The organism is Solidesulfovibrio sp., assembly GCF_029978005.1.
Taxonomy (GTDB): domain Bacteria; phylum Desulfobacterota; class Desulfovibrionia; order Desulfovibrionales; family Desulfovibrionaceae; genus Solidesulfovibrio.
Map to the genome: position 1 here is coordinate 1 of NZ_JARKOZ010000185.1, position 43,867 is coordinate 43,867.

Here is a 43,867-nt window from a genome sequence, read left to right on the forward strand (position 1 = left end):
GGTCCAGAAATAGAGCATGCACTTGATGCCCACGCGCCCCACCTTGCCCATGTCGCCCATCTTGGCGATGCCCGTGACCACGGTGCAGAAGATGATGGGCGCGATGATCATCTTCACCATGCGGATGAACGCCACGCCGAAGGGCTGCATGCTTTCGGCGAAGCCCTTGGTGGCCGGAACGAGCCCCAGGACGATGCCGGCGACGATGCCGAAGATGACCCAGAAGTACAAGGAATGATGCAGTTTTTTGACGTGCACGACAAACTCCTTTTCGAAAAGCTCCAGGAGCGGGCCTTGGGCGGGGTTTTCCCAGTCGGGTTCGTTGGCAGTGAACGGACCGAGGCCGGAAACGGCGCGGAAGGACCGGAGGGTTGGTTCTTGGAAAGAGGCCGGGGCTCGGGAGGGGGATCGCGCCCCGGCCCTTTCCGCAGGCGGGCTTTCGCCGCGCCTAGGACACCAGTTTGAAGCGGACGCTGCCGTCTTTGAGGATACGCTCGACCAGACCGAATTCCCAGTCGAAATATCCCTTCATGGCCTCGGGGCGGGCGTTGACGTCGGTGTAGGGCTTGTACCAGACGTCGTCCTCGGCGCACAGCGGCGCGGGCATGTCCGTCTCCACGGGCAGCTCGGCCGCGATCCAGGCCGGCGTGCCGCCGGCCAGGCAGCGCACCCGGGCTCCGGGCCACAGCACGGCGGCCTCGGCCGCGGCGCAACGGGCCTGCGCCTCGCTGCCCGAGGCCACGACGATGTCCGTGGCTGCGGGATGGGCCTCGCGGGCGCGCTCCAGATAGCCGCGCGTCACCCAGACCGCGCCGGGCACATGGCCCTTGCGGTGGTCGCGGCTGACGCCGATGTCCAGGACCAGGGGCGGCGTGGGCGAATCGAGGGGCTTTTTCAATTCCAGGGGGGCGATCATGGGCACAAGGGGCGGCTCGAAGGCCGGCGGCGGCGTGGGGCCGTATTCGAGCCCGGCCGCGCCGAAACCCGAGCCACCGAGCCCGCCGCGCAGCACGTGGACCTCGGGCAGGCCCATCTGAACGAGCCAGTGGGCGGTCATGACGGCGCGCACCTCGGTGTCGTCGATGAGCACGAACCGGGCGTTGCGCACGGCGGCGTACTCGTCCGTGGCCTGCACGAGCTGCCCGCCCGGAGTGTTGCGCGAACCGGGCAGGTGGCCGGCCAGGTATTCCTCGGGCTGGCGCACGTCGCACAGGTACAGGCTGCGCCGGCCGGCCTCGGCCCGCCAGGCCCTGACCGTTGCGGCGTCGACCCGGGAGACGCCGTACTTGGCGGCCACGGCCGCGGCGCGCCGGCGGGCGGCGTCCAGGGCCTCGGCCGAGGGCGGGGCGGTGCGCCGCTTGGAGCCGTATTCCAGGTCGAGCCCGGCCAGCCGCCAGTTCATGGTGCCGCCCTTGAGGGCCGCCACCGGGTTGGGGATGCCGGCGTTGAGCAGGGTCTGGGTGCCGATGATGCTGCGGGTGCGGCCGGCGCAGTTGACGATGATCTGGGTCTCGGGGTCGGGGACCAGGTCGGCCAGGCGGTAGGTCACCTCGCATCCCGGGGCGTTGAGCCCGGTCGGGATATTCATGGCGTTGTATTCCTCCCGGGGGCGCACGTCGATGACCGCGACCTCCCGGCCGGAGTCCATGAGGGCCTTGATCTCCCGGGGCTCGAGGCGGGGAGTGTGGAGCTTCTCCTCCACATATTCGCCGAAGCCCTTGCTGAGGGCTCCGACGCCGGTGAAATCGACGTAGCCGGCCTTTTTCCAGGCCTCCATGCCGCCCTCCAGGACGGCCGCGCCGGCGTAGCCCATGGCGGAAAGGACGTCGCGGGCGCGCGCCGCCCGGGAGGGGCCCGTCTCGGCCCCGCTGTCCACCAGGACCACGGGCACGGTCCTGCAGGGGACCAGGGTCTCGACCATGAATTCGAGCCGGCTGAGGGGGGCGCAGCTGGCCAGCAGGATATGGGACCGGGAGAACTCCTCCTGTTCGCGGACGTCCAGAACGGCGAATTCCTTTTCCGAGGCGAAAAGCGTCTTGGCTTCCAAAGGCGTATATGTGGCTTGCATGGGATTTCCTTTTCGAAGGCGAAGTGGATGCGAACGGCTACCAGAGGCCGAGGAACTTCCACCAGAAGGGTCCGGTTCCGGCCCAGGTCACGATGTGCAGGATCGAGGTGAGAAAGCCGATGCGCCACCAGGTGGGCAGATCGACGAAGCCCGCCCCGTAGAGGATGGGGCCGGGGCCGGCGCTGTAGTGGGTGAGCGAGTAGCACAGGCAGCCGCCGTAGGCCAAAAGCAGGGCCGACAGGTAGCCCGGCGCGCCGAGGCTCACGGCCACGGCCAGGAAGGCCGCGTACATGGCGGCCACGTGGGCGGTCATGCTGGCGAAGCCGTACTGGGAATAGATGTAGAGCACGAGCAAAAGGCCCAAGGCCACGGGCCAGCCCAGGCCGGCCATGGAGGCGGCCACGGTCTTGGCGAACCAGGGGATGAAGCCCTTGGAGGAGAGCTGGCCGGCCAGGCCGACGAGCACGCCCATCCAGACCACGGTGTCCCAGGCGCCGTTTTCATTGAGCACGTCCTTCCAGTCCAGGACCTTGCCGATGAGCATGATGGACACGGCGATGCAGCCGACGACCGTGGGGTCCATCTTGGTCACCGGGCCGGAGCACCACAGGAGCAGGGCCAGGATGAAGACCCCGAGCAGGATGAGTTCGGGCCGGGAGATGGGGCCCATCTTGATCAGCTCGTCCCGGGCCAGGGCCTTGACCTCCGGGGAATGCTTCATTTCCGGCGGATAGATCTTGTAGACGAAGTACGGCACGGTGATCATGCCGATGATGCCCGGGACCAGGGCGGCAAGGGTCCACATGCCCCAGGAGATGTTGATGCCGGCGGTCTTCATGGCCAGCTCGGTGGCCAGGGGGTTGCCGGTCATGGCGGTCATGAACAGGGCCGAAAGCACGCCGTCGACCTGGTAGTAGCTCATGATGAGGAAGGCCCCGCACCGGCGCGCCGTGGGCCCGGGCTCGGACCCGAGGACCGAGATGACGCTGCGCAGGATCGGGTAGATGACGCCGCCGGCCCGGGCGGTGGAGGACGGCGTGGCCGGGGCCACCACCAGGCCGCTCAGGGTGAAGGCGTAGGCGACCTTGAGGGGGCTGTCGCCGATGGCCCGCAGGATGAGGTAGGCGATGCGCCGGCCAAGCCCGGTCTTGATGAAGCCGCGCGAGAAGAAGAAGGCCGCGGCGATGAGCCAGATGGACCCCGAGGCGAAGCCGCCCAGGGCCTCGCCCACCTTGAGGGTACCGGTGAGCATGGTGACGGTCAGGCCGAGGAAGGCCACGGCGCCGATGGGCAGCGGGGCCACGATGAAGCCGACGATGATGGCCACCATGAGCGCGAAGATGTGCCAGGCCTGCTGGGTGAGGCCCTGGGGCACGGGCAGGAACCATAGGACGAGCCCGATGGCGATGGGAATCGCCGCACGTCTGAGCGATTGCATGAGACTTCCTCCACGTGTTTGTCGCCGGCCGCTCCCTGGGGAGCGTGGCCGCGCCGGGGGCGCCTTCCCGGGGCGGCGTGACGCCGGCCGTTGGCCGGGGCGGCCTGGCGCGACAGCTGGCGTCGCGGCGGCCGTCCTCGGCTCCGACAGGCAGACATTAGCACGACTTGTGCCAAAAAGCGCTTTTGAAAACTTTTTTTATTATGCTATGTTATGATAATTGACAGCCCTGAACCCGGCCTGATATTTCAATTTTGAATTTTTATTTTGCACAAACGAAAAGAGCCTCCATGCTGCAAGACCGCCGTTTCGCCTTCGCCCTCGTCGCCCACTCCCAGGAAGTCGCCGACTGCGTCCGCCGCGTGGCCGATTCCCTGGACTACGAGATCCACTACCACGTCGCCACCTCCGAATCCGCCATCCCCCTGGCCCAGGAATGCCTGGCCAAGGGCTACGAGGTCGTGCTGTGCCACGGCGGCACCGGCCGCAGCATCGTGCGGGCCCTCGGGCACAACGCCGTGCCCATCGACCGCACGGACATGGACGTCATCAAGACCCTGCGCGAGGCGGCCCGGGTCTCCCGCACCATCGCCCTGGCCGCCTACCTCGGCGAAAGCCACGACATCGCCGTCATCGAGGAGCTGCTCGGCATCTCCATCCACCACATCGTCTACGCCAACTGGGCCGAGCTCTTCCACAAGGTGCGCGCCGCCTACGACCAGGGCGTGCGGGTGCTGGTCGGCGGCGGCGTCAGCAAGAAGTGCATGGAAAACTGCGGCGGCACGGGATTCGTCATCCACCCCAACCCCCACAGCATCCGCCTGGCCCTGGAGCAGGCCCAGGCCACGGCCCGGCAAAAGCGCATCGAGGCCGCCCGCCACGGCGACCTGCTCGGCATCCTCCGGCATCTGCAGGAAGGCGTGGTCTGCATCGACGACAAGGAAAACCTCATCTACTCCAACAAGCGCGCCGCCCGGCTGCTGCGACTCGGCCCCGGAGCCGGCGCGCCGCAGCTGCGCTCCTTCTACGACGCCCTCCAACTGCGCCGGGCCCTGTCGGAAAAGACCGCCAGCCACGACAAGATCGTGGAGCTGGCCGACCAGCACCTGGTGGTCACGGCCATCCCCCTGATCGTCCATTCCGGGGTGCCCGGGGCCCTGGCCCTTTTCCGGGACGTCCCTTCCCTGCAGAGCATCAACCGCAAGATCAGCGAGGAACTGGCGGCCAAGGGCCTGACGACCCGCACCGGCCTGGACGACATCCGGGGCCGCGGCCCGGCCATACGCGACCTCAAGCGCAAGATACGCCGCTTCGCCCCCACCGGGGCCACGGTGCGCATCTGCGGCGAGACCGGCTCGGGCAAGGAACTGGTGGCCCACGCCCTGCACGCCGAAAGCGACCGCCGCAACAAGGCCTTCGTGGCCGTCAACTGCGCCGCCCTGCCGGAAAACCTCATCGAGAGCGAGCTGTTCGGCTACGAGGACGGGGCCTTCACCGGGGCCAAACGGGGCGGCAAGGCCGGCCTTTTCGAGATGAGCGACGGCGGCACCATCTTTCTCGACGAGGTGGGCGAGATCCGCCACGAGGTGCAGCTGCGGCTTTTGCGCGTGCTGGAGACGCGCGAGGTCATGCGCGTGGGCGCGAGCCGCATCCGCACCGTGGACGTACGCGTGGTCTGCGCCTCCCACCGCTCCCTCATCGAGCTGGTGGAGGCCGGCCGCTTCCGGCTGGACCTCTACTATAGGCTCTCCACCCTGAAGATCGCCGTGCCTCCCCTGCGCGATCGCCTGGAGGACATCCCGGACCTGCTGGACATGCTGCTGCGCCGCCACGGCAAACCCTCCACGGTGATCACCCCGGCCATGACCGCCGCCCTGCGCGGCCACACCTGGCCCGGCAACGTCCGGGAACTGGCGGCCATGATGGAGAGCTACCTGATCCAGCTGGAAGGCCTCGCCCCGGACGAGGCGCTGTTCGAGGAGGTGTTCCGGGAGGGGGTCAGCGAAATGCCCTGGGACCGGACCGGCGACACCGGGGGGCGACCGGGCAAGAGCCTCAAGGACAACCTGCGCCAGGCCAGGGTCGCGCTCATCCGCCAGGCCGTGGCCCAACACGGCGGCGACAAGGAGGCGGCGGCCCGGGAGCTCGACATCAGCCCCACCACCCTCTGGCGCGCCCTGAGCGAAGCCGGCGGCAGCTGAAGCGTCGCGTGGCAGGACGATCGCCCTGCCCCCAGGCCCGCCGCCGGCGCGCACCCCACGAAAAAGGGCCGGGATACATGCTCCCGGCCCCTCGAAGTCTCGAAACGGTCCGCGACGACGGCGCACCCATGGTCAGGGGGTGTGCCCAATGCGCCGCCGGCCCTGGAACAGGTTGGAGACGACGACGAAGAACAGCGGGATGAAGATCAGGTCGATGAAGGTGGCGGAGATCATGCCGCCGCACACGGCCGTGCCGATGGCGTTCATGGCCCCGGCCCCGGCCCCGGTGGCGATGGCCAGAGGCAGCACGCCGAAGAAAAAGGCCAGCGAGGTCATCAGCACCGGCCGAAACCGCGTCTTGACCGCCCCGAGCGTCGCCTCGACGAGCCCTTCGCCGTGCCCCATGCGCTCCTGGATGAACTGGATGATGAGGATGGCGTTTTTCGTGGACAGGCCCAGGGTGGTGAGAAAGCCGATCTGGAAATAGACGTCGTTGGGAAACCCCCGCATGGACGTGGCCACGATGGCCCCGAGCACGCCGAGCGGCAACATGAGCATGTTGACGATGGGGATGGTCCAGCTCTCGTAGAGCGCCGCCACGCACAAAAAGATCACGAAGATCGAGAAGGCGTAGAGGATGGGGCCCTGGGCCGTGGCCATGCGTTCCTGGTAGGACAGCCCGGTCCAGTCGAAGCCGACGCCCTGGGGCAGCTTGGCGGCGAATTCCTCCATGAGGGCCATGGCCTCGCCGGTGCTGTGCCCGGGGGCGGGCTCGCCCCAGATGTCGATGGACGGGAAGCCGTTGTAGCGCTCGAGCTTGGGCGAGCCTACGGACCAGCGCCCGGTGGCGAAGGCGGAAACCGGCACCATCTTGCCGGCGGTGTTGCGCACGTAGAGCCGGATGAGGTCCTTGGGCAGCATGCGGAAGGGCGCGTCGGCCTGCACGTAGACCTGCTTGACCCGGCCGCCCTGGATGAAGTTGTTGACGTAGCTGCTGCCGAAGGCGGCGGCGATGGTCGAGTGGATGGAGGCGATGGGCACGCCGAGCGCCCCGGCCTTGTCCCAATCCACGTCCACGTAGTATTCCGGCACGTCCTCCATGCCGTTTGGCCGCACCCGGACCAGGCGCGGGTCCTGGCGGGCCATGCCGAGGAGCTGGTTGCGGGCGGCCATGAGCTTGTCGTGCCCGAGCCCGCCGCGATCCTGTAGCTCGAAGTCGAAGCCCGTGGCCATGCCGAGCTCCACCACCGGCGGCGGCGGGAAGGCGAAGACCTGCGCCTCCTTGATCTTGGAGAACTCCGCCATGGCCCGGGCGGCGATGGCCTTGACCTTGAGGTTTTCCCCCGGCCGCAGGTCCCAGTCCTTGAGCTTGACGAAGCTCAGGGCCATGTTCTGGCCCTGGCCGCCGAAGCTGACGCCGGAGATGTCCATGACGGATTCCACGGCGTCCTTTTCCCGCTCCAGAAAATAGTCCCGGACCTTGATCATCACGGCCCGGGTCTGCTCCAGGGTGCTGGAGCCCGGGGGCAGCGTGGCCTGGACCATGAGGATGCCCTGGTCCTCGTCCGGGATGTAGGAGGTGGCCATGCCGTGGAACAGGTAGGCGACCACGGCCACGATGGCGCAGTACAAAAGGATGTAGCGCGTGGATTTGGCGAAGGAGTGGCCCACCAGGCGCACGTAGGCGGCGCGCACCCCGAAGAAGACCCGGTCGAAGCCGCGGAAGAAGGGGCGCAGGAAGAAGACCACGTTTTCCGAGGGCTCGTGCCCCTTGGGCACGGGCTTCAAAAACGTGGCGCAAAGGACCGGGGTCAGGATGAGGGCGACCAGCACGGACAGCAGCATGGCCGCGATAAGGGTGATGGAGAACTGGCGGTAGAGCACGCCCGTCGAGCCCTGGAAGAAGGCCATGGGCCCGAACACGGCCGAGAGCACGAGGCCGATGCCGATCAGCGCGCTCGTGATCTCGTCCATGGACTTGGCCGTGGCCTCCCGGGGCGAAAGCCCCTCCTCGGACATGATGCGCTCGACGTTTTCCACCACCACGATGGCGTCGTCCACCAGCAGGCCGATGGCCAGCACCATGGCGAACATGGTCAGCATGTTGATGGAGTAGCCGCAGAAGAAAAGGACCGCGAACGTGCCCATGAGCACCACGGGCACAGCGATGGTCGGGATGAGCGTGGCCCGGATGTTGCCCATGAACAGGAACATGATGAGGAAGACGAGCGCCACCGCCTCGAACAGCGTCTTGACCACCTCGTGGATGGCCACCTTGGTGAAGGGCGTGGTGTCGTACGGATAGACCACCTTCATGCCGTGGGGGAAATAGCGGCTCATTTCCTCCATCTTGTCCTTGATGGCCGCGGCCGTGGCCAGGGCGTTGGCCCCGGAGGCCTGGCGGATGGCCATGGCCGCCGAGGGCCGGCCGTTGTGGAAGCCCACGATGTCGGAACGCTCGGAGCCGAGCTCGGTGCGCCCCACGTCCTTGATGCGGACCACGGAGCCGTCCTGGTTGATGCGAAGGGGGATGGCGGCGAACTGCTCCGGGGTCTGCAGGAGGTGCTGCACCACGATGGGGGAATTGAGCCGCTGGCCGGGCTCGGCCGGCGCGCCGCCGAACTGTCCGGCCGAGACCTCGACGTTGTAGGACCCAAGGGCCGAGACCACGTCGTCCATGGTCAGGTTGAAGCTGTTGAGCTTGTCCGGGTCGAGCCAGACGCGCAGGGCGTACTGGGTGCCGAAGTTCTCCACCTCGCCCACGCCCGGCACCCGGGACAGAACCTTCTCCAGGGTGGACTGGGCGTAGTCGCGCAGGTCCTCGCCGCGCATGCTGCCGTCTTCGGAGATCAGGCCCACGACGATCAAGTAGTTGCGGGTGGACTTGCTGACCTTGACGCCCGAGCGCTGCACCTCGTCGGGCAGGCTGGCCATGGCCAGCTGGAGCTTGTTTTGCACCTTGGACCAGGCGATGTCCGGATCGGTGCCGGGCGTGAAGGTCATCTCCAGCCGGGCCTCGCCCGAGGAGGAGCTGGAGCCGCTCAAGTACAGCATGCCGTCGAGCCCGGTCATCTTCTGCTCGATGATCTGGGTCACGGTGTTCTCCACCGTCTCGGCCGACGCGCCCGGGTAGTAGGCGGTGATGGCGATGGAGGGCGGCGCGATGGGCGGATACTGGGCGATGGGCATGCCGTAGATGGCAAGCCCCCCCAGGGACAGCAGGATGATGGCGATGACCCAGGCGAAGACGGGCCGGTCCAGAAAGAATTTCGAGAGCATTACTTGCCCTCCGCGCCCTGTTTGGGCGACCCGGCTGCGGCGCTGCCCTGCGGGGCGGACTCCTGCCCGGCCTGGTCAAGGGACGTGGCCTTGACCACGGTCCCGGGCCGCAGCATCTGCTGGCCCTCGACGATGACCCGGTCGCCCGGGGCCAGGCCGGAGGCGACCAGCCAGTCGCCGCCGATGGCCCGGTCCAGGTTCAGGGGCCGCAGGACGACCTTGTTTTCGGCGTCCACGATGAGCGCGAAGGGGTTGCCCTTGGTGTCCCGGGACACCCCCTGCTGGGGGACGAGGAGGGCCTTGGGGTTGACGCCCTCCCGCAGCACGGCCTTGACGAACATGCCCGGCAGGATCTCGCCTTCCGGGTTGGGAAAGATCAGGCGCAGGATGACCGAACCGGTGGTGGGGTCCACGGTGACGTCGCTGAACTGAAACGTGCCTTCCAGGGGGTAGGGATTGCCGTCCTCCAGGATGAGCCGGACCTTGTCCTGCCCCTTTTCCTGGGGGTTGAGCAGGCCTTCCTTGAAGCGGGCCTTCATGCGCAGCATGTCCGCGGTGGATTGGGGCACGTCCACGTAGATGGGGTCGAGCTGCTGGATGGTGGCCAGGGCGGTGGACTGGTAGGCCGTGACGATGGCCCCGTCGGTCACGCTGGACTTGCCGATGCGGCCCGGAATGGGCGCGACGACCTTGGTGTAGCCCAGGTTGATGCGGGCCGTCTCCACCCGGGCCTCCAGGGAGACGATGTTGGCCTTGACCTGGTCGAGGTTGGAGGCGGCGTCGTCGTAGTCCTGTTGGCTGAGCGCGCTGCGCGAGACGAGCCACTGGTAGCGCTCGGCCCGCAGCCGGGTCGTCGGAAGCTTGGCCTTGGCCTCGGTGAGGGCGGCCTGGGCGTTGTCCAGCTCCGCCTGGAAGGGGGCGGGGTCGATCTGATAGAGTACCTGGCCTTCGGCCACGTTGGAGCCCTCGGTAAACAGGCGCTTTTCGATGAGGCCGTTGACGCGCGGGCGTATCTCGGCCACCCGGAAGGCCGAGGTGCGGCCGGACAACTCCGTGGAAAGCGCCACTTCGCGGGGCCGCATCGTCACGAAGGACACTTCCGGCGTGCCCCTCTGCGGCCCGGCGGTCTGGTTGTCGCGGCCGCAGCCGGCGAGGAGCGAAAGCAGAAGAAAAACCCCCAACAACGATCCGCGTGAAGCGATGCGACCCTGGCGCGGCATAGAAGACCTCCGGCGGCGATGCGTGTGAAACGGTATCCGCGGCATGCCTTCCCTCTCGCCCGATGCCCGACGCCCCGGCTGCTGCCGGCGACCGTCCTTTCGAGGAACGCATGCCGTATTTGATTGCTATATTAACAAAACTTCCAAAATAACAGTCCATGCGGCGGACCCGCCGCCCTAGCCTGAAACGGCGTTTTCCTTGGAGAGCTTGCGGATCTCGTCCATGAAATGCCGGGCGATGGCCGCGGGTTCGACGTATTCCGGCTTCGCCCCGTGCAGGTGGGGGATGATCCTGGCGAACTGCCGGTAGCCGATGAGCGTGCTCGTGAGGAAGATGGCCGCCTGCAGTGGATCCGCCGTGTCCAGGTACTCGCCGAGGATCTTGACCAGGGTGTCGAAGGAGTCCTGGAAAATGTTCTCCGTCAGGAACTTCAGGCGGTCCCCGTCGTCCGTCATGAGCTCCCGGAAGAAGAGCTTCGCCAGCACGGCGTCCTCGAACAGCAGGGTCAGGAAGCAGGCGATGGCCTGCTCCAGGCGCTCCTCCAGAGCGGCGTCGCCGGCCTCGGCGACGAAGGTCTGATTCTTGCCGGTGAAGGCGTACTCCAGCACGGACCGGATGAGCTCCTCTTTATCCCTGAAATAATAATATAAATTTGCCTGCGTCACCCCGACTGCCGTGGCGATGCGGCGCATGGAAACGGCGCTGTAGCCGTTGTCGGCGAAAAGCCGCGCGGCGGCGGTCAGGATTTTCTCTCGCATATTCGGGGCAGCCATGGCGCCTCACGGGAATTACTGAACGTTCGTTTAAGTCCCCTTTCCCGTGGCTTGTCAAGGGAATCCTGGCGCTGCGTCCCGCCGGCGGCGAACGCCGCCGAGGCATTAACGAAATTCTTATGCCTCTGCGACGCATTTTAACGCCTTTTTTACGCCGGTCGCGGTAGGGTCGGGCCAAACAAACGGAGGCTTCCTCATGTTCGACGACATCGTCTTTCTGGGTTCGATCCTGGCCGCCGTGGCGGTCACCATCGCCCTGGCCGGGTATTTCGACCGGCTGCGGAGGGTCTAGCCATGGGCATCGTCAGCGCCGTCCTGGCCGCGGTCCTTTTCGTCTACCTCATCCTGGCCCTGCTCAAACCGGAGATGTTCGAATGACCGGAAACGCGCTTTTGCAGATCGCCCTTTACCTGGCCGTCCTTCTGGGCCTGGCCTGGCCCCTGGGGGCCTACATGGCCAGGGTCTACGCCGGCCGCCCCTGCGGCCTGGACCGCCTGCTCGGCCCGGTGGAGCGTTGCCTCTACCGCCTTTGCGGCCTCGACGCGGACCGGGAGATGGACTGGAAGGCCTACGTGGCCTCCCTGATGGCCTTCACGGGCTTTTCCATTCTCCTGCTCTATCTCCAGCAGCGCCTCCAGGCGGTCCTGCCCCTCAACCCCGACGGCTTGGCCGCCGTCGCGCCGGACCTTGCCCTCAACACCGCCGTGAGCTTTTCCACCAACACCAACTGGCAGGCCTACGGCGGCGAAACCACCATGAGCTACCTGACCCAGATGCTGGGGCTCACCTCCCACAACTTCCTGTCGGCGGCCGCCGGCATGGCGGTGCTGGCCGCCCTCATCCGGGGGCTCAGCCGGCGCGAGACCCAAAACCTCGGCAATTTCTGGAAAGACCTGACCCGCTCCACCCTCTACGTCCTCCTGCCGTTGTCCGTGGTCCTGGCCCTGCTCCTGGTCTGGCAGGGAGTGCCCCAGACCTTCCAGGGCGCGGCCACGGCCACGCTCCTCGAGCCCACGGACTACGACAGCCCGGTCAAGGACGCTTCGGGCGCGCCGGTCCTTGACGCCGCCGGCAAGGCCCAAACCGAGCCGGCGACGATGACCGAGCAGACCATCGCCCGGGGGCCGGTGGCCTCCCAGGTGGCCATCAAGCAGCTCGGCACCAACGGCGGCGGCTTTTTCAACGTCAACTCGGCCCATCCCTTCGAAAACCCGACCCCGCTGTCCAACTTCCTGGAACTGCTGTCCATCCTGCTTCTCCCGGCGGCCCTTTGCATCACCTTCGGGATCATGGTCGCGGACAGACGCCAGGGCGCGGCCGTGCTGGCGGCCATGGCGGTCATCTTCGTCGTGCTGCTGGGGGCCTGCGTCGTGGCCGAGCAGGCCGGCAACCCGGCCCTGACGCGCCTGGGCGCGGACCAGGCCGCCGCCGAGGGCGCACGCGCCCAGGCCGGCGGCAACATGGAGGGCAAGGAGGTCCGGTTCGGCATCGCCGGCTCGACCCTGTGGGCCACGGCCACCACGGCCGCCTCCAACGGCTCGGTCAACGCCATGCACGACTCCTTCACGCCGCTTGGCGGCCTGGTTCCCATGCTCCTCATGCAGCTCGGCGAGGTGGTCTTCGGGGGCGTCGGGTCGGGGCTTTACGGCATGCTGGTCTTCGCCGTGGTGGCCGTGTTCGTGGCCGGGCTCATGGTGGGGCGCACGCCGGAATACCTCGGCAAGAAGATCGAGCCCTTCGAGATGAAGATGGCCTCGCTCGTGATCCTCATTCCGCCCTTCCTGGTCCTCATGGCCACGGCCTGGGCCGTCCTCGTGCCGAGCGCCAAGGCGGCCGTGGCCAATCCGGGCATCCACGGCTTCAGCGAGATCCTCTACGCCTTCTCCTCCATGGCCAACAACAACGGCAGCGCCTTTGCCGGGCTTTCGGCCAACGCGCCGTTCTACGACCTGGTGGGCGCGGCCTGCATGTTCCTGGGCCGCTTCTGGCTGGCCGTGCCGGTCCTGGCTATCGCCGGGTCGCTTGGCGCCAAGCGGATCGTGCCCCAGGGGCCCGGCACCCTGCCCACCCACACGCCCCTTTTCGTGGGTCTCCTCGTGGCCGTGGTCCTGGTGGTCGGGGCGCTGACCTTCATCCCGGCCCTGGCCCTGGGCCCCGTCGCCGAACACCTGGCCATGATCGGCCGCTGATCCGACTTTCAAGAGAGCATCGCCATGAGCAAAAGCAAGAACGAAAAACGCCCGCTCTTCGACCCGCCGTTGGTGCGGCGGGCCATCGCCGATTCCTTCCGCAAGCTCGCGCCCCAAAACCAGTTGCGAAACCCGGTCATGTTCACGGTCTACGCCGGGTCGCTGCTGACCACGGCGCTGTTCGTCCAGGCCCTGGCCGGCCGCGGCGAGGCCCCGGCCCCCTTCATTCTGGCCATCGCCGTCTGGCTGTGGTTCACGGTGCTCTTCGCCAACTTCGCCGAGGCCATGGCCGAGGGGCGCGGCAAGGCGCAAGCCGATGCGTTGCGCCAGGCCCGGCGCGACATCCAGGCGAAAAAGCTCGCTTCGCCCAGCCGCCAGGCCGCCATCCAGATCGTGCCCTCCACGAGCCTCAAAAAAGGCGAGACCGTGCTGGTGGAAGCCGGCGACTTCGTCCCGTGCGACGGGGAGATCCTCGAGGGAGTGGCTTCGGTGGACGAAAGCGCCATCACCGGCGAATCGGCTCCGGTCATCCGCGAGGCCGGCGGCGACCGCAGCGCCGTCACCGGCGGCACGCGCCTGCTTTCCGACTGGGTGGTGGTGCGCGTGGCGGCCGAGGCGGGAGAGACCTTCCTCGACCGCATGATCGCCCTGGTCGAAGGGGCCAAGCGGCGCAAGACGCCAAACGAAATCGCGCTCGGCATCCTGCTGGCCGCCCTGACCCTGGTCTTCCTGGTCGTGTGCGCCACGCTGCTCCCCTACTCCGTCTTCGCCGTGGAGCAGGCCGGCCAGGGCGCGGCCGTGACCATCACCGTGCTGGCGGCGCTGTTCGTGTGCCTGGCCCCGACCACCATCGGCGGCCTGCTCTCGGCCATCGGCATCGCCGGCATGGACCGGCTCATCCAGGCCGGGGTCATCGCCACCTCGGGCCGGGCCGTGGAAGCGGCCGGCGACGTGGACGTGCTGCTCCTGGACAAGACCGGCACCATCACCCTGGGCAACCGCCAGGCCGACGACTTCCTCCCCTTGCCGGGCGTGGCCGAGAAGGACCTGGCCGACGTGGCCCAGCTGGCCTCCCTGGCCGACGAAACCCCGGAAGGCCGCTCCATCGTGGTGCTGGCCAAAGAACGCTTCGGCATCCGGGGCCGGGACATGCACGCCCTGGGCGCGGCCTTCGTCCCCTTCACCGCCCAGACCCGGCTTTCCGGCGTCGACCTCCCGGGCCGGACCATCCGCAAGGGCGCGCCCGACGCGGTCAGGCGCTTCGCCACGGACCGGGGCGGCGCGGTCCCGCCCGAGGTGGACGAGCAGGTGCGCGCCATCGCCGAATCCGGGGGCACGCCTCTGCTCGTGGCCGAAAACGACCGCATCCTGGGCGCGATCTGGCTCAAGGACATCGTCAAGGGCGGCATCCGCGAGCGCTTCGCCAAGCTTCGCGGCATGGGCATCAAGACCGTCATGGTCACCGGCGACAATCCGCTGACCGCGGCGGCCATCGCGGCCGAGGCCGGGGTGGACGACTTCCTGGCCGAGGCCACGCCCGAGAACAAGCTGGCGCTGATCCGCAAGACCCAGGCCGAGGGGCGGCTCGTGGCCATGACCGGCGACGGCACCAACGACGCCCCGGCCCTGGCCCAGGCGGACGTGGGCGTGGCCATGAACTCCGGCACCCAGGCCGCCAAGGAGGCCGGGAACATGGTGGACCTGGACTCCAATCCCACCAAGCTCCTGGAGGTGGTGGCCATCGGCAAGCAGCTGCTCATGACGCGCGGCTCGCTGACCACCTTCTCCATCGCCAACGACATCGCCAAGTACTTCGCCATCATCCCGGCGGCCTTCGTCGGCATCTACCCCCAGCTCGGGGCGCTCAACGTCATGGGCCTGGCCACGCCGCGCTCGGCCATCCTGTCGGCGGTCATCTTCAACGCCCTGATCATCGTGGCGCTCATTCCGCTGGCCCTTCGCGGCGTGCGCTACCGGGCCGTGGGCGCGGCCAGGGCGCTGCGCGACAACCTGCTCGTCTACGGCGTCGGCGGCCTCGTCGTGCCGTTTGTCGGCATAAAAGCCATCGACCTCTTCCTGGTCGCCCTGGGCCTGGCCTCGTAAGGAGAAAGCCATGTTTTCCGAAGCACTGAGACAATGCCGGCCGGCGTTTTTGATGCTCGTCGTCCTGACCCTGCTCACCGGCGGCGCGTACCCCGTGGTCATGACCGGCCTGGCCGGGCTCCTCTTCCCGGACCAGGCCGGCGGCAGCCTCGTCGAAAAAAACGGCCAGGTCGTCGGCTCGGCGCTCATCGGCCAGCCCTTCGCCGAGGCGGCCCATTTCCAGGGCCGGCCCTCGGCCACCGCCCCCAAGCCCTACGACGCTTCGGCCTCGTCGGGCTCCAACCTCGGGCCGACCAACCCCGACTTCCTCGACGCCGCGGCCGGACGCGCCGCCGCCCTGCGGCGGGACAACGGCGACGGCCCCGTGCCCGTGGAGCTGGTCACGGCTTCGGGCAGCGGGCTCGACCCGCACATCTCCCCGGCCGCCGCCTATTACCAGGTTCCCCGGGTGGCCCGGGCCACGGGCCTGGACCCGGCCGTGGTGCGCGACCTGGTGGCGCGCCACGTCGCGGGGCGGCAACTGGGCGTCCTCGGCGAGTCGCGCGTCAACGTCCTTGCCCTGAACCTGGCCCTCGACGCCCTGGCCGGACAGGAAAGGAAGTAGGACCGCAGACGGGGGCGCGCCGGGGCGTCGGGCGCGGGCCCTACGCCCCGCGCGCCCTCTTGCCATCTTCCGGGGCCTGCCCCATGAAAGAACGCGACGGCTTCCCGCGAGCCGCAACCTTGCCCGTGCATCCGGAGGCTCAGCCCCATGGCCGCTGATCCCGAACGCCGCCCCGACCCGGACCGGCTCCTGGAATACGTCCAGCGCGAGGAGGACAAAAAGCGCGGCGGCCGGCTGCGCATCTTCCTCGGCATGGCCCCGGGCGTCGGCAAGACCTATTCCATGCTCGAGGCGGCCCGCCTCAAGCAGGCCGAGGGCCTGGACGTGCTCGTGGGCGTGGTCGAGACCCACGGCCGGGCCGAGACCGAGGCCCTGCTCGAAGGCCTCGCCATCCTGCCGCGCCGCGCCATCGCCTACCACGGCCACGACCTGGCCGAGTTCGACCTGGACGCGGCCCTGGCCCGCCGGCCACAGCTGCTCCTGGTGGACGAGCTGGCCCACACCAACGCCCCGGGCTCGCGCCATGGCAAGCGCTGGAAGGACGTGGCGGAACTGCTGGACAACGGCATCGACGTCTGGAGCACGCTCAACGTGCAGCACCTGGAGAGCCTGCGCGACGTGGTGGCGCAGATCACCGGCGTCAAGGTGCGCGAGGCCGTGCCGGACACCCTGCTCGAACAGGCCGAATCGGTGGTGCTGGTCGATCTGCCCCCCGACGACCTGCGCCAGCGCCTCAAGGAGGGCAAGGTCTACCTGCCCCGGCAGGCCGACTGGGCCTCAACCAACTTCTTCCGCCAGGGCAACCTCATGGCCCTGCGGGAGCTGGCCCTGCGGGCCACGGCCCAGCGCGCCAACACCGAAGTCCTGGTCTACCGCCACGGCCGGTCCATCCGGACCACCTGGCCCACTTCGGAGCGCATCCTGGTCTGCGTGGGCCCGTCGCCGAGTTCGGCCAGGCTGGTGCGGGCGGCCAAGCGCCTGGCCTCGGAACTGCACGCCCCCTGGCTGGCCCTGTCCATCCAGGCCGACCTGCCGCCCCAGGCCCGGGACAGCGCCCTGGGGCATCTGCGCCTGGCCGAGGAGCTCGGCGCGGAAACCTTCGTCATCTCCGGCCAGAACGTGGCCGGGGAGATCGTGGCCTTCGCCCGGCAGCAAAACGTCACCCGGATCGTGGTGGGCAAGCCCGTGCGCCGACGGCTGCGGGACTACGTTCTCGGCAGCCCCGTGGACCGGCTGATCCGGGAGTCCGAGGAGATCGACGTCCACGTCATCCGGGGCGACGCCGGCGAGGCCGTGCCCGCGCCCGCCGCCAAAAGGCCCCTGCCCGCGCCGCGCTGGCGGGGCTACCTGGCGGCCACGGGCGTCCTGGCCCTAAGCACCGGGCTTTGCGTCTCCATCTTCCCGGTCCTCGACCTGGCCAACCTCATCATGGTCTACATGCTCGGCGTCATGGCCACAGCCATCTGGCTGAGTCGCGGCGCGGCCGTCTTCGCCTCGGTCATGAGCGTGGTGGCCTTCGACTTCTTTTTCGTGCCGCCGCGCTTCAGCTTCGCCGTGTCCGACGTGCGCCACCTCATCACCTTCCTGGTCATGTTCCTGGTGGCCATGGTCATGAGCTCCATGGCCGCCAAGCTCAAGCGCCAGGCCGATGCCGCCGTCAGCGCCGGCCGGCAGAGCGCGGCCCTGGCGGCGCTGGCCCGGGAGCTCGTGGCCACGCGCGGCACGGACAACCTCCTGGCCGTGGCCAAGCGCCACCTGGAGGACGTCTTCAAGGTCGGCGTCGTCTTCCTCCTGCCGGACGCATCGTCCGCGCTCCTGGTCAAGGCCAAGACCCCGGGAACGCCGGCCCTGCACGGCAAGGAGCTCGGCATGGCCCAGTGGGTGCTGACCAACGGCAAGCCGGCCGGCTGCGGCACGCAGACCCTGCCCGACTCGGAGACGCTTTTCCAGCCGCTCAAAGGCGCCGGCGGCGTGGTCGGGGTGGTGGCCCTGGAGGCCGGCCGGCCCGAGTCCGGCGCGCAACTGGCCTTTCCCGACCGGCAGCGGCTCCTGGAGGCCTTCCTGGCCCAGATCGCCCAGGCCCTGGAAGTGGACCGCCTGGAGGAGGCGACCCAGTCCACGCTGGTGGCCATGGAATCGGAAAAGCTCAAGTCCGGCCTGCTCTCCTCGGTGACCCACGACTTCCAGACGCCGCTGGCGGCCATTTCCGGTTCGGCGGAAGCCATCATGGTGCTGGGCGACGACGCCGCGCCCGGGGCGGTGCGCGGCCTGGCCGAGAACATCCGGGGCGAGGCCGAACGCCTCAGCCGCCTGGTGGACAACCTCCTGCGCATGGCCAGGCTCGAGTCCGGCAAGTTCAAGCCCAACTTCCAGCCCGTGCCCCTGGAGGAGATCGTGGGCGCGGCCCTGTCCAGGCTCGGGCCCAGGCTGGAAGGCCGCTCCGTCCGGGTCGACCTGCCGGCCGACCTGCCGCTTTTGCGCGTGGACGAGGTGCTCATGGAGCAGCTGTGCGTCAACCTGCTGGAAAACGCGGCCAAGCACACCCCGGCCGGCACGGCGGTGACCATTTCCGCCAGGCGCGACAAGGACCGTGTGCTCCTTCGCGTGGAGGATCAAGGGGAGGGCCTGCCGCCCGAGGAACTGGAACGCATTTTCGAGCGCTTCTACCGGGTGCGCCGGGGGACCGGAGCCGACGGCTACGGCCTTGGGCTGGCCCTGTGCCGCCTCATCGCCAAGGTGCACGGCGGCGCGATCACGGCGACCAACGCCCCGGGCGGCGGGTTGCGGCTGGACTTGACAATTCCGGTCCGTTGAAGGTCAGAAAAAGCATGGCCGCCAACGCCCCGGAAATCCTCGTCGTGGACGACGAACAGCCCATCCGCCGCTTCCTGCGCACGGTGCTGGCCGAACAGGGCTACAAGGTCCTGGAGGCGGCCACGGGAAAGCAGGGGCTGGCCATGGCCGCCAGTCCCGGCCTGGCCCTGGTCCTGCTCGATCTGGGCCTGCCCGACCTGGACGGGCTGGAGGTCCTTTCCAGGCTGCGCGGCCTGACCGAGGCCCCGGTCATCGTGCTGTCGGCCCGGGAGACCCAGGAAGACAAGATCGCCGCCCTGGACGGCGGCGCGGTGGACTACCTGACCAAGCCCTTCGGCGTCGGCGAACTGGCCGCACGCATGCGGGTGGCCCTGCGCCTGGCGGCGATGCAAGGCGGCCCCACGGCCCGGGAGGTCGTGTCCGGGGAGTTGCGGGTGGACCTGGCCAACCGGCAAGTGGTTCTCAATGGCGAGGAGATCCACCTGACGCCCATCGAGTTCAACCTGCTGGCCTATCTGGCAAAAAACGCCGGCAAGGTGGTCACCCACCGGCAACTGCTGCAAGCGGTCTGGGGCCTCAACGCCACGGACAAGGAACACTACCTGCGCATCTACGTCCATCAGCTGCGCCACAAGATCGAGCCCGAGCCCTCGCGCCCCCGCTACATCCGCACCGAGCCCGGAGTGGGCTACCGGTTCCTCCAGCACGAATAGGCGGGCTGCGCCGGAAGGCGGCTGCCCGGAAGCGTGGCCGGCCTCTGGGCCGCTGCCGCCGCCGGGTCAGCCGATGGGAAAATCCCTGGAGCCGCCCGGGCCGATGGGCGCGTTCTCCACCAGACGCAAGGTGCGGCCATTGGGCGGAATGTACCACTCCTGAAAGTACAGGGGCACGCCGCGCCCGGCGCTGACCATGGCCCGCAGGTACAGGCCCATGGTCTCCCGCTTGACCTCGACGGCCTTGCAGACGTTGTCCGGGAATTCCAGAAACCGCATGTCCTGGGACAGGATCGTGATCGGAAGGCTGCAGTCCTGGACGAGCAGCATCTTGAAGTTGGCGGATTCGAGTTCCGGCACCGGGCGGTGCAGCATCGAGCCGAACCTGTCGGCGTTGGCGTAAAACACGCTGTAGACGAAAAACTCGTGGTTGATGCTGATCCTGCGGTCGATGCGCAGGACATTGTCCCCGGCCTGCTCCAGAAAGCCCGACCACGGCCCCCGCTCGGCGATGCGCCCGAGCCACAGCACCTGGGGGAAGATCGGCAGAAATCCCGTGCCCGCGTCGTCGAGGAAACGGCAATGCCACGGCCCCTGCATGGGCTTTCGCGGTTCGGCCACGAACGAGCCGTGCCCCTGGACGCGGCGGATGACCCCTTCCGCGGCCAGCTCGCGCAGGGCCCGCTGCACCGTGCCCAGGGCCAGCCGCGTGGCCTGGGCGATCTGGTTCTCCGCCGGCAGCTTCTCGCCGGGAGCCCAATAGCCGTTTTCGATAGCCGTCAGCACGGCCTTGCGCAACAGGGCGTACTTGGTCGTGCCGCCGGTCCCGGAGGCGGTGAATGTTGAAAAGAACTCGAGTTTGCGTTCCATCGCTCGCCTGCTTCGCCATCCTTTCGTGAAAATCGCCGCGCCCTTGCGTGCGCCGGCTCTTCGTCGTCCCCGGGCGGCCCAGCGTCGCCCGGTCATATCCCGCGCCCCATCCCCTGGCAACAATTCCCTGCCCGCCGCCCCGGGCCTTGACAGCCTGGCCCGGACCTCGTAGACCGTCAATTACTATATAGCTATATAGCTTTGAAGCATTGGTGCGGACACATTCCTCGAACCTCGGCCGCAACCGACCCCAAACACGGCGCTTTCCGCGCCCGAAGGGAGGAAATCATGGCGAAGGCATTCGGCAATCCCATCCTGGATCCGAGAGGCAGGCAGGAACGGACGCTGCTCAAGCTGGCCCCCCGCGTGAGCATGGAAGCCCTGCGCAACGGCCCGGTCGTCTTCTACGACAACACCAAGCTCGGCTTTTGCAACTACATGGAGGTGTTCCGGCGCATCAAAAGCAATTTCGCCGCCGCCGGCATCACCAACATCATCGACTTCCGGGAGACCGTGCGCGGGAAATCCACCCAGGACCTGAAGGACTACGCCGCCGGCAAGCTGGCCGCGGTCAAGCCCGTGGCCGCGGTCCTGGCCCTGGGCGACGTGGGCACGAGCCCGGCCACGACCATCATGACCATCGCCATGGAGGAGCTCGGCATCCCGAGCGTGTACGTCACCTCGCCTCCCGGCTCGGACCTGGTGCGGGGCGTGGCCTTCTACCGGGCCGGCCAGCTGTGCCTGTGCCCCATCGACATCTACCAGGGCAGCAGCGTCGAGGAGATCGCCCAGAAGGTCGACGCGGTCATGCCCGTGATCTTCGAATCCCTCACCCTGCCCCCGGAAAAGCTGGCGGCGCGCGCCGCCCTGGACTTCGCCCTGGACAAGCAGGCCCCGGCCGAGGACGGCACGCTCCACCAGGCAAAGGCCCTGGAGCTCAGCGAGGCGGAGGCCGCCGAACCGGCCGCCGGCATCGAGGCCGTCACCGACCTCTTCAACGACCTGCACCTGGGCGACGGCCTGCCCATCGTCCCGCCGACCACCGCCCGCCTGGAGCGCATGTTCTCCTACTGCCCCTTTGCGCCGGACACGATCCTGGCCCGGGAGATCGGCCCCAGCGGCAAGGACGTCACCGTGCGCGACGTGGCCATGGCCGCGGTGATGGCCGGCTGCAAGCCGCCCCACATGCCCATCCTGGTCACGGCGTTTAAGGCCATGGCCGACAAGCGCTACAACTTCCTCCAGTCCGTGACCACGTCCCACCCGGGCGGCAACATGATCCTGGTCAGCGGCCCCCTGGCCAAGGAACTCGGCATCCACGGCCAGGCCGGCTGCCTGGGGCCGGGATTTCCCGCCAACATGACCATCGGCCGGGCCGTCAACCTCGTGCTGGTCAACACCTGCCGGGCCGTGCCGGCCTATTCCGACCTGGCCTGCATCTCCTCCCAGGCGGAGATCTCCTTCTGCTTCGCCGAGGACCCGGCCCTGACCCCGTGGAAGACCATCAACGCCGAGCGCTTCGACGACAAGACCACCACCGTCTACGTGCTCAAGGCCGAGCCGCCCCACGACATCATCGACTTCCTGAGCATGTCGGCCGGGGACCTCATCGACGGCATCACCGACAGCTGCACCACGCTCGGGTCCAACAACTCCTACATGCCCGGCCCCCTGGTGGTGGTGGTCACGCGCGACCACGCCTGGCTGTTTTCCCGCGAAGGCTGGACCAAGGACGCCATCCGCCGGCACATCCACGCCTACGCCTTCCACCCCGTGCCCATGGTGCGCGGCCGGGGGCTCGTGCCGGTGCGGCCGGCCGACTTCGCCAACCGCCATCCCATGCCCGTGACCCGCTCGCCGCAGGACATCGAGATCGTGGTGGCCGGCGGCCGCGGCGGCCATTCCGCCGTCATCCTGCCCTGGGCCCTGCACAGCGAGGCCATCGTGGAGCCGGTGCTGCTGCCAAGCGGCCAGGTTCCGTCCTCGATAGAGGATTTCAAGGTGTAACGCGCCGGGCGCGCCGGTCCCCGCGCCCCCGCCGGGGCGTCCGGGACCGGCGCTTGCCCAAGGCCGGCGCGAAGAGGCAAGACGGCATCTCGTCCCCGTCCCAGGCAATGCAGGGATGCATCACCCACGCCTGTCCCGTCCGCACGGACCGGGCGGCAAGGCGCAAAGGAGGGTTGAGCATATGCGTTTCAAGCCGGATCGACGACTGTTCATCTTGAGTGTGATCTTCATCGGCTATCTTTTCTGCTATATCGACCGCATGGTCATGTCCACGTGCATCCCCTACATCGGCAAGGAGTTCGACCTTTCCAAGACCGCCATGGGCCTCATCATGAGCGCCTTCTTCGTCGGCTACACCATCTGCCAGATTCCCGGCGGCATGTTCGTGGACCGCTTCGGCCCGCGCAAGACCATGTCCTTCGCCATCGCCATCTGGAGCATCTGCACGGGGTTGACCGGCGCGGCCACGAACATGACCCTCATGCTGCTCTCCCGGGTCTTTTTCGGCGTGGGCGAAGCGCCCTTCCCGGCCGCCTCCATGAAGAGCATCGCCCTGTGGTACGAACCGGCCAAGCGCGCCACGGCCACGGCGGTCATCCTGTCGTCCAACGCCCTGGGGCCGGCCCTGGCCCCGCTTCTGGCCGTGGCCATCATGGCCCACTGGGGCTGGCGCGGCACGTTCTACGCCCTGGTGCCGCCGGGGATCATCCTGACCTACCTCATCGCTCGCTACGTGACCGACGCCCCGCCCCGCTCCGAGACGGCGGCCGTGGACGCGGCGGAATCCGCCGCCCAAGCGCCCAAGCCGGCCAACGGCAAGGACTACACCATCTGGGAGGTCATGCGGGAACCGGCGGTGTGGAAGTCCACCGTGGTGTTCTTCTTCTACAACATCGCGGGCTGGGGATTTAAGACCTGGCTGCCGGCCTATCTGGTCAACGACAGGCACATGGACATGAAGACCATGGGGGTGACGGCCTCGCTGCCCTTTTTCGCCGGCATCGTGGGCTATCTCTTCGGCGGCTGGCTCACGGACGGCCCCTTCAAGAACAACCGGAAGATGCCGGTCTTCCTGTTCCAGGTCGCGACCGCCATTTTCCTGTACCTGACCTGTTCCGTGGAATCCATGACCCTGCTCGTCATCTGCCAGACCCTGACCGGTTTCTTCCTGACCGCCGCCCTGGCCACGGTCTGGGCCCTGCCCGTCAGCGCCGTCTCGAAGAAGATCACCGGCCGGGCCATCGGCATCTTCAACACCGGCGGCCAGTTGGCCGGCCTGGTCGCGCCAACCGTCATCGGCTACCTGGTGGACATCTCCAACGGCAGCTTCACCACGTCGTTCACCTTCATGATCGCCTGCATCGCGGTTTCCGCGAGCATCACCCTGACCCTCAAGACCCGGGCCGGCCAGGACTGACCGCCCCCAGCCCCCAACGCGGCCGGCCGGCGCGCCCCTCTCCGGGGAGCGCCGGCCGGCGTGGTGGCGATGCCGTGTCCGGGCCGGCCCGGGCGCGAACGGCGCCGCGCCGGTCCCCGGGGGCGGGACTCAGGGCAGGATGGCGAACACCCGGGCCGGAAAGCCGGAGCCGTCCTTGGGCTTGGGAAAGGCCGCCACCACCAGCGCCCCGGCCTCGGGCACGGCGTCCAGGTTGGCCAACAGCTCGATCTGGTAGTGGTCGCCCTTGAGGATGTAGGTTTCCAGGGAATAGTCGTCCTTGGTCACGGCGACGCCCGGGTCGGTGTCGGTGGTCTCGTGGCCCGAGGCGGTGACGCCGCGCTCCTCGTAGAGGTAGCGCAGCACCTCCAGGCTCCAGCCCGGGTAGTGGGCGACGCCGGCCGCGTCCCTGTTCTGCATGGCCTCCGCGTCCGGCCAGCGCTTGGACCAGTCCGTGCGCATGGCCACGAACGCGCCCCGGGGAATCGGGCCGTGCCGCTTCTCCCAGCTCTTCACGTCTTCCATGGCGATCACGTAGTCCGGGTTCGCTGCCACGGCCTCGTGCACGTCGAGCACCACCAGGGGCAGGAGCATGTCCTTCACGTCGATGCGGTCCACGGTGCGAAGTCCCGGGGCGAAATGGGCCGGCGGATCGACATGGGTGCCCCACTGGCCCACGTGGGTGAAGGACTGGGCGTAGAAGCCGCTCCCCAGCTTCCCCACGCCCGGCTCGTACCAGTAGAGCGTCTCCAGCTTCTCGTCGGGAAAGCCCTTCCAGTGCGGAATGCCCGGTGCGAAGGCGTGGGTGAGGTCCACGAACCGCTTTTCCTTGAGGACCTTCCAGGCATCGTCCAGGGTCAGGCCGTCAGCCGCCGAACAGCCCGTCGCCGCCGCCGCGACCAGCCCGGCCGCCAGGACCGTAAGGCCGACGATGCGCGCCATGCGTTTCATGAGCCCTCCTTGCGGCGGCCGGCCGCCGCGAGTCCGTCCCCCGTTCCCGAGAGACGCCGAGCAGCCCCCGGGAAGCGGTCCGCCCAGGACGTCTGTCCCCGGATCCGAAGGGACGCCCTTGCGGCATACGCCGATTCCGGGCCCGGCGACAACCCCGGCCGCGCGGCGCATTCCCGAAATGCGTCCGCGCTCATCGGGGGCGCGGCCCTAGAACGGCGGCGGCACCTGGATGTAGACCGTGCTCCCTCCCTGGATCACGGGCTGGTAATAGACGTCGCCCACGGTGTAGTACGTCTGGCCGTCGACCAGCACGGGCGCGGCCGCCGACGGCAGGGCGTAGAGGGTGGCTGCCACGGCGGCAGTGGCCGCGGCAGCGGCGACCACCGCTCCCGGAGCCACGACCGGCGGCGGGACGAAGCCCGGCACGGGAACGGGCACCGGCACGGGCGCGAGGGGACGCGGCCCGACCCAGGGCCCGGGCGGCGGCGGCATGGCCGGGCCGAAGGCCGGGGCGAAGGGTCCGGGATGGGGGCCGGACATGGGCGCGGGGCCGAACGCCCCGGGCGGCGGCGCGCCGAAGCCGGCCGGCCCGGGATGGGGCTCGGGTCCGAAGGCCGCCGGCCCCATGGGCTGGGGCGGATGCATGGCCCCGGCCGGAGGCATGCCGCCGGCCATGCCGGCCGGGGACGCGGACGGATGGAAGCCGCCGCCCATGTCGCCGAAGCCGCCTTCGGGCGGATGGAAGCCGCCGAAATCGCCTTCAGGCGGATGAAACCCCCCGAAGTCGCCGCCGTGAAACCCGCCGAAACCGCCGCCATGGAAGCCCCCGCCGCCGAAGCCGCGGAAGCTGTGCCCGGGCTGGGGAGCGGCCAGGGCCAGGCCGGCGGCCAGGCCAAGGAGGCCCGCCAGGCGCAGCATCGTTCGTTTTGTGGTGATGGCCATGGTCCGCCTCCGTCAGGGCTTGTTGCCGGCGGCCGGCGGCGTGACGAGCTTGGCCCGCACCGCCTCGGGGGGCGGCGTGAACTCGAAGGTCCTGGCCGCAAATCCCGAGGCCGGCTTCCAGTCGGCGTACTCGACCAGGGTGCGCGGATCGCCGTGGAGCGTCTTGTCCGTGACGGCCAGGCGCAGGGGCCAGGGCGTCTTGCCGGCGTCGATCCACAGCTCGAAGTCCCGGGTGAGCTGGCGGAAGGCGAGATGGTGGCAGGGCTTGCCGCCGACTTCGCTTGGGCCCACGTACACGCCTTCGAGCACCCCGTCCGTCATGCTCTTGTAGGGGTCGGCGGCCAGGAAATCGACCATGGGCCCGACCAGGCGCAACTGGGCCAGGGCCGCGTCCAGGGCCGCCTCGATGCGCGGCGGCACGTCCAGCACGACGTAGGTTTTGGACCGGGCGTCGTAGACCTGGAAGACCGGACCGTCCTGGACCCAGGTTCCGGCCACGGCGTCGCCCGCGGCCTCGGCCCGCAGCTTGTCCGGCCGGGCGGCCTTGACGGCCGTCTTGTGGAAGAAGGCGACCTTCTGGCCGTTGGGGAACACCCGGTCCACGAGGCTTTTCTCCGTGACCGAGAAGGCCGCAAGCGACTGGAGGTTGGCGGCCATGGCCCGCAGCAGGGCCTCGGCCTTGGGGTCGACGGCCATGCCGGCCCGGGCCGCGCCGGAGAAAAGCGCCAAGCACAGCAAGGCCGTCGCCGTGGCAAGGAGGCGTTTGCGCATGGAGAAGCTCCTTTCCTTGCCGCCGGACGGTCGCGGTTGGCCCGGCGGGTTTGCGGGGGCGCGAGAACCTCCCCCGCCGGTGGCAGGTTGGCGGGCCGCAGCCCGGGAGGCCGACTAGAACGTGAAGGCCAGGCCCAAGATGGGGCCGCTTAAGGTCGCGTCGAACTTGAAGGCGCTTTTGCCGCTGCCCTCGTCGTGGTCGACGCCCACGGCCCGGTAGCCGAGCAGCAACGTGCCGTGCTCCCAGAAGGTGTAGCCCACGGTGGCCGTGGCGTCCCAGGTCAGGGCGGAACTGACCGAGAAGCCGCCCAGGCCGCCGCGAAGGGAGAGCAGCCAGTACCTGGCGAAATGGAACTCGGCCCTGGCCCCGACGATGGGATCGGCCCAGGAGCGGTTCTCGAAGATGTTGCGCCCGCCCCGGGCCCGGTCGCCGTCGAGCGAAAGCGACAGGCTCCAGATGCGCGCCCCGGCCAGCAGGTCGAGGGTCATGTCGGCCCCGCCCGCCTGGCCCAGGGGAAACGCGCCGAACCGGTAGAAGGCGGCGATGTCGGTGAGCAGCAGGCTGGTCTTGCCGTCCAGGGAGATGCGCTTGCCTGAGGCATCGTCACCGAGCAGCGAATAGTTGAAGTCCGTGAAAAGGCCCACACGTTCCCTGTAGAGGCCCTCCAGGTGAATCATGGCGCCTATGTCTAGATACTTGGCGAGATTGATGCAGGGCGCGGAGACCTTGGTGTCGTAGCCCTTTGCGCCAATGGTGCCGTTTAGGCCCGTGAGCCAGGCGTAGGGGATGACGGCCCAGCGGAAGTCGCCCTGATCGTTCTGCGCGGCGGCCCTGGCTGCGCCCGTTGCGGCGGCGAGAACGATGCAGAGGGCGAGAAGCGGGACGACGGTGCGTTTCTTGGGCATTCCTGGCTCCAGCGGACGGTTTGCATGGCGAGGTCCGGCCAGCGTCGCGGCCTTGCGGACAACCGTCCCCGGTGCGCCTCGCCCCAATATCCTGCGCCATTGCTGCCGCAGGATACCGTAATCGGCCCTGATTGTCTTATGCAATAAGGCAATGTTTCGCACAACAACGAAACGGTCCCAGGGAGCCCGGGGTGCACGGCCCAACGCGGAGGGAAGGCGGGAACGATGTCGCGTCTTCGAGAAAACGACAGTTTTTTTGGAGGATTCAGGCGCTCTCTAGGCGGCGCGAATGCGTCGCCGTCTGCCGGCCCGTGCCATGCGTCTCCGCCGTTACGGGGCTTTTCGCGCCTCCGCCGGGCCGTCATCGCCCACGGACAGGGCCTCCAGGATGGCCCCGGGATCGAGGAGGCGGATGCGCTGGCGGGAGACGGCGATGAGCCCGCGCGCCTCGAAAGCGGCCAGGGTCTCGCTCACGGTCTGCTGGCAGGAACCGGTCATGGCCGCGATCTGGCCCTGGGTGAGGCGCACCGGCACGTCCGCCGGCCCGCCCCTGGCCTGGGCGATCTCGTCGTGGGACAGGCACAGCAGGAGCTTTAAAAGCCGCGTCGGCACGTCGCAGGTCATGACGTTTTCGAGCTGCTCGCTCAGGTAGCGGATGCGCCGGCCGAGGACCTCGATGATGCGCCGGGCCATGAGCGGCTGGGTCGCCAGCAGCGCCAGCAGGTCGTCGCGACGGATCTCCAGCAGCACGCCGTCGGCCAGGGCCTGGGCCGAGCACTTGCGCCGCTCCCCGCCCACCACCTCGGCCAGGCCGAACATCTCGCCCTCGGAGCGGATGAAGAACGTGGGCTCCTTGCCGTGCAGGGAGACCCGGAAGATCTTGACCGACCCCCGGTCCAGGTAGAAGGAGCGGTCGCAGCGGTCGCCCTCGAAAAAGACGATGGCGTTCTTCTTGAGCCGCCGCACGGACGCGAGCTTGCGGAAGGCCTCGAACTCCCGTTCCAGGCCGTCGAAGAAGCCCCCCTTGACGAGGTGCCATTCCACGGTGTGCTCACGCCTGGCCATGCTGCAACATAGGGCTCTTCTCCGCCAGGTCAAGGCGGCGGCCGGACGCCCCCGGCAAGGGGCGTGCGGACGCCGCCGCTTGGGCGAACGCGCCTAGTCCTTGACGTCCAGGCGGTTGCGGTACTTGTAGGTCACGGTCTTGCCGTGGATGTCCGTGCACTTCCAGGTGATGGCGTTTTTGCCCATGATGGGCGTGAGCCGCGCCTTGTGGTAGCCCAGCTGGTAGGGCATGCGCGTCTCGATGGCGTTTCGCGGGCACATCTTGACGCAGGACATGCAGTCCCAGCAGTCGCGGGCGGCGTGGCAATGGGACTTGCCGTCCGGCCCCACGTACATGAGGTCGCCCGGGCAGGCCTCCTCGCAGAACGATTCCTCGCGGCCGGCGCAGCCGTTGCACTTCTTCGGATCGACGATGGGCGGCATGGCCTCCTCCTTTTAGGGCTTGTAGCGGTCGCCCGGCACGAGCTGCTCGTAGGGGCGGGTGAAGGTTTCGATCTCGCCGGTGGCCGGGTCGCGCCGGCTCTCGACGTGGCAGTCGTAGGCCGGGTCCGTCTCGGGATAGTCCGAGCGGGTCTGCCAGCCCTGCCAGCGGGTCTCCTTGCGGAAGCGCAGGTGGTGGCACAGCACCTCGGCCACGTCGATGCGGTCCACCACCTCGTGGACGGCCATGAGGTCGTGCAGGTCCGCGGCCTTGAGGTAGCGGGTCTGGTCGCGCAGCATGGCGATGTGCTTGAGCGCGTAGTCCAGGCGCTCCTCGTTGGTGCGGTAGAACTGGCTCGTGCCGCCGGCGTACTCGTCCATGAGCCGTTGCAGGCGCTCCTCCATCTCCAGGGCGCGCAGGCCGTCGAAGTCCTCGCCGCGCAGAAGCGGCGCGAACACGCGCTCCTTTTCCGCCGCCACCTGGGCCGGGTCGGGCTCGGGCAATTCAAGACCCTTGATGTAGGCCGCCGCGCCGCGAAGCGCGAGCTTGCCCTCGGCCGCGCAGCCGCCCACGAACTTGTTGGGGTTGCCGCCGGCCGTCTCCCCGGCCGCGAACAGCCCCGGGACGGTGGTCATGCGCTCGAGGTCCACCCAGAACCCGGACTGGGTGTGGCCGCCGACGATGTAGGGGTCGGAGCCGTAGATCTCGATGGGCTCCTCGACCGGGTCCTGGCCCCGGCTGGCCAGGAACAGCACGAAGCTCGGGCGTTCGTTCAGGTAGTCCGTCATCATCCTGTTCGCCAGTTCCGGGTCCATGCCGCGCGTGTCGCAGTAGGTGGGGCCGCGCCCGGCCAGCCATTCCTCCATGGGGGCGTTGGCCCGGATGTAGCGCGGGGCCTTGTCCGCGCCGAGGTGGGCGTAGCGGCTCTGCATGATGCGCTCGCCCTTGGCGTTGATGATGGGGGCTTTGTAGCCCACGGAGATGGTGTCCACCGGGCCGCAGAAGTCCTTGGTGCGCGTGGCCACCCAGCGCTGCTCCATGGAGGTCATCTCCGCGCCCTGGCGGATGCCCACGGCGTAGCCGGTGCCCACGCAGTAGGGGCACATCCAGATCTGGTGGTGGGAATCGGTGGCGTCGGCGGTGTAGCTTTTATAGAGCCCGGCCGCGCCGCCGGTGGCGTTGATGACGGCGCCCGCCCGGAACACGTAGAACCTGCCGTCGCGCACGCCGAAGCCCAGGGCGCCGATGCAGCGCGGGCCGTCCATGAGCAGCTGCGTGCAGGCCACGCGGTTGTAGACCTTGGCCCCGGCCTCGATGGCCTTTTCGGCCATGATGGGCTTGAGCTGCTCGCCATGGATGGAGATGTCCCAGGCCCCGCGGTAGCGGATCTTGCCGTCCTCGTCGCGCAGGATGGGCAGGCCCCAGCGCTCCAGGTCGTCCACGGACTCGTTGAGCTCCCGGGCGTTGGACAGGGCCAGGTCCTCGCGGATGGGGCCGCCGCCCACCTGGGACCGGCACCAGCGCACCAGGTCCTCGGGAGTCTTGCCTTCGGGGATGTAGGTATTGATAGCGTCCATGCCGGCGGCGCAAGCGCCCGAACGCATGATGTGGGCCTTTTCCATGATGACGACCGAGAGCGTCGGGTCGATCTTGGCCGCTTCCACGGCCGAGAAGCAGCCGGCGTTGCCGCCGCCGATGATCAGGACGTCGCAGTCCACGCGCACGGTTTCCACCGCGTCGAGGCTTTGGGGATTTTGGGCCATGCGAGGCATCGTCGTTTCTCCTTGTCGCCTTTTGGGGGCGGTTGACGGCTAATAGGGCCAGGGAGCGGCCGGGTTCCAGACGGGCAGGCCGAACAGGGCGTACCAGGGGGCCATGACGCAGATGCCGAAGGCGATGGCCATGAGGATGCAGACCCAGCCGGCCCGGGCGTAGTCGGCCGTGGAAAAGGTCCCGGTGCCGTAGGCGATGACCGCGGCCGTGATCTGGGTGGGGAGCAGGTAGGCGAAGGTGTCCACGTTGCAGATGAGCAGCGTCAGGGCCACGGGATGCAGGCCGAGCTTGGGCCCCATGGCGAAGACGACCGGGGCCAGCATGGCCACGGCGGCCACGTTGGAGAGCATGCCCAGGCGCAGTATCTGCGTGCCGAGCATCATGACCGCCAGCGTCTGCCACCAGCCCATGCCCTGGACCAGGGTATGGAGGTGCTCGGCGGTCCAGCCGGCCAGGCCGGACTTGGTCATGGCGTCGGTCATGGTGATGGCCCCGCCGAGCAGCAGGAAGGTGCCCCAGATGGTGCGGTCCTGCACGGCCTTCCACTTGAAGGGGAAAAGGCCCGGAATGAAGAGAATCATGATGCCGACCAGGCCGACGACGCCGAGCTGGTAGTGGTGCAGGACCAGGGGACTGCCCTTGCCGGTCATGAACAGGACGCCGACCAGGGCGAACACGGCGAGCATGGCCTTCTCGGCCCGGCTCATGGGCCCGAGCGCCTTGTGCTGGCGGCGGATCTGCTCGTGGCCGCCGGCGATGGACACGCCTCTGGTCTTGAAGCAGCGGGCGACCCACCACTGGGTCAGGGCGAACATGAAGAGATAGGGCACGTGCAGGAGCATCCAGTTGAAGTAGCCGAGGCTCTTGAAGCCGTTTTTCTCGAACAGGCCGGTCATGATGAGGTTGGGCATGTGGCCGGTGAGGATGAACAGCCCCGAGATCATGCTGGCGTAGACCATGGACTGGATGACGATGGCTTTTTTGGCCTCGCGTTCGCGCGGGGTGTCGCCGAGCAGCGCCGTGACGCCCTGGACCACGGGCATGATGGTGGCGGCCCGGGCGTTGGCCGCCGGGATGAGGAAGGCCAGCACCACGTTGACCCCGAACATGCCCCAGATGATGCGGCCCACGCTCGAAGCCTTGATCCTGTCCAGGATGGCCAGGGCGATGCGCTTGTCCATGCCGAGCAATTGGATGACGGCCCCGGTGAAGAAGGCGAACAGGCACAGCCAGACTTCGTGGGTGGTGAACCCCGAGAAGACCTGGCCCATGGGCGGGTTGCCGTTGTTCCAGGGGAGGGCCCGGGTGAGGATGAGCAGCGTGGGGATGGAGATGCCGGTGATGCCCACAGGCATGGCCTCGGTGACCCACATGAGCGAGGCCCAGACGAGCACGGCCAGCACGGACATGCCCTCCCGGGACAGGCCCTGGGGCAGGGGCAGCAGGAATTCGAGGCAGGCGAAAGCGGCCCAGGCCGCCGCGTAGCCTATCCAGGTGGCGCGGGGGCTTCGCCCGCAGAGGGTGAGGTTCTCGGAAATGTAGGTTCCGAGCCCTCCCCGGCATTCGTTGACGGTCGCGACGGACCCGTTGGCCATACGGCACCTCCGGTGATCGCCTTGCGGCGTGATGCCGGAAGCTACGCCGCCCGGGGGCGTCGGCACTATCGCGGGGACGATAAAGCGGGAAAGAAAAGTTTCCCCTGCCGCGGGCGGGGCCGGCCGTTCGCCCCGCCCCGCTCTCGTCCTCCCTCCTTGGCTCTACGGAAAAGATGGAGCTGCACCGGATACGGGCACGCGCCCCGCCGCGCGGCCCCTCCCGGGCATGGGGCTCCGATTTCGCGGCGGGCTCAGTTGGTCCTGACCAGGACCGACGCCGTGGCGCCCACGCGCAACACGACGTCCCGGGGCTTTTCGACGATGCGCACCCGGACCGGGACGCGCTGGGCCAGCCGTATCCACTCGAAGGTCGCGCTGACGGACGGAAGCAGGTCCTGCCCGGTTGCGCCGTCCTGCTGGGCGATGCCGTGGCCGATGCTGTCCACCACGCCGGCCAGCGGGGCGTCGGGATAGGTCATGAGCGTCACCACGGCGTCGTCGCCGCTTTTGATGCCCCCGACCACGCTCTCGCGGAAATACCCGGCCACCCAGTAGCTGCCGGCGTCCACCAGGGCCAGGTTCGCCTGGTTCGCCACGGCCTGGCTCCCCGGGCGCAGGTTCAGGTTCGCCACGTAGCCCTCCACCGGGGCCCTGACCCTGGTGAATTCGAGGTTGAGCTTGGCCTGCTCGCACTGCGCCATGGCCTCGCGCAGTTGGGCGTTGTCCTCCCCGGGCGCGCCCAGGGCCGCCTTGGCCCGAGCCAGCTCGGCCTCGGCCTGGGTCCTGGCGGCGTTGGCCTTCTCCAACTGGACCTGGGCCTGGTTCAGGTTGGCCTGGGCCGTGACATGGCTTTCCTTGGTCAGGTCGAAGTCGCGCCTGGCGATGGAGCCGCTGTTCACCAGGGATTGGTAGCGGACGATGTCCTTTTCCAGCTCGTCGAAATGCGCCTTGGCGCTCGTGACGCCAAAAGCGGCGTTGCGCACGGAGGTCTGGCTTTGCAGCAGCGACGCTTCGGCGCTTTTCACCTGCTGCTCCAGGTTGCGGATCTGGTCCCGGGTCTTGTCCAGGTTGGCCAGGGCCTGCTCGTAGGCGGCCTGGAAGGTCCTCGGGTCGATGGCGAAGAGCAGGTCGCCCTTGTCGACATGCTGGTTGTCCACAATGGGCAGTTCCACGATGGGTCCGGAGACCCGGGGCGTGATCTGGACCACGTTGGCCCGGACCTGGCCGTCGCGCGTCCACGGATTGAGGACGTATTGCCTGTACTTGAGCGCGAGCAGGCAAAGCGCCGCGAGCACGAGGCAGGACGTGGCGCAGACCCGGCGGGAAATCTTCATGACATGCATCGCATTCATCCTATGACGACAAAGGCTTCGATGATCACGGAAACAATGACGACCAGCGCCACGAAGACAAGCTCCGGGGCGGCGAAATGGCGCGACAACCGGAACCTGTCGAGCGCCTTGACCAGGCAATACGTGAGCGACAGGCCGAGAATCCCGGCCACGAGCAGCGGCGGCACGTAGACCCCGGCGATGTTGACTTCACTCGGTGCGGCGAACATGCATCACTCCTTCGATATCCGCCTAGTGGCGGCCCTAAAAAATACGAAGGTATTTTTTAGAAAAATATAACGACTAAACGTGTTGCCCGCGAAATACGTGAGCACGCCTTTCGCGGACGCGGCGTTAGAAGCGCGTCTCGCGCCAGCGTTCCCAATCGAAAGCGGCGGCAAGGGCCGCATGGTCGACCAGCGCGCGATGTATCCCCCTGTAGCTGCCAAGCAATCGATACAGACCAGTGGCTTGCGATTGCGGAATCCGGTTTGAGACGGTCTCGAAGCCTTCCTCCACGGCCTGCTCCAGGCGTTCGTACTCCTGGCGCAACGCGTTGCCCACGTCGCGCGCCGCCGCCGCGTCCGGGACGTCCTGCCCCCAGCGCCCCACGGCGATCCTGACCGCCCTGTTCCAGGCCTCGAAAGGCCCGTCCATGACGCCCGGACCGGCCCGGCCCACCGGAGGCGCCTCGGACAGCAGCGCGCAGCAGCGGACGATGCCGCCGAGGCTGGAAAGAACGGCCGCGACCTCCTGCCTCGAATCCGTCCGCAGGGGCGCGTAGTCCACGCTGTTGGCCCAGCCGCCGAGCTTGGCAAGGGTCGCCTCCATGGCCGCCAAGGCGGCCGCCATCCGCTCCCGCCCCCTGTCCGTCGCCGGCGCGGCTTCGCGGTGCGCCAGGAACCGCTCGGCCTGGCGGAAAAACCGCGCCCGCAACCGCAGGAACATCTTCTCCGGCCGCGAGGAGATGGGCAGATGAAATATGCCGGCCGTGCACAGGATGCCGGAGAGCATGGCCGCCGCGTTGTTGAGGAAGAGCGCGAAATCGTAGGTCTGGTGATTCTGGATGTTGGTCATCATGATGAACGGCACCACGCCGGCCAGCTTCAGGGCCGTCAGCCGCGGATGCCAGGAAATGGAGAAGATGAACGAAGTCAGGCAGAACATCAGGAGCCCGAATTCCCAAAAGCCCGACAAGGACGGCATGACGCACACGTAAAGGACCGCCGCGATGACGACCCCGATAAAGTTGACGCACAGGAACTTGAGCCAGTCCATCTGCGGGGCCATGACGCCCATGAGGGTGAAAAGCCCCACAAAGACGACGAAGGCCGTATGCCCCGGCGGATCGACGTAAATCCAGATGAGCGAGGCGATCCAGACGGCGGCCAGGCCCCGCAGCAGGGCAATGAAGCTGTCGGCGTCGACCGGCCGGCCGCTCCCCCGGGCCGGGCGCGTTTGAGGCGGCGCGAGGTCCGCCCCGCGCCCCTTGACGGCCAGCAGGCAGTCGGCCAGGGCACGACTGGCCGCCTCGACCCGGCCCAGCGCGGCGACGGTCGTCAGCACGGAAGCCCGCTGCAGGTGCGACAGCCCCGCCAGGCGCTCCCGCTCCAGGCGCAGCTCCACCAGCGACTCCCGGCCCCGGGGCTCCTTCCCCTCCATCACGGCCTGCAGCCGGGACATGCGCGCCATCAAGGCCGCCTGCACCCGGCGCAGGTCGGGCAGCAGATCGTCGAGGTCCAGCCGGCGCAACTCCGGAAAGCTCTCCTGCCACAGGCGCAGGCTGGCGAGCATGGCCTGAAACGCCGCCAGCAGCCGACGCCACCAGCCGCGCATCTCGCCGACCTCGAACTGCTCCAGGTCCGCCGCGTCCAGCCGACGCCGCAGCTGCCCCAGAAGCTGGTCGGCCAGATTGGCCCATTTCCCGACCGGCTCCTCCAGATCCTTTCCGCGCAACAGGGAAAAGGAGACGTGCAGCAGCCGCGACTGGACGCCAAGCAGGCTGGCGACGGTCGCTTCCAGGCCGCCGACCCCGCGCTGGGGCCAGAGAAAGACGGAAACCACGGCGTAGACGAGGATGCCCAGGCCCGTTTCCTGGAGGCGCAGCACGGCCGTGGCAAAGGCCTGGTGCGGGCTGGTCCCGATGATGGCCGCGGCGATGAGCACGCAGACGTAGCCGCTGAGAAACCAGAAGTAGACGGCCCGGGAGACCGTGATCCTGTAGGCGCACAGCCCCAGGTACGCCGACAGGCCAAAAAGGAAGGCCCATCGCTGCTGGGCGAACAGGCCGTAGAGAAGCAGGGCGACGCCCGCGCCGACAAAGGTGCCCCAAAGGCGCTGCACGCATTTCCTGAGGGATTCACCCACGGTCGGCAGGCTCACGACCGCCACGGCGATGCAGACCCAGTACGGATTGCTCCAGCCCAGGGCCATGGCGACGCCGCAGGCCAGGGCCATGGCCAGCCCGGTTTTGATCGATTCCCTGACCGCAAGCGGAAGATGCGACATACGTTCGTCTGCCCGGCTCGGAAAAGGCGTTCGGCGGCGCAACCGCGCCCGGTTTCCGGGATATCCCCGGCACGCCGGGCAGCGGCCCGGTGGTCCCTGTAAATAAAAACACACGTTTTTTAAGGGTGTTGTCACAAAAAAGCGGATCGCGTAAGGCTTGGCGATCCGCTTGGCGCGTTCTTTTGTATACACATGTAGACTGTCTCCCCTCTTTTGTCTACATGTGTAGACATCATGGCGTGCCCGCTTCCAAAGCCGGCCCGCATCCGTTCCCGCCCTGTCCGGACCGGCCCCTGCCAGGAGACGGGCGAGGAACCGGTTGATCTGCCGCGAATTTTCGTGCGACCCTGACGCGGCATGCCGCGGCGGCGGCCTGTCGCGCGCCACGGCTGGGCGGCCTGCTGTTTTGGGGGGGCGCGCCGCCGCGGATGTCCAACACGCGAGGACAAGACATGAAAGATCCCAAGGGGCTGGAGATGCCGCAGAAAACGCCGGGGAGGCCGCGACGCAATGCGGCCGCGACCCGACAGGCCATCCTGGATTCGGCGCGCCAAGCCTTCACCCGGTCGGGCTACGACGGCGTGGGCCTGCGGGAAATCGCTCAAAGCGCCGGGGTGACGGCGATGCTCGTCAACCGCTATTTCGGGTCCAAGGGAAAGCTGTTCGAGGAGGTCGTCGAGACGACCCTGGCCGTGCCCGGCATTTTGCGCAACGAGATCACGAAGGCCGACAATAATTTCGCTTCGCTCAGCCGGGCCCTGGCCAGCGAGCTCGTCGCCGCCGCCGCGTCCGACCGAAGCCCTCTCGACGGCATCCTCCTGCTCGTCCGCTCGGCCGCCAACGAGCAGGCGGCCCTGGTCCTGCGGGAAAGCGCCGCGCGGCACCTCAAACCGCTGATGGACATCATGACCGGCAGCCATGCCGACGAGCGGGCGGCGACCTTCCTCGCCCTTGTGGCTGGCTTCCAGCTCATGCGCTGGATCATCGCCCTGCCGGGACTGGCCGAAGCCGATCCAACGGTCCTGGAAGGGCAGCTCGAGGAATTGTTCGCCTGCCTGCTGACGGAGAAATAAGGGGGTGAACCCCGGGCCGGGTGAGGAGGCGCGGCAGGGCGTCCCGTCCGGCGGCCCCTTGCCCGCCCCCGAGGAGACGTTCTCCCGGGCCCTGGCGGCCGCCTTCCCCCATGGTGCCGGCAATGCCCGTACCTGCCGGAAAAAGAAAAAGGGCCTCGCGGATCGTCTCCGTAAGGCCCTTGAACTTCCTTGGTTGCGGGGGTGGGATTTGAACCCACGATCTTCGGGTTATGAGCCCGATGAGTTGACACCCAACCCCCATAAATATAGGTAATTCCTAGAAGCTGTTTTGGCAAGTGGTTGCTTTCATAGGGCTTTCGTTAGTCTTGGTTAATCTTGGTTAGTCTTAGTGCGTGACGGTTAGTCAAGGTTAATATAAAGATTGCCACCAATTTGCCACCACTGCCACCAAGGAGAGAAATACCAACATGGCGCAAAAATGGGAACCGTTTTCAGGGGTTTCGGCTCTTTTTTATCGAGATTACGGCCAGGACGGCAAGACGTGGATGTTTCGGCAGATGGTCAACGGAACCCGCGTAACTGACTATTTGGGAGCGATGAGCCAGGAGCGGGCCGTTGTTATCGTCGCGACTCTTCGCGAAAACCGGAAATTGAAAGTCGGGCCACAAACTTGGGCCGAGATGGAAGGAACGGCCCAGGAAGAGGCCAAAGTTGAAAAAATCAAAGAAGAAAAAGAGCGGAAGAGGATTTTAGCCGAAGAAGAATTTGCTAAGGCAAACACAATTGAAAATTACTGGAAAAATGTTTACTGGCCGGCAAGGCAAAAAGAAGGATCGGCGCATAATAATAAATCGATTTTAGGCATTTTTGAAAATTGGATTTGTCCAGTCGTTGGAAAAATTCCACTTCAAGAATTGACATATTTAGATGTTAATAAAGTGCTAAATATCGCGAGGGATGTAGGCATTTCTCAAAAAACTCAAAAAAATATTTATGTCACGTTGCAAACGCTTTGGAACGATGCCAAGCAATTTCATTCCGTAAAACGAAACATGGAACTTCCCATTTTTCCAGGAAAAGGGATCAAAAAGGATCGTCTTAAAATCAATAACAAAAAGAACTGTTTTTTGGACACAGACGAGGCCAAGCTTTTACTTGATACACTCAAAAATTGGCGTGAATTTTATAAACAGCACAAAATGGCAATCAAAGGCCAAAGCGGAGATGACGCTTACGGCATGGCCGTTGTAGCGTTATTTTCCGGTTTGCGTTTTGGGGACATCGCTTCATTAACTTGGGGCGAAGTTGCGAATAAAGAGCAGGCATATGCCAGAAACCCAAAAGGGGGAAAAGCATACGGAATCCATCTTAATGTTGCAATCATCCGTGAAATGTTGGCAGAAAGAAGAAAAAGGTTATCAGATGAGCCAAAGCCAGACGATTTAGTTTTTAAAAATGCCCGTGGCGAAAAATGGGTTTCAGTTCCACAAATTTATAAAACGGTTATTGAAAAGTTGGGTTTTAACGAAGTGCCGCGTAGATATAAAAATCCGGCTCAAAAAATTGACTTCCACGCCTTGCGGCACACGTTCGCGTCTTGGCTGGCGATGCAAAGCGTGTCGTTATACACAATCATGAAGCTTATGGGTCATCAAAGTCTAGCAATGACGGAACGTTACGCAGACCTTGACCCGACCCTGACCAAGGCCTGTGTTGAAAAAATGTATTGGAATTTCAGTGACTTGACAGGAAAAGAAGAGGGCGAATAAATTCCCCTTGATGTGACTAGGTGAGTGTTGTAATTGGGAGGTGGGTAGAGACATGACCCCGCCGACCCGGGGGGCATGCTGGCTAGCTCACCGCCCCTAGGGTGAGGGTCTGAGTGCAGCGGATTAGAAATACTCTATAGGCTACTCAATAAACTGCAAGCTGCTGCTCCGCCCCCCGGACGACTATCGGCTCGGAAAAAGGTTAAGAATACAAAGCCGTATGTAACGGCAAGCCGAAAAGTCCCGGAAAGCTATGGTCAAGCCCTGTTCTCTTTAGAGAACAGCGCGCTTGCCTGTGCTTTTCGGGACTTTTGCATTTGTCCCGCCGCACAGGCACCCATTCGAGGGTGCTATGCACGACGCCACTTCTGCTATTTCCGCCGCTACCGCTGCTTCCGCTGCTCTTATTAAGGACTTGCGACGCACTCTTAAAGTCAGGACTCTTCCTTTAACGCTCGGCGTCGATCAAATCGCGTTGTCGCTGGGCGTCCATGCACAAACTGTTAGATCGCATGTCAAAGCCGGAACGTTGCCGTTTGAACGTATTTCGATCACTGACGGCCGGAACTGGCGATTTCGGACCGCCGACTTGCTCGTATATCTACTCAACGACACGACTCTAGCCCCCACCACGCCCACCACTGCTACGCCGCCAGCCCCGCGCAAGGGGCCTGGGCGGCGCGTCGGCTCGCAAAACAAAAAGACCAAAGCCCAGGCCTCGGGTGAGGGGGCGTAACATGCGCCAGCCCTACCAACATACCGGCGCGTGGTCCACCTACCCGCTTACAAAACAGATTTCCCGAAATGAAAACGGCGAAATCGTCTCTATTCCTGCCCGTACTATTACTCACGCCCGCGCAAAACGCGTTGAAACCCCAAATGCGTTTGCATTTGCGGAAATTTTAACCCGTTGCAATCCATTTCATGTTTTTTGGTATGGCGTTTCAGAACAGTCTTTGGTGACAGTTGTTACAAAAGACGCGTTAAAACGCATTTCCCCGGCGCACAGAGATGAATACGCCGCCCGCACACAAAAAGATTTTCCCTTTATCAAAAACACGCCGGGCTGGCTCTGTTTCGATTATGACCCGCAGGACGGCGTTACCCCGCTTTGTCATGACGAATTACGCGAAAGGCTTATTATTGTATGTCCAGAGATCAAAAATGCACCGATGGCGTTTGCTCACTCTACGTCGTCTTATATCTACTATCTCGACGATAATGGCGTTGAGCAGTGTTATAGAGGTGACAAAGGAAAAAGAATTTATGTCGGACTTGCTGACATGTCCGATATTAAACGATTTGGAACTGATATTTTTAACGCTTTTTGGGATAAAGGTTGGGGTTGGTTTGAATTTTCCACAACAGGTTCAAAATTAGCGAAAACTTATTATGATCGTGCAATGCGGTCATCGCACCAGCCTGATTTTGTGGGCGGCGCATATTGCACAAACGGGGTTTATCAACGGCGACCTGATCCAATTGTGGTCAATGGCGATAATCCGCCATTTGAATCACGCGCATGGAAATATGAAAGGAAGGTGGTTGAAAAGGCTTCCAAAGCGACAAAGGGCGCTAAAGCAGAAGTCAAGAAAGAAGAAAACACCGATTGTGACGCAAAAAATGCGGTTTTAACAATCGAAGAAAGCAAGTTGACGCGTGATACAGTGATCCATTTTGCAGAAGGAGGAGAAGAAACGCTAGGGAGAATTATGTTAAATCGTCAAAAATGTCATGGACAAATTGTATTTGATCCGTGTCCTACAAAAGGCAAACCCGTACACAAGGCCATTTTGCATGTCAACTCGACGAATCCTTGCATCTGGACTTGGGCACATGGAGGCGTTCGGTATCTGATTCCGCTTTCGTGGCGGAATCCGCCGCCAAAATCAGTGCGCGGGTTTGGGGCGAAGCTGCGGCCAGCATCAAAGCCGGCCCAGGCCCCGGTAGAGGAACCGGAGCCGGAAGGGGTCGAGTAGATATAGAGGTGGCAAAGGAAAGCCCCGGTTTGCGGCCGGGGCTAGGAAAACTGGGAACGAATGCCTCGTGGTTGAGCCATTCGTTGCCCAAAACGGACAGAAAGTCAAGAGGGTAAAACGATGGCTATGAAGCCCCGCCAAGATAATTTTGATGACACACCCGCGCCAGCGCCCGAGAGCGTGAACGTTAACAACAATCCTGAAAACCTGGAAAGAATTGTCCGGGCTGGTGTTGAAAACGTCAAAAAGGGAGCTAAAGGCGACCAGAATCGGACCTTAAACGTTACGTGTTACTGGATCGGTCGCGTTTTGGGCGAAGCAGCGTTGCAAGATCATGTCGAAAAGGCGCTGTGTGATGCGGGCGTGGAAATCGGTATTAATCAGCAAGAAGCGGCCAGAACTGCCCGTTCCGGCCTCCGTGGTGGAGCCGGGGCCGGCGCGCCGGGCAACGAAGAGACGTTGCCGCAATTTTTGTGCGAAATCGATGCCCCGGGGAACTCCGAAGAAGATGAATCGCTGGCGATTGATGATTTTGTCGGAAAATTGCCGCCGATGCCGCTCGAAGTATTCCCGGAAAAGGCGCGTGAAGCGATTGCCGCTATTGCTGCCAGTAAAGACGTTCCACAAGACATGGTCGGGGCATTTTTCCTTTCTTTGTGCGCTGCTTGTATCGGCCGAGCAAGAACCGCCCGATATTCTAAAACATGGCAAGAACCTGGAAATCTGTATTTTCTTGTCGCGGCTGCAACTGGCACAGGTAAAAGCCATACGATGAAATTCATTTTTAGCGAACTTGCTCGAATGGAAGCGATTGTCAAAATGCAGTACCGCGAAGATCGGCGCAAGTACGAAGAGGATATGGTCGTTTTTCGCAAGCGTAGTTCGGGGAAAGAGGGAAGCAAAGGAAAAAAAAGCGATGCGCCGACTTGTTCGGCCAATACAGGAAAAAAGGATGAGATGCCGAAACGGCCGCCTAACATCCAATATGTTCTGACCGACACAACGATGGAAGCAGCCATGGACCTTCTTTTTGACAATCCTCGCGGGCTGTGCTGGCTTATTGACGAGTTTCACAACTTCATTCCGGGTTTAGATCGATATTCAGCAAAAGGCACCAGTGAAGGGAAGCGCCGTCTTTTGTCAACCTGGGATGGAGCGACGATTTGCGTCAACAGAAAGGCCAAGGATGGCGTTTCAAATGAATTGTATATCGAAAACGCCACGTTTTCGATCTGCGGGTGTGTCCAGCCACATTTGCTGCCCGAAATTTTTACATATGATGATTTGCACCAGGGCTTGCCGGAACGGTTCTTGTTCGTCAATTGTCAGCCGCAGCCGCCCGCACCAGACCCCAGGCCGGAAATTCCGGAATGGGTCGAAAAATATTTGACCCGGATCACTCGCGTTATGATGGGTTTTGCCATGGAAGAGGACCAGGACGGACGTCTGCGCGGCTTAGCGATTGATCTCGACGACGCGGCTCGGAAGGAATGGAATGCGTTTAGCAACACAATTAAAAACAAAACGTATGGTTTAACTATTCATGGCTTTGCAATGAAAATGCGTGGCATAACCTTGCGGCTGGCGTTGTTGCTGCATTGTTTGCGACATGCTGACGATGGAGACGTGACAGACGGGGAAATCACTTTTGGCGACATGACCAACGCCGTGGCCCTGGCCGACTACTTTTTCGCCCAAGCGCAGAAAATGAATACATATATTCCTGACAAAAAGGGGAATTCGCGATCCGCAACAAACGACACTCATGCATCCCGTATTGCCGAATTGTTGCTGAAGCACGTTCATGAAATTGGACAACTTGAAGGGAAAATCGAAAACAAGGTGCTTCAAGGATGGTTTAAAAAGGCGCGGCTTAAAATCAATCAAAACCAATTACGCGAGGCGTTTACCACACTAAATATCGAAGCCGGGCGCGAAAAAAGTCGTCGATACCGGCTCATAACAACGGATGTTTTGGACATTTGCTCCAAAATGAGTTCCCAAATCAAGGGCGTGTTCGAAGAAGACGATTTTGACGCAGTGGAAGTGGACGAGAGGTGACAGCGATGACAGCCGATGACACAGCCATTGTCATCTCTAAGGCCCCGGAATCCGGGGCCTTTTCCTTTGATGACGGAGATGACAGCGGTACCTAAGGGAGAGGGGGAGAAGCGCGGGGGGAATTTAAGAATTTATCATAATATCAGGAGGATAGAAAAAGTCTTAAAACCCCTATTAAGGAAGCACTGTCATCGTTGTCACCAGGGATTAAATTCAATAATTTCTATTGGTTATTGGTGACAATGGCTGTGTCATCGGCTGTCATCGGTGTCACCCTTTAAAAAAACTTCGAAAATTTAGGTAGTTGCTTTATTCGGCGTCCCTCGGAGACTCGGGACGCCGATCGGGGAGGCCCCACCCCCCCACAGGACCTCCTCCCGACTGATCCCTCCCCCGTAATTGCCCGTGCGATCGGGCCGAGTCTTCGAGGCCCGGGGGATAGCACCCACCAACCCCTTCCCCCACCCCTTCAAATTGCCCGCCACAGTGACCTGCCCGGGCCTTTTCGGACCATCTGAAACTTGAGAAGGGGGCTCTCGACGACAAAGAGCCGATACAGACTCCATCTTCAAGGAATTTATCATGTTTGCTTAAAAAACGGCTGCCCCGGGAGGCCTTCGGGGCAGCCGGATTGGAGGGACGAGGCGGAAACACAGTCATTTTGTACGGGCTATCAATACATCGCATTTGGCGTGGGCCGCCACCTTGCTGGAGACGCTGCCAAGGAGAAAACGCTCAATACCATGCGTTCCTCTGGAGCCAAGAACGATCAGGTCCGCACCAAGTGTTTCGGCGGCTTCCAGGATTTTGCGCGCAGGGTGCCCAAATTCCAGTATCGATTGGGCGTGAAATCCCTTGTCGGCTAGTGAATCGCAAGCCTTGTCCAAGAGCTCTTTGCATTCTTTGGCGAAGGCGTTGTTTACCGTCTCGCAGTAGTCTTCTGGAAATCCAGCCGTCGAGCAACTGAGTTCCGGGATCACGGAAATGACGAACAATTGCGCGTCGAGGGATTGGGCCAGCATGGCCGCACGCTCCAGGGCAACTTC

The 43,867-nt window shown here is 65.4% G+C and carries 33 protein-coding genes; 14 read left to right on the plus strand and 19 right to left on the minus strand.

Annotation, left to right across the window (positions count from 1 at the left end):
• The 3 genes from Q1K70_RS19865 to Q1K70_RS19875 form a co-directional block, all read right to left on the minus strand.
• Positions 1-258: cation:dicarboxylase symporter family transporter (locus tag Q1K70_RS19865; protein WP_300163662.1), on the minus strand; the 258-nt coding region annotated here is incomplete at its 3' end.
• 190 nt (positions 259-448) lie between these two features.
• Entirely contained in the window at positions 449-2,068 is a 1,620-nt protein-coding gene (locus tag Q1K70_RS19870; RefSeq protein ID WP_300163665.1) for a rhodanese-like domain-containing protein, read from the minus strand.
• A 37-nt stretch (positions 2,069-2,105) separates the two neighbouring features.
• Positions 2,106-3,506 carry an anion permease gene (locus Q1K70_RS19875; protein ID WP_300163668.1) on the minus strand — a complete coding sequence of 467 codons (1,401 nt, stop codon included), beginning with the start codon at positions 3,504-3,506 and terminating at the stop codon, positions 2,106-2,108.
• Positions 3,507-3,796: 290 nt separating this feature from the next.
• Between Q1K70_RS19875 and Q1K70_RS19880 the strand changes: the two genes are divergently transcribed.
• Positions 3,797-5,707, plus strand: a complete 1,911-nt coding sequence (locus Q1K70_RS19880; protein ID WP_300163671.1) for a sigma 54-interacting transcriptional regulator — start codon at positions 3,797-3,799, stop codon at positions 5,705-5,707.
• 132 nt (positions 5,708-5,839) lie between these two features.
• Here the strand turns inward: Q1K70_RS19880 and Q1K70_RS19885 are convergent, their stop codons facing one another.
• From Q1K70_RS19885 to Q1K70_RS19895, 3 genes are all read right to left on the minus strand, one after another.
• A complete protein-coding gene (locus tag Q1K70_RS19885) occupies positions 5,840-8,986 on the minus strand; it encodes an efflux RND transporter permease subunit (RefSeq protein WP_300163673.1) in 3,147 nt (1,048 codons plus the stop codon).
• Positions 8,986-10,206 (minus strand): efflux RND transporter periplasmic adaptor subunit, encoded by a 1,221-nt coding sequence (locus Q1K70_RS19890; RefSeq protein WP_300163676.1) that lies wholly within the window; start codon positions 10,204-10,206, stop codon positions 8,986-8,988. The genes Q1K70_RS19885 and Q1K70_RS19890 overlap by 1 nt, the downstream gene beginning before the upstream one ends.
• Positions 10,207-10,383: 177 nt before the next feature.
• A complete protein-coding gene (locus tag Q1K70_RS19895; protein WP_300163679.1) occupies positions 10,384-10,965 on the minus strand; it encodes a TetR/AcrR family transcriptional regulator in 582 nt (193 codons plus the stop codon).
• A 309-nt stretch (positions 10,966-11,274) separates the two neighbouring features.
• Here Q1K70_RS19895 and kdpF point away from each other — a divergent pair, with 309 nt between their 5' ends.
• From kdpF to Q1K70_RS19920, 6 genes are all read left to right on the plus strand, one after another.
• A complete protein-coding gene (gene kdpF / locus Q1K70_RS22185; RefSeq protein WP_366521748.1) occupies positions 11,275-11,358 on the plus strand; it encodes a K(+)-transporting ATPase subunit F in 84 nt (27 codons plus the stop codon).
• Positions 11,355-13,169 carry a potassium-transporting ATPase subunit KdpA gene (gene kdpA / locus Q1K70_RS19900; protein WP_300163682.1) on the plus strand — a complete coding sequence of 605 codons (1,815 nt, stop codon included), beginning with the start codon at positions 11,355-11,357 and terminating at the stop codon, positions 13,167-13,169. Before kdpF ends, kdpA begins: the two co-directional genes overlap by 4 nt.
• Positions 13,170-13,193: 24 nt before the next feature.
• A complete protein-coding gene (kdpB, locus tag Q1K70_RS19905; RefSeq protein ID WP_300163684.1) occupies positions 13,194-15,272 on the plus strand; it encodes a potassium-transporting ATPase subunit KdpB in 2,079 nt (692 codons plus the stop codon).
• A gap of 10 nt (positions 15,273-15,282) precedes the next feature.
• On the plus strand, positions 15,283-15,876 hold the full coding sequence (gene kdpC, locus Q1K70_RS19910) for a potassium-transporting ATPase subunit KdpC (protein ID WP_300163687.1): 594 nt from the start codon (positions 15,283-15,285) through the stop codon (positions 15,874-15,876).
• Positions 15,877-16,023: 147 nt separating this feature from the next.
• Positions 16,024-18,690: a sensor histidine kinase KdpD gene (locus Q1K70_RS19915; RefSeq protein WP_300163690.1), complete on the plus strand. Its 2,667-nt coding sequence runs from the start codon at positions 16,024-16,026 to the stop codon at positions 18,688-18,690.
• 14 nt (positions 18,691-18,704) lie between these two features.
• Positions 18,705-19,403, plus strand: a complete 699-nt coding sequence (locus Q1K70_RS19920; RefSeq protein WP_300163693.1) for a response regulator — start codon at positions 18,705-18,707, stop codon at positions 19,401-19,403.
• 66 nt (positions 19,404-19,469) lie between these two features.
• On the opposite strand, the gene Q1K70_RS19925 is transcribed toward Q1K70_RS19920, so the two are convergent.
• Positions 19,470-20,273 (minus strand): GntR family transcriptional regulator, encoded by an 804-nt coding sequence (locus Q1K70_RS19925; protein WP_300163696.1) that lies wholly within the window; start codon positions 20,271-20,273, stop codon positions 19,470-19,472.
• 288 nt (positions 20,274-20,561) lie between these two features.
• On the opposite strand from Q1K70_RS19925, the gene Q1K70_RS19930 reads away from it, so the two are divergent.
• Together Q1K70_RS19930 and Q1K70_RS19935 are read left to right on the plus strand one after the other, a co-directional pair.
• Entirely contained in the window at positions 20,562-22,280 is a 1,719-nt protein-coding gene (locus Q1K70_RS19930; protein WP_300163699.1) for a hypothetical protein, read from the plus strand.
• Between the two features lie 181 nt (positions 22,281-22,461).
• Entirely contained in the window at positions 22,462-23,697 is a 1,236-nt protein-coding gene (locus Q1K70_RS19935; protein WP_300163702.1) for an MFS transporter, read from the plus strand.
• A 129-nt stretch (positions 23,698-23,826) separates the two neighbouring features.
• Here the strand turns inward: Q1K70_RS19935 and Q1K70_RS19940 are convergent, their stop codons facing one another.
• From Q1K70_RS19940 to Q1K70_RS19990, 11 genes are all read right to left on the minus strand, one after another.
• Positions 23,827-24,666 carry a cyclase family protein gene (locus Q1K70_RS19940; protein ID WP_300163705.1) on the minus strand — a complete coding sequence of 280 codons (840 nt, stop codon included), beginning with the start codon at positions 24,664-24,666 and terminating at the stop codon, positions 23,827-23,829.
• A 207-nt stretch (positions 24,667-24,873) separates the two neighbouring features.
• Complete coding sequence (locus Q1K70_RS19945) at positions 24,874-25,608, minus strand: hypothetical protein (RefSeq protein WP_300163708.1); 735 nt, start codon at positions 25,606-25,608, stop codon at positions 24,874-24,876.
• Between the two features lie 12 nt (positions 25,609-25,620).
• Positions 25,621-26,379: a DUF2092 domain-containing protein gene (locus tag Q1K70_RS19950; protein ID WP_300163711.1), complete on the minus strand. Its 759-nt coding sequence runs from the start codon at positions 26,377-26,379 to the stop codon at positions 25,621-25,623.
• A gap of 114 nt (positions 26,380-26,493) precedes the next feature.
• Positions 26,494-27,285, minus strand: coding sequence for a hypothetical protein (locus Q1K70_RS19955; protein WP_300163714.1), 792 nt, complete (start codon positions 27,283-27,285; stop codon positions 26,494-26,496).
• 330 nt (positions 27,286-27,615) lie between these two features.
• Positions 27,616-28,350 carry a Crp/Fnr family transcriptional regulator gene (locus tag Q1K70_RS19960; RefSeq protein ID WP_300163717.1) on the minus strand — a complete coding sequence of 245 codons (735 nt, stop codon included), beginning with the start codon at positions 28,348-28,350 and terminating at the stop codon, positions 27,616-27,618.
• A 93-nt stretch (positions 28,351-28,443) separates the two neighbouring features.
• Positions 28,444-28,773, minus strand: a complete 330-nt coding sequence (locus tag Q1K70_RS19965; protein WP_300163720.1) for a 4Fe-4S binding protein — start codon at positions 28,771-28,773, stop codon at positions 28,444-28,446.
• A 12-nt stretch (positions 28,774-28,785) separates the two neighbouring features.
• Positions 28,786-30,543, minus strand: a complete 1,758-nt coding sequence (locus tag Q1K70_RS19970; RefSeq protein WP_300163723.1) for an adenylyl-sulfate reductase subunit alpha — start codon at positions 30,541-30,543, stop codon at positions 28,786-28,788.
• 39 nt (positions 30,544-30,582) lie between these two features.
• Positions 30,583-32,139 carry a DASS family sodium-coupled anion symporter gene (locus Q1K70_RS19975; protein ID WP_300163726.1) on the minus strand — a complete coding sequence of 519 codons (1,557 nt, stop codon included), beginning with the start codon at positions 32,137-32,139 and terminating at the stop codon, positions 30,583-30,585.
• Between the two features lie 251 nt (positions 32,140-32,390).
• Positions 32,391-33,473 (minus strand): HlyD family secretion protein, encoded by a 1,083-nt coding sequence (locus Q1K70_RS19980; protein WP_300163729.1) that lies wholly within the window; start codon positions 33,471-33,473, stop codon positions 32,391-32,393.
• A gap of 14 nt (positions 33,474-33,487) precedes the next feature.
• Positions 33,488-33,700 carry a DUF1656 domain-containing protein gene (locus Q1K70_RS19985; protein ID WP_300163732.1) on the minus strand — a complete coding sequence of 71 codons (213 nt, stop codon included), beginning with the start codon at positions 33,698-33,700 and terminating at the stop codon, positions 33,488-33,490.
• 124 nt (positions 33,701-33,824) lie between these two features.
• Positions 33,825-35,978 carry an FUSC family protein gene (locus Q1K70_RS19990; protein ID WP_300163735.1) on the minus strand — a complete coding sequence of 718 codons (2,154 nt, stop codon included), beginning with the start codon at positions 35,976-35,978 and terminating at the stop codon, positions 33,825-33,827.
• Between the two features lie 452 nt (positions 35,979-36,430).
• Here Q1K70_RS19990 and Q1K70_RS19995 point away from each other — a divergent pair, with 452 nt between their 5' ends.
• The 5 genes from Q1K70_RS19995 (at position 36,431) to Q1K70_RS20010 (ending at position 42,821) form a co-directional block, all read left to right on the plus strand.
• A complete protein-coding gene (locus Q1K70_RS19995; protein WP_300163738.1) occupies positions 36,431-37,051 on the plus strand; it encodes a TetR/AcrR family transcriptional regulator in 621 nt (206 codons plus the stop codon).
• Positions 37,052-37,479: 428 nt separating this feature from the next.
• Positions 37,480-38,781: a site-specific integrase gene (locus Q1K70_RS20000; protein WP_129350604.1), complete on the plus strand. Its 1,302-nt coding sequence runs from the start codon at positions 37,480-37,482 to the stop codon at positions 38,779-38,781.
• A 352-nt stretch (positions 38,782-39,133) separates the two neighbouring features.
• Complete coding sequence (locus Q1K70_RS22190; protein ID WP_129350607.1) at positions 39,134-39,517, plus strand: helix-turn-helix domain-containing protein; 384 nt, start codon at positions 39,134-39,136, stop codon at positions 39,515-39,517.
• A 1-nt stretch (position 39,518) separates the two neighbouring features.
• Positions 39,519-40,760, plus strand: coding sequence for a hypothetical protein (locus Q1K70_RS20005; protein ID WP_129350610.1), 1,242 nt, complete (start codon positions 39,519-39,521; stop codon positions 40,758-40,760).
• 120 nt (positions 40,761-40,880) lie between these two features.
• Positions 40,881-42,821, plus strand: a complete 1,941-nt coding sequence (locus Q1K70_RS20010; RefSeq protein ID WP_129350613.1) for a DUF3987 domain-containing protein — start codon at positions 40,881-40,883, stop codon at positions 42,819-42,821.
• 656 nt (positions 42,822-43,477) lie between these two features.
• On the opposite strand, the gene Q1K70_RS20015 is transcribed toward Q1K70_RS20010, so the two are convergent.
• Positions 43,478-43,867, minus strand: a 390-nt coding sequence (locus tag Q1K70_RS20015) for a universal stress protein (protein ID WP_300163749.1), incomplete at its 5' end; no start/stop codon positions are given.

What these genes read in the sequence shown, in the direction of transcription:
- Q1K70_RS20010 (WP_129350613.1), top strand. Translation starts at nt 40,881, where the DNA reads ATGGCTATGAAGCCCCGCCAAGATAATTTTGATGACACACCCGCGCCA.
- Q1K70_RS19955 (WP_300163714.1), bottom strand. Translation starts at nt 27,285, where the DNA reads ATGCCCAAGAAACGCACCGTCGTCCCGCTTCTCGCCCTCTGCATCGTT.
- kdpB (WP_300163684.1), top strand. Translation starts at nt 13,194, where the DNA reads ATGAGCAAAAGCAAGAACGAAAAACGCCCGCTCTTCGACCCGCCGTTG.
- Q1K70_RS19985 (WP_300163732.1), bottom strand. Translation starts at nt 33,700, where the DNA reads ATGTTCGCCGCACCGAGTGAAGTCAACATCGCCGGGGTCTACGTGCCG.
- Q1K70_RS19935 (WP_300163702.1), top strand. Translation starts at nt 22,462, where the DNA reads ATGCGTTTCAAGCCGGATCGACGACTGTTCATCTTGAGTGTGATCTTC.
- Q1K70_RS19980 (WP_300163729.1), bottom strand. Translation starts at nt 33,473, where the DNA reads ATGAAGATTTCCCGCCGGGTCTGCGCCACGTCCTGCCTCGTGCTCGCG.
- Q1K70_RS19925 (WP_300163696.1), bottom strand. Translation starts at nt 20,273, where the DNA reads ATGGAACGCAAACTCGAGTTCTTTTCAACATTCACCGCCTCCGGGACC.
- Q1K70_RS19960 (WP_300163717.1), bottom strand. Translation starts at nt 28,350, where the DNA reads ATGGCCAGGCGTGAGCACACCGTGGAATGGCACCTCGTCAAGGGGGGC.
- Q1K70_RS19920 (WP_300163693.1), top strand. Translation starts at nt 18,705, where the DNA reads ATGGCCGCCAACGCCCCGGAAATCCTCGTCGTGGACGACGAACAGCCC.
- Q1K70_RS19915 (WP_300163690.1), top strand. Translation starts at nt 16,024, where the DNA reads ATGGCCGCTGATCCCGAACGCCGCCCCGACCCGGACCGGCTCCTGGAA.
- Q1K70_RS19975 (WP_300163726.1), bottom strand. Translation starts at nt 32,139, where the DNA reads ATGGCCAACGGGTCCGTCGCGACCGTCAACGAATGCCGGGGAGGGCTC.
- Q1K70_RS19970 (WP_300163723.1), bottom strand. Translation starts at nt 30,543, where the DNA reads ATGCCTCGCATGGCCCAAAATCCCCAAAGCCTCGACGCGGTGGAAACC.
- Q1K70_RS19995 (WP_300163738.1), top strand. Translation starts at nt 36,431, where the DNA reads ATGAAAGATCCCAAGGGGCTGGAGATGCCGCAGAAAACGCCGGGGAGG.
- Q1K70_RS19885 (WP_300163673.1), bottom strand. Translation starts at nt 8,986, where the DNA reads ATGCTCTCGAAATTCTTTCTGGACCGGCCCGTCTTCGCCTGGGTCATC.
- Q1K70_RS20000 (WP_129350604.1), top strand. Translation starts at nt 37,480, where the DNA reads ATGGCGCAAAAATGGGAACCGTTTTCAGGGGTTTCGGCTCTTTTTTAT.
- Q1K70_RS19965 (WP_300163720.1), bottom strand. Translation starts at nt 28,773, where the DNA reads ATGCCGCCCATCGTCGATCCGAAGAAGTGCAACGGCTGCGCCGGCCGC.
- Q1K70_RS19950 (WP_300163711.1), bottom strand. Translation starts at nt 26,379, where the DNA reads ATGCGCAAACGCCTCCTTGCCACGGCGACGGCCTTGCTGTGCTTGGCG.
- Q1K70_RS22190 (WP_129350607.1), top strand. Translation starts at nt 39,134, where the DNA reads ATGCACGACGCCACTTCTGCTATTTCCGCCGCTACCGCTGCTTCCGCT.
- Q1K70_RS19870 (WP_300163665.1), bottom strand. Translation starts at nt 2,068, where the DNA reads ATGCAAGCCACATATACGCCTTTGGAAGCCAAGACGCTTTTCGCCTCG.
- kdpA (WP_300163682.1), top strand. Translation starts at nt 11,355, where the DNA reads ATGACCGGAAACGCGCTTTTGCAGATCGCCCTTTACCTGGCCGTCCTT.
- Q1K70_RS19990 (WP_300163735.1), bottom strand. Translation starts at nt 35,978, where the DNA reads ATGTCGCATCTTCCGCTTGCGGTCAGGGAATCGATCAAAACCGGGCTG.
- kdpF (WP_366521748.1), top strand. Translation starts at nt 11,275, where the DNA reads ATGGGCATCGTCAGCGCCGTCCTGGCCGCGGTCCTTTTCGTCTACCTC.
- Q1K70_RS19895 (WP_300163679.1), bottom strand. Translation starts at nt 10,965, where the DNA reads ATGCGAGAGAAAATCCTGACCGCCGCCGCGCGGCTTTTCGCCGACAAC.
- Q1K70_RS19945 (WP_300163708.1), bottom strand. Translation starts at nt 25,608, where the DNA reads ATGGCCATCACCACAAAACGAACGATGCTGCGCCTGGCGGGCCTCCTT.
- Q1K70_RS19880 (WP_300163671.1), top strand. Translation starts at nt 3,797, where the DNA reads ATGCTGCAAGACCGCCGTTTCGCCTTCGCCCTCGTCGCCCACTCCCAG.
- Q1K70_RS20005 (WP_129350610.1), top strand. Translation starts at nt 39,519, where the DNA reads ATGCGCCAGCCCTACCAACATACCGGCGCGTGGTCCACCTACCCGCTT.
- Q1K70_RS19875 (WP_300163668.1), bottom strand. Translation starts at nt 3,506, where the DNA reads ATGCAATCGCTCAGACGTGCGGCGATTCCCATCGCCATCGGGCTCGTC.
- Q1K70_RS19930 (WP_300163699.1), top strand. Translation starts at nt 20,562, where the DNA reads ATGGCGAAGGCATTCGGCAATCCCATCCTGGATCCGAGAGGCAGGCAG.
- Q1K70_RS19940 (WP_300163705.1), bottom strand. Translation starts at nt 24,666, where the DNA reads ATGAAACGCATGGCGCGCATCGTCGGCCTTACGGTCCTGGCGGCCGGG.
- Q1K70_RS19890 (WP_300163676.1), bottom strand. Translation starts at nt 10,206, where the DNA reads ATGCCGCGCCAGGGTCGCATCGCTTCACGCGGATCGTTGTTGGGGGTT.
- kdpC (WP_300163687.1), top strand. Translation starts at nt 15,283, where the DNA reads ATGTTTTCCGAAGCACTGAGACAATGCCGGCCGGCGTTTTTGATGCTC.